The sequence below is a fragment of the Frankia sp. R82 genome (assembly GCF_023716925.1).
In the GTDB taxonomy this organism is placed as follows: Bacteria; Actinomycetota; Actinomycetes; order Frankiales; family Frankiaceae; genus Frankia.
Map to the genome: position 1 here is coordinate 1 of NZ_JAMQQG010000031.1, position 46,761 is coordinate 46,761.

Below are 46,761 nucleotides of genomic sequence, written 5' to 3' on the forward strand. Positions count from 1 at the left end.
GCGCCCACTACTACCGCAACGAACTCACCATCGCCGCGATCTTCATCTGGCTCAAAGATCCACGAGAAACGGCCTAGCGCTCTACCTCGATCTTCCGGTCGTGCCGACGGTGCTGGGTTTCGACCCGCGTATCCAGCTGTTGCATTCCACGGACGCCCTCGCGGTCCTGCTGCACGCGGCACGTGGCGGCCATGCGGGCACCTTCAACGTCGCGGGGGACGGCGTGATGCTGCTGTCGCAGGCAGTCCGGCGGGCAGGGCGGCCGAGTATTCCGGCCCCGCTCCCAGCAATCGAGCTGTTGGGTGGCCTGGCTCGGCGGTTGCGGATCATCGATTACTCGGCAGAGCAGCTGGATCTGCTTGCCCATGGGCGGGCCGTGGACACGAGCCGGCTGATCGGTGTGTTCGGCTATCGTCCACGGTATTCGACCGTGGAGACCTTCGACGCGTTCGTCGAATTCCGCGACCTGCGGTTCACTATTGATCATGAACTGGTCTCTCGGGTCGAGCATGGACTGCTCGGTTCGATGGGCCGACGGTTGTCGGGTTCGGCGAGATGATGGCCCTGATTGGTACGCCCCGCCGCACCCGGCGGGAAGCCGGGGAAGGTAGCGGCGCCCATGGCTGACGGTGACGTGCCCGAGCACACGCAGGGCGAGGCAAAGATCATTCCGCTTAACGGTGACCGACGCCCGGATCCAGACGGTGCGCGGCCTGGATCCGCCCGCCGCGACAGGCTCCGCGGGTCGGCCCGCGCCAGCGGAAGTGGTTCCCAGCCGGCGCGGCGTCGTTCGACCAGTCCCGGCCTGGCGCCCCTTACCGACGGCACTCCCTCGGAGAGGTCTGGCCGGGTGCAGTCCTCCGTCGACGATGCGGACCCGTCTGCGGAATCTGCGCGGCGCGCAGGCTCGGCTGGCTCTGCTCCAGCCGGGGAGCCGGCCGGTGACCCGGTCGGAGATCTGGTCGGAGGGTCGGTGACCGGAGACGTGACAGCGGGTGCCTCCAATCCCGAGCTGGCTAACGGGACCTCCGCCGCCCGTCGTTCGGCTCGTTCGTCTGGCGGATCCAGCCGATCTGGCCGGCCTCGCGCGGCGCGATCGGTTCCGAGTCCGCCCCGGAAGGGACAGGGGACAGATGCCACGGCGCGACCCCGGCGTCGTGCCGATGGCATGCCACTGGCCGAGAGTGCTGCTCGCGCCGACGATGACGCAGCAGACGATGACGCAAAGACAAAAAGCGCCGGGCGCGGGCCGAGGGACAGGCATGATCGGAGTGATCTGCGGGGCGCCGTGGCCGATACAACCCCGCGAGTTGGCCGCGAGGATGCGGACAGTGCTGCCGCAACGGCCGGATTCGAATGGCGAAACCCGGCGGGTGGCAACGAGCCGCATGTGGCAGCGAGCGTCGATCCGGGGAGCGACACCGACGATCGACGCGATGCCACAGTAGGTGATCTTGATTCGGTGCTTGCCGGAGTGCTTGCCTTTCTTCGCCGCCGGATCACCGGGGATTACGTGATCGATGAGCACGGCTTCGATCCCGACCTGACCGAGCATGTGCTTGCTCCGCTTCTGCGCCCCATCTATCGCGACTATTTCCGCGTCGAGACCCGAGGGCTGGAGAATATTCCGGACACCGGGGGAGCCTTGGTGGTCGCCAACCACTCCGGAACCCTTCCCATGGACGCCCTGATGATGGCGATGGCGATCCTTGACCACCACCCTGCGCACCGCAACCTGCGGATGCTCGCGGCCGATCTCGTCTTCTCTGTGCCTTTCCTGGCGCCATTTGCCCGCAAAATTGGCAACACGCTGGCCTGTCAGGCGGATGCTGAGCGGCTGCTGAACGCCGGCCATCTCGTGGGTGTTTGGCCGGAAGGCTTCAAGGGAGTGGGAAAACCGTTCCGGGAGCGATATACACTCCAACGTTTCGGCCGTGGCGGATTCGTCTCTGCCGCGCTGCGCACGGGAGTCCCAATTATTCCGTGCACGATCGTTGGTGCCGAGGAGATCTACCCGATGATCGGAAATGCAAAATCGCTTGCTCGCCTCCTCGGGCTTCCCTATCTTCCGATTACGCCGACTTTTCCGTGGCTGGGCCTGTTCGGGTTGATCCCGCTGCCGTCGAAATGGTACATCGAGTTCGGTGAGCCGGTCGCCACCGACGTTCATCCGCCGGAGGCGGCTGATGATCCAATGCTTGTCTTCGAGCTCACCGACAGCATTCGAGAGACAATTCAGCACACTCTCTACAGCCTCCTGATGCAGCGTCGCTCAGTCTTCTTCTAGCCTGGTGTGCAGTTGGTTGGACTGGTGGTCGTGGCTGTTTGAATGTTCCAGCTATTTAAGAGGATCGAATCTTGGTTCGGGCAGGTGGATGCCGTCTACGCTGCCAATTTTCCATCGGTCAACACTGAGAGGTGATCAGAGGCGCCGGTGATGCCTTCCGTTCTCGATGGTCGGCTGTGCAGGCAGAGGTCTGTGAGTTGTGCGGTCATACCTGTCCGCCCGCTGGCCGGTGGCGAAGCGTCTTCGGCTGACCGACCCTCTCCGAGTATAGGTCATGTGTTCGAGCCGGCAACCCCCGCCCGGAAGCTTTTCTCTCGTCGCGTGCGGCTGCCTGGTGTGGTGGCTGGTCCGTGCTTCTTTATTGGTGTTGTGGTCGTGGTTCGGGGTGGGATGCGGTCTGTTTCTTCTAGTGCGTGGCAGGGGGTTGTCAGCGGGTGGATTCCGGTCTAATCTTCGAATATGCGTTCGAGCATGATGGGTGCGGCCGGTGTTTCCCTCGCTGGCCGGCATCCTCTACTTCTTCCTCTTCGTTTCTTTTTCCTGTCGATTTTTTCTTTTCGGGAAGGGAGAGCTGGTGATGGTGTCGGTGGGTGTCGAGGCGATGTCGTCAGAGGTGATGTCGCCGGAGCAGGAAACGCCGGAGCGGGAGGTGCGCAGGCGGGCACGGGAGGTGCAGGAGCGGGAGGCGGTGGGCTGGTTGGAGGTGGTGCTGAGCGCGGAACAGGTATGGGCGCGCGGATCAGCCGGCTCGCCCGCCAGGCCGGCGATGGTGATGGGTGCGATTCTGGGCAGCGGCGGGCGGATGTGGCCTACGGGCTGTGGATGGGCACGGACGCCGGGCAGGTCCCGGTCGAGCTGCAGGTGATCGCGCCGGTGGAAACCCTGCTCGGTGTGGCCGTACGCCCCGGGGAGGTCCCCGGGTTCGGACCGATCCCGGTGCACGTGGCGGCAGATCGTGACCCGCAGGGACAGCGGATACCTTGTTGACGTCCCCGACCGGCGGTTCCCGTCGCTGGCACTGGCACGCAAGGCCCGGGCACGGAACACCACCTGTGCGCTGCCGGGCTGTGGACGCCCGCCCCCAGCTCTGATCTTGGCCATACGGTTGCCTTGGCCGACGGCGGCCCGACCCCGCCAGGACGCCTCGCCCCGTCTGCCGACGCCGTCACCGGATGCCGGGCCGCCGCAAGCGGACCCCGCCCCCCGCCCGGCAGGCCGGGCCGGATCAACCGGCCAAACAGGCTCCACTGGGCAGGCCGGTCACCGGCGGTCCGCCGGCTGGCTGATCGAACAGACCATCACCGGCCGCATCACCTGGAGCACCCCCACCGGTGCCCAGCACCACACGTACCCTGACAACTACACAGTGGATTAGGTGGTCGATCAGACGCTGACGACTCGCCGTCGTAGCGCCAGCCCGGCGGCGACACCGCCGGCCAGGGCGCCAGCACCAGCGGCTGCCGGTATGCCAATTTTGATCGCCTTGCGGGCGGTGCGAAAATCCTTGACCGGCCAGTCACGCTCGCGGGCGATCGCCTTGAGATCGGGATCCGGGTTGATGGCGACCGGGTGGCCGACCAGGGAAAGCAGTGGAAGATCGTTGACCGAGTCTGAGTAGGCCCAGCAGCGAGACAGATCCAGACCCTCGCGTTCCGCCAGGGCCAGCACGGCCTCGGCCTTGGCCTGTCCGTGCAGCAGGCCACCGACCAACCTGCCGGTGTACGCGCCGTCGCGCACCTCGCTGACGGTGCCCAGCGCACCGGTCAGGCCGAGACGGCGGGCGATCACCGAGGCGAGTTCCACCGGGGTCGCGGTCACGAGCCAGACCCGCTGACCAGCGTCGAGGTGCTGCTGCGCAAGAGCATGGGTGCCCGAGTAGATCTGCTCCGCCATACGTTCGTCGTAGATCTCCTCGCCGTAGCGGACGATCTCTGCCACGGACCGGCCGGCGACGAAGGCCAAGGCCGTCTCCCGAGCATCCCGGATACCGTCCGAGTCCTCCTGGCCGCGCAGTCGGTAGGTCAGGTGCTGCAGCCCGAAGCGAAGGAGGTCGCGAGAGTCGAAGAAGTCTCGAGCGGCCAGCCCACGCGCGAAGTAGAAGATCGACGCCCCGGCCATCACCGTGTTGTCCACATCGAAGAAGGCAGCTGTGGACTCGTCGAACGGTGGGCGGGGAACTTCTTCCGCGGCGACCTTCAACGCGGCGATCGCCGCTGCCTCGGCCGCCTGCCTGATCTCGGCCACACCTCTGCGTCGCACCCTCATCTGTCATCTCCATGCAGTCGGCGGTGGAACCAGTGGGATCGGCCCTGCCGCGCTCCGCCGGACGGCGTGGGCCTGCTGTTGGCCTGCTGCCGGTGTCTCGGTGAGTCGACGCGCACGCCTCGGCTCATCGACCTGTCGTCAGACTACGGCGCGATCCTGTCAGGCGACTGCTACAGGCGAAGATCCGGTGGCGCAAAGGTGCTACTGCCACAACAATGCGCGCACCAGATCCGTGATTCGTCGGATAGTTCTATGGATCGGTGCCCCGTCTGACGCAATCAGGCCTCAGGCCGATCCGTGCGACGGCAGGGAACGTGCCAGCGTGCGTACCGCGCGTAGCTGGAGCGCCCGGACGGCGCCCTCGTTGCGGCCCATCGCAAGAGCGGTTTCTCGTACGGACAGCTCCTCGAGGAAGCGGAGGGCGATGCACTCGCGTTGGTCCGGGCGCAGACGGCGGATTGCGTCCAACAGCTCCTGCTGTGTCAGGCCTGTGACGATCAGCTCCTCGGGGCCGGGTGTGACCTGTCCCAGGCTCCGGTCGGAGGCGGCAAGTATGTCCGCGGTCGGGATCTCGAAGCGGCGGCGCGCGGAGCGGGCCTGGTCAACCATCAGATTGCGGGCGATGGTGATGAACCAAGCGCCGATGTCGCGTCCCTGCCAGGTGAAGGCCCCGATCATGCGCAGAGCCCGGAGGAACGTTTCGCTCACGACATCTTCGGCTGCCGCAGGATCGCCGCCCACGTGGTAGAGCGCATAGCGGAAAACCAGATCGGCATAGTGGTCGTACAGCGCGCCGAAGGCTTCGCTGTCACCCTGGCTGGCTCGGGCGACCAGTGCCGCCCATTCCCGTTCGGTCGGCTCCCCGGAGCCTGGCTCCGAAGCAGGTTCGGGTTCCGGGTCGGTCAGCGGGGTCGAGGCGGTGTCCTCGGAGCGTCGAGCACGCGCGGTGCTGCCTGAACCGTTTGTGGTGCGGTCTGCGGGCGCGTCAATCGAGGCGGATGGGCCGGTGGCCGCGATCGATGCGGCCAGCACCCACCGGCGGAGCCGGCCAGGGGCGACGCGGGCGGCCGGCGAGCCGGACGCGGGAAGCACGATGAGCGCCGGTCTCACGTCCCGGCCTCGCCGCGCGCTGGCCGGGCCGGTGGCGACGTTGGCGAACGTGCAGTCGGTCACAGTCCGGACTCCGGAGGTTCGGTCGCGCCAGGACGGCCGCGATGCCTCGGTGGACAAGGACTCAGGTAGCTGAGTGTAGCCGCACGGCGCACAGATGGCTGCCGGAGATTCGATCCGCGTCCCATCCGGCCACTGCTGACCAGCGACCCCAGCGGCAACACCGACTTACCATCGGGGACATGAACCCCGACGGGCCAGGATTCGCTGAACCGGACGGCGAGGCACGCATCACGCTGCTGACCCGGGTGGGTTGCCACCTGTGTGACACCGCGCGCGATGCGATCATTCGCGTGGCAGGTCAGGAGCGGGTCGGTTGGCGTGAGGTCGACGTTGATTCCGATGCCCGGCTGGCCGACGAGTACGGCGACCGGGTGCCGGTCACCCTGGTCGACGGCCGGGAGCATGGCTACTGGCGCGTCGAGGAGGAGCGGCTGCGTCGGGCTCTGACCGGCAGCCGATGGTCGATCCGCTCCACGGGTCGTCACTGATTCATGTCCAGAGCTCTTTCGTGCACTTCGTGAATCCCTTCACGAAGTCGTACACTGCCCGACGACATCTGACTTGTGGTGCCGCACCCCCAGTGGGGATCGGCAAGGCCACGGATATGGGCCCGCGGCTTCCGACGGGATCTCCCGCCCGCGCAGCGATGGACGCGTGCCCACAGATCGGAGCCGCGGATGAGCCAGCCACGGCGTCGCCCAGCGGTGATCAGGCGACGTTCGCGCAGTGAATCGACTGCCGGCAGATCTTCGGTGCCAGAGGCGACGGTGGCCCGGCTCCCGCTCTACCTCCGCGTACTGACGGCCTTGGCGGACAGCGGCGTGCATACCGTGTCCTCCGACACGGTGGCCGCCGCCACTGGTGTGACCTCCGCGAAAGTGCGCAAGGACCTGTCGTACCTCGGCTCCTACGGCACTCGTGGGGTGGGCTACGAGGTGGACGTCCTGCTGGACTGCATCGCCACGCGTCTCGGCCTCACCGAAGACCGCTCCGTTGTCCTTGTCGGGGTGGGCAATCTCGGCCATGCCCTTGCCGGTTACGGGGGGTTTCATGCCCGGGGGTTCCGTATCGTGGCTCTGGTCGACGCGGATCCCGACCGGGTCGGCGAGCGGGTCGGCGAGGTGGTCGTCCGTCCCGTCGACGAGCTGGAGCAGGTGATCGTCGAGTGTGCCGTCACGATCGGGGTGATCTGCACTCCGGCGGCTGCGGCACAACGGGTGTGTGATCGGCTGGTGGCCATGGGGGTCACGAGCATCCTCAACTTTGCCCCTACGGTGTTGATGGTGCCGGAGGGGGTGGACGTGCGTAAGGTCGACCTCGCCGTGGAGCTGCAGATCCTGTCGTTTCACGAGGCGCGCAAGCGGCCGATGGGGTCCGCTGACAACGGGCCGCCTGGTTCCGCGCAGCCCGCGCGGACAGCACAGCCCGACACCTCCGCGGAGCCTGGCACAACGATCATTGCGCGTGCCGCGTTCGAGGACGACCGTGGCGCGCAGGCGCCGGCCGAGCCAGCCAGCGAGGTGCATCCGCGGACGGAGTCCGCGGTGGAACCGCTCGCTGCAGGTCATGCCAGGCAGGGCAACGCGCTGCCGGAGCTGACCGGGTCCGGGCCGGCTCGCGTGCCAAAGGACGAGGCCGCGACCACAGAAGCGGGCGCAGTGAGCTCCCGGCCGGACAGGGTGAGAGGCGAGACGGATGGGGTCGTGCGGGTGACTCGTCAAGCCGGACAGGTGCGGCCGGCGCAGGTCGTGCATGAGGTCGGATCGCTGAGGCGGGGGCGGACGGTCCCGTCGACTTCGCCCGGCGAGGGGGCGTGCGCAGCGCCGGTGTTCACGGTCCGCCCGGGCGGACCGCCGATGGCACGCGGTCAGTTTCCGGGTCGAGCCCTGCCGCGGACCTCGGGAACGACCCTGGGACCCGCTGGCGGTGAGGGGGCATGAGCCTGCTGGTCGTCGGGCTCAACCACCGCACCGCGCCGACATCGCTGCTGGAACAGGCATCGGTGTCTCCCGCCGACGCGCCGAAGGTGCTACACGACCTGACGGCGGCGGCTCACGTCACCGAAGCGGTCGTACTGTCCACCTGCAACCGCACCGAGTTCTACGCGGACGTCGAGACCTTTCACGGCGGCGTCGCCGACATCTCCGACCAGCTGAGTCGGATCTGTGGGATCGATCTTGCCGATCTGGCCGCGCACCTGTACGTCCATCATGACGCACGGGCGGTCGGGCACCTGTTCTCCGTCGTCTGCGGGCTGGATTCCATGCTGGTCGGGGAGTCCCAGATCCTCGGGCAGGTGCGGGGCGCGTTCCGGGCCGCCCAGGACGCGGGGGGCGCCGGCGGTGCGCTGTCGGGGCTGTTCCAGGCGGCTCTGCGGGTCGGCAAGCGGGCCCATTCCGAGACGTCGATCGATGCTGCCGGGGCATCGATCGTGGCGGTGGGCATCCAGCTGGCCGCGGTGAGCCTCGGGGTGCTGGGAGAGACGCCGGCCGTCCCCGTTGCCGCGCCACGAGTGACCGCCTCGGGCCCGGGCCATGACGCGGGCCCGGTCCATGCGGGCGCCGACGTCTCGGTGCCCGATCCGTCGGAGCCGTCGGAGCCGTCGGAGCCGCCGTTGGCCGGTGCGCGGGTGCTGCTCATCGGCGCGGGCGCGGTCGGGTCGCTGGCGGCGCAGACGGCGCGCCGCGCCGGAGCCTCGGACATCGTGATCGCAAACCGCACGGCGGCCCGGGCCGACCGGGTCGCGCAGCTGCACGGCGGCCGGGTCGTGAGCCTGTCGGATCTGCCGCACGAGATCATGCTGGCGGATCTGGTGATTTCCTCCACCGGTGCCGCAGGTCTGGTCGTCGACCAGGACATGGCTGCCGCCGGGCTCGCCGGCCGCGGCGGGCGTCCCCTGGTTTTCCTGGACCTGGCGCTGCCGCACGACATCGACCCGGGTGTGCGCGAACTGTCCGGGGTGAGCCTCATCGACATCGAGACCCTGCGGGTCGCGCTGGACGGTGCGCAGGTCACACACGACGTCGAGGCCGTCCGCGGACTGGTCGCGGCCGAGGTCGCGGGGTTCCTCGACCGACGCCGCGCCGAGCGGGTCGCGCCGACCGTGGTGGCGCTGCGGGCGCACGCCGACTCGGTGGTCGGCGCGGAACTCGCCCGGTTGCGCACCCGCCTGCCTGACCTGGACAGTCGGGAGTGGGAACAGGTGGAAGGAGCGGTCCGCCGCGTCGTGGACAAGCTGCTGCACGCCCCGACCGTGCGGGTCCAGCAGCTGGCCGGCGCACCCGGCGGCGACTCCTACGCGGAGGCGCTGCGGGAACTGTTCGACCTGCCGCGCGAGGTACCCGCCGTGGTGTCCGCGCCCGATCTTGATCTTGTGGAGCATTCGTGACGGCGATCGACCCGACCAGCACCGACGTCGAACCCGCGGGGCGGCACGCCGCACTGCGGGCGCACTTCGCCGGTCGTCGCCTGCGGCTGGGCACCCGCCGTTCGGCGCTGGCGATGGCCCAGTCCGGGATGATCGCCGACCAGCTCCGCGAGCAGGTCGGCTGCGCGGTCGACCTGGTCCCGATCGTCACCGCCGGCGATCGCTCGTCCGCGGAGATCAGCCAGATCGGTGGGACCGGCGTGTTCGTCAGCGCGCTGCGGGACGCGTTGCTGGCGGATCGGATCGATCTGGCCGTGCACTCGTTGAAGGACCTGCCGACCGCGACCCCGCCTGGCCTGGTGTTGGCTGCCGTTCCGCTGCGGGAGGACACCAGGGACGTGCTGGTCTCGCCGAGCGGCCGGCGGCTGCGGGAACTCGGGCCAGGGGCCCGGGTGGCGACCGGCGCGCCGCGCCGCGCCGCGCAACTGCGGGCGCTGGGGCTTGATCTGGAGATCGTCCCGATCCGCGGGAACGTCGACACCCGGATCAAGAAGGCCATCGACGGCGAGGTGGACGCGGTCGTCCTCGCCTACGCCGGGCTCGCCCGCCTGGACCGGCTCGACGCGGTCACCGAGATCATCGAGCCGGAGGTGATGCTGCCGTCTCCGGGCCAGGGTGCGCTCGCCATCGAATGCGGTGGTGGACGTGGGCTCGCGGTGGCCGGTCCAGGGCGTGCACTGGTCGGCGTGGATGTCACCGAACGTAAGGGAGCGGACCAGGGCGTCCCGGGCGCGCCAGCGGCGCATCGCCCAGCTGCGGGATGGACCGGTGGCCAAACGTGGCCAGATCATGGTCAGCCCGTCGATGGTGCCCTCGCCGAGCTGCTACGGTTTGTGCTCGATGACGCATCGTCGTCCATCGCGGTGCGGGCCGAACGTGCGTTTCTCGCCGCGATCGAGGCCGGCTGCACCGCCCCGGTCGGCGCCCTGGCAGTGGTGGAGCCGGTGCCTGTGGCGGGTGCCGGTGATGCGTCCCCCGCGGGTGGACTCCGCCTGCGGGCGGTCGTCGCCGCGCCGGATGGCAGCACGGTCCTCCGGCGTGACGTGACCGGGTCCGCCGTCGACCCGGAGGCGCTCGGGCAGCGCCTCGCGGACGACCTGCTGTCCGCCGGAGCACACTCGCTGATGGGAACTAGCTGAGCATGGCCACCCGACGCACGAAGAAGCCTGTCTCGCCGGTCGCACTGGTCGGCGCCGGTCCCCGCGACCCGGGGCTGTTGACCGTCCTGGCGGTCGAGACCCTGGCGGCGGCCGATCTCGTCGTTGCCGATCCCGAGGTCGCGCCCGCCGTGCTGGAGAACCTCTCCGCCGAGGTCCTGCGGATCGGCGATCTTGAGGCATCGAAACCGATCCGGGACGCCGAGGCAGCGACGGCCGCCGTGGTCAGCCGCGCCCGCGCCGGTGACCGGGTGGTCCGTCTCTACGCCTCCGATCCCTGGCTGACCCGGATCGGTGCCGCCGACGCCCAGGCGCTGGCGAAGGCACGCATCCCCTACCGGGTGGTGCCCGGCATCCTCACCGGTGCGGCGGTCGCCACCTACGCCGGCGTCGCGCCCGGCTCGCCGATCACGTTCGCCAGCACGTCGGGTGTCTTCTCCTCCTCGGGCACGCTGCCCGCACCGTCGCCGTTCGGCAACGGGGACCCGGTCGGCCCCCTGACCGCGCCCGGCTTCGGCCGCCTCGGCGCCCGGCCGATGACCGGCCTCGGCAGCGGGCTCGGCTCGGGCCTCGGTGGTGGCTTCGGCTCGCCCCTGGGCCTGGGCGGCGGCGGTTTCGGTGGCTTCGGGGCGCCGCCGCCCGCCCCCGGTGACCTCGACTGGGGCGCACTGGCCCAGGCCCCGGGGACCCTCGTCATCACCGCGGCGCCGACCGAGACCGGCAAGGTCGTGGCCGCCCTGGTGGAACACGGCCGGCCCGGGGACACCCCGGTCGCCGTCACCGTCGACGGCACCACCACCGACCAGCGCACCGTCACGTCCACGCTGGATCGGTTGGAGGCCGACGTCGCGCCGTTGCTGGGTGCCACCCAGGTGCCCATCACCCAGGTCGTCATCTCGGTGGGCCCGGTGGTCGCCACCCGTTCGAAGCTGTCCTGGTGGGAGACCCGCGCCCTGTTCGGTTGGACGGTGCTCGTCCCCCGTACCAAGGAGCAGGCGGCGACCCTGTCCGACCTGCTGCGCTCGCACGGTGCGAGCCCGCTGGAGGTGCCGACGATCGCGGTGGAACCGCCGCGCACCGCCGCGCCGATGGAGCGGGCGATCACCGGTCTGGTGTCCGGCCGCTACCAGTGGGTCGCCTTCACCTCGGTCAACGCCGTGCGCGCCGTCCAGGAGAAGATCGAAGAACGCAGCCTGGACGCCCGGGCGTTCGCCGGCGTCAAGGTGGCCGCGATCGGCGAGGCCACGGCGGACGCACTGCGGGCGTTCGGTATCCGTCCGGACCTCGTTCCCGCCGGCCAGCAGTCCAGCGAGGGCCTGCTCGAGGACTGGCCGGACTTCGACGAGTCGCTGGACCTGCTCGACCGGGTGCTGCTGCCCCGGGCCGACATCGCGACCGAGACCCTCGTCGCGGGCCTGAAGGAACGTGGCTGGCAGGTCGACGACGTCACCGCCTACCGGACGGTCCGGGCCGCGCCGCCGCCGGCCCCGATCCGGGAGGCGCTCAAGGGCGGCCGGGTGGACGCCGTCGTGTTCACCTCGTCCTCCACCGTGCGCAACCTGGTCGGGATCGCGGGTAAACCGCACGAGACGACGGTGATCGCCGTGATCGGCCCGGCCACCGCGGCGACCGCGGCCGAACTCGGTCTGCGGGTGGACGTCGAGGCGCCGGAGGCGTCGATCCCGGCACTCGTCGGCGCGCTGGCGGAGTTTGCCGCCGAGCACCGCGAGGAGCTTGGCAAGATCGGCCCACTCGCGGCCCGGCTGCCCAAGCCGCGGCGCGGCGCGCGACGGTGAGTCGGATCGGTGGTCCGGGTCCGGCTCCGGGGCCCGGTCCGGGGCCGCAGGTGCGGCCACGTCGGCTGCGCCGGACGCCCGCGCTGCGCAGGCTGGTCGCCGACGTCCGGATGCACCCCGCCGACCTGGTGCTGCCGATGTTCGTCCGGGAGGGAGTGGACGGGCCCGTCCCGATCTCCTCGATGCCCGGGGTCGTCCAGCACAGCCGCTCCTCGCTGCGCGAGGCCGCGGTGGAAGCGGCCGAGGCCGGGGTCGGCGGCCTGATCCTGTTCGGTGTGCCGGCGCACAAGGACGCGCGTGGTTCGGCTGCCGATGATCCGAACGGGATCGTCCAGCTGGCTCTGGCCGACCTCGCCACCGAGGTCGGCGGTGATGTCGTGCTGATGAGCGACCTCTGCCTGGACGAGTACACCGACCACGGGCACTGCGGGCTGCTGACCGTCGACGGTGAGGTCGACAACGATGCCACGCTCGAGCGCTACGCCTCGATCGCCGTCGCCCAGGCCCGCGCCGGGGCGGAGGTGGTCGCGCCGAGCGGCATGATGGACGGCCAGGTCGCCGCGATCCGGGCCGCCCTGGACGGCGAGGGCTTTACCCAGCTGCCGATCCTGGCCTACTCGGCCAAGTACGCCTCGGCGTTCTACGGCCCGTTCCGCGAGGCCGCGCAGTGCGCGCCGCAGTTCGGCGACCGCGCTGGCTACCAGCAGGACCCGGCCCGCTCGGTCGGCGAGGCCCTGCAGGAGGTGGCGCTCGACCTCGCCGAGGGCGCGGACGCGGTGATGGTCAAACCGGCGCTGGCCTACCTGGACATCCTGCGCGCGGTGGCGGACGCGGTGAACGTGCCGGTCGCCGCCTACCAGGTCTCCGGGGAGTACGCGATGATCGAGGCGGCCGCCGCCGCCGGCTGGATCGACCGGGACCGCATGATTGCCGAGACGCTCACCGGCATCGCCCGCGCCGGCGCCGACATCATCCTGACCTACTGGGCGGTCGAGGTGGCCCGGGGGCTGCAGGCCCGCCGCTGATCCCGGCGTCGCCGCGTCACCGTGTCGCTGTGCCGTCGCGTCGCCGCGTCGCGACGCGCCCCCACGCTCGGCCATGCGGTCACGCGATCGCGCATCCCACCACTCGGCACCAGCGTGGCCACATCGTGGGATGCGTGCGTCACGTCAATGAATCGGTACTTTTACGGCTAATCGGACGACAGTGCCCCGTCGAAAGGAACTGTCGATGTGGCGGTGGCGGCCATGGTGGTGATGCTCATGGTCGCGGTCCGGTCTCCTGCCGTGCTGGCGGGTCATCGGTGCAGGTGGCGTCAGGTGCCATGGCTGGGGGTGGGTGCGGCCGGGGGTGGGCGGTGCGTTCGGGTTTGCTCCGGTCCGGTCCGTGATGTGGCCGTGACATCCGTCGCTTCGGTACCGGTACCCCCCGGGGGTAGTGGTGGACGATACGGGGGAGGGGTACTTTCGGCATGCCGGACGTACCCGCCCGGCATGCCGGCGACGCCGTCGGCGGAGCCCGCTGACCGAAGACCGTCCAAGGGATGAGGGTCGCTGATGACCACCACTGCCTACACCGTGACCGGAATGAACTGTGGACACTGCGTCCAGTCGGTGACCGAGGAGCTGGAGCGGCTCCCCACGGTCTCGACCATCACGGTCGATCTGGCTGACGGTCGGGTCACGGTGGTCAGCGAGCAGGAGCTGGCCGAGGGTGACGTCCGTGCCGCGATCTCGGAGGCCGGGTTCGAGCTCGTCGGGCGCGCCTGAGCGTGCCCGGTACCGACTCCACGCACCCGGACCGGGTGGAGCTCGCGATCGGCGGGATGACCTGCTCGTCCTGCGCGGCGCGGGTGGAACGCAAGCTCAACCGGCTGGACGGGATCAGCGCCACGGTCAACTATGCGACCGAGAAGGCGACCATCATCCGAGACGCTCCCGGCCAGCCGGCCGGTGTCGAGGTGTCCGTCGACGACCTGATCGCGACCGTGCGGGCCGCCGGCTACACGGCGAGCCTGCCCCTTCGGACCCGCGGTGCGGCAGCCCATGGCGCCGGTTTCGCCACCGCTGTACCGGCCGCACCACCCGGGTCGTCGGCAACCTTGCCGGAAACCTCGCCGGTGTCCCGGCCGGTCACGCCATCCGGCGTCCCGTCGGCCGGGCCGCCGATCGGGCCCTCCGGAGCCCCCTGCGCCGGATGGGGCCGCGCCGTCGAGCCCGCCGAGCCCGTCGAGCCCGGTGGGTTCGTTGAACTCGAGGCGGAGGCCGGGGGTGCCGACCTGCGACTGATGCGACGGCGCCTGATCGTCTCGGCGGTGCTGGCCGCGCCGGTGATCGTACTTGCGATGGTGCCCGGCTGGCAGTTCGACTACTGGCAGTGGGTCAGCCTGATGCTGACCGCGCCGGTGGTGACCTGGGGGGCGTGGCCGTTCCATGCGGCGGCGGCCCGGGGCGCCCGGCACGGCGCGGCGACCATGGACACCCTGGTCTCCCTCGGTACGCTCGCCGCCTTCCTCTGGTCGCTCTACGCGCTGGTCTTCGGCGGTGCCGGCGATCCGGGGATGCGTCACGGGTTCTCCCTCACCGGCGGGTTCGGCGACGTCGGCACGCATCCGTCGTCCGCCGACCTGCCTGGCCTGGGTGGTACGTCCGGCATGGCAGACATGCCGGGGATGTCCTCGACTGGCGGGGGCGCGGGAGGCTCGGACAACGCGCAGATCTATCTGGAGGTCGCCGCCGGCGTCCCGGTCTTCCTGCTGGCTGGACGGTTCCTGGAACTGCGGGCCCGGCGTCGCTCCGGAGCAGCTCTGCGGGCCCTGCTGCATCTGGGGGCCCAGGACGTGACCGTCCGCCGGCGAGCAGACGGTTCGCCGCCGGCCTCGGCTCCGGCACGGGCGGCGTCGGCGGTGGCGATGGCGGCGTCGGCGGTGGCGGCTCGCCCCGACGGCGCGTTCGTCGAGATCCGGGTGCCGATCGAGGAGCTGAGCATCGGCGAGGAGTTCGTCGTTCGGCCCGGCGAGAAGATCGCCACGGACGGGGTCGTGATCGAGGGCCGGTCCGCGGTCGACGCGAGCATGGTCACCGGAGAGTCGGTCCCGGTCGAGGTCGGGCCCACCGACGCCGTGGTCGGCGCGACGGTGAACGCCGGCGGCCGGCTGGTCGTGCGGGCCACCCGGATCGGCGCCGACACCCAGCTCGCGCGGATCGCGCAGCTGGTCGAGCAGGCGCAGACCGGCAAGGCGAAGGTGCAGCGGCTCGCGGACCGGGTCTCGGCCGTGTTCGTCCCGCTGGTGCTCGCCGCCTCGGCGATCACCCTGGTCGCCTGGCTGGTCGCCGGTGCGTCGACGACGGACGCGTTCACCGCCGCCGTGGCTGTCCTGATCATCGCCTGCCCGTGTGCGCTGGGGCTGGCCACACCGACCGCGCTGCTGGTCGGCACCGGGCGCGGCGCGCAGCTGGGCATCGTCATCCGGGGACCGGAGGTGCTCGAGTCCACCCGTCGGATCCAGGTCGTGCTGCTGGACAAGACCGGGACGCTCACCAGCGGCCGGATGCGGGTCACCGCCGTCCATCCGGCGCCCGGCGAGGACGCCGCCGACGTGCTGCGCATCGCCGGAGCCGCGGAGGACGGCAGCGAGCATCCGATCGGCCGGGCGATCGCGCAGGCCGCGCGGGCCGCGCAGGCCGACGGTGTACTGCCGCCGGCCACCGAGTTCGCCGGGGACGCGGGCCTCGGCGTGCGGGCCGTCGTCGAGGATCATCGGGTGGTCGTCGGGCGGGACAGCCTGTTCGGCGACCTGCCGGCCGCCCTGGCCGAAGTCCTGGCGGGGGAGCGGGAACTGGGCCGCACCGCCGTCGTCGTCGGCTGGGCGGGGCAGCCCCGCGGGCTGATCAGTGTTGCCGACACCGTGCGGCCCACCGCTGCCGCCGCGGTCGCCGACCTGCGCCGGCTGGGGCTGCGGCCGATCCTGCTGACCGGCGACTCGTCCGTCGTCGCGCGGGCCGTGGCCACCGAGGTCGGCATCGCCGCCGGCGAGGTGATCGCCGAGGTGCTGCCCGAGGAGAAGGTCGCCGCGGTGCGCCAGCTGCAGCAGGACGGCCACACCGTCGCGATGGTCGGTGACGGGGTGAACGACGCGGCCGCACTCGCCCAGGCGGATCTCGGCATCGCCATGGGCGGCGGGACGGACGCGGCGATCGAGGCCTCCGACCTGACCCTGGTGCATGGTGATCCGCGGCTGATGGCCGACGCGATCCGGCTGTCGCGGGCCACGCTGCGCACGATCCGGGGCAACCTGCTCTGGGCGTTCGGCTACAACGTCGCGGCCCTGCCGCTTGCCGCCGCCGGCCTGCTCAACCCGATGATCGCCGGCGCCGCGATGGCGTTCAGCTCGGTGTTCGTCGTGACCAACAGCCTGCGGCTGCGCCGGTTCCGCCCGACCCCGCCGTAGCCCGCGACGCTGTCACCCGCGCCGTACCTGCCGTACCTGCCAGGCCGGCGCGGGTGGCCCGGCAGGTACGGCGCCGAGGCCGAGGTCAGGCCTTCGGAAGCTCCAGGCGGGGGAAGATCGGCGTGGGTTCGGCCACCTGGTCGCCGCCGTCGCCGCACTGGGCGACGATCCGCGGGGCCGCCGCCGGCAGGAACGGGGTCAGGTGTGTCGCGATCTCCCGGCAGGTGGCGATCAGTTCCGCGAGGACTGCGTCGAGGGCTGCGGGGGCCGCATCCTGTTTGCGTTCGGCCTTGGCGAGCTCCCAGGGGCGGGTGGCCTCGACGTAACGGTTGCCCTCGTCGCCGATCGCCGTGATCGTCTCGGCGGCCCGGCGGTAGTCGAATGCGGTGAAGGCGGCGTCGATCGCGGCGGGAGCGTCCGCGCGGGCCCTGCGCAGCGCGGCGGCGTCCGGGTTGTCGGCGGCGACCGGCGGGATCACCCCGTCCCGGTAGCGCCGGACCATCGACACCGTGCGGTTCACCAGGTTTCCGATGTTGTTGGCGAGGTCCTCGTTGGCCCGGACGACCAGGCGCTCGGTGGTGTAATCGGTGTCGCCGCCACGGGCCACGTCGCGCAGCATCCACCAGCGCAGTGCCTCGGAGCCGAACGCGGCGACGATGTCGGAGGGGTCCTCGGCGTTGCCGGCCGACTTGGAGATCTTCATGCCGTCGGCGGTCAGGTATTCGTGGACGAAGATGGTGTCCGGCAGCCGCACCCCGGCGGAGAGCAGCATCGCCGGCCAGTAGACGGCGTGGAAGCGGATGATGCCCTTGCCGATGACGTGCACCCGCGCGTCACTGCCTGTCCACCAGCGGTCGAAGCTCGCGTCGTCCGTGCCGTAGCCGGGGGCGGTGATGTAGTTGCCGAGCGCGTCGAACCAGACGTAGATGACCTGGTCCGGGTCACCGGGCACGGGGATGCCCCAGCCGCGCGCCCGGGTCATGCTCCGCGAGGCGCTGAAGTCCTCCAACCCCGCCTCGATGAACGACAGCACCTCACGCTTGCGGGTGGCCGGCTCGATCCGCAGCCGGTCGGTGGAGATGAGCTCGTGCAGCTGGTCGGCGTAGCGGCTGAGCCGGAAGAACCAGTTGCTCTCCTCGACCAGGTCCGGGACGGTGCCGTGCTCCGGGCAGCGCCCGTCGATCAGCTCGTCCTCGCCGTAGAACTGCTCGCAGCCGACGCAGTACAGGCCCGCGTAGCTCTTGCGGTAGAAGTCGCCGGACTCGGCGCAGGCCGCCCACAGCTTCTCCACCCCGGGACGGTGCCGGGGGTCGGTGCTGGTCTTGATGAAGTCGTCGAAGGACAGGTTCAGCGGCTCGCGCAGGGAGATGAACCGGGCGGCGACCCGTTCGACGTACTCGACCGGGGTGATCCCCTCCGCCTCGGCACTCTGGACGTTCTTCAGCGCGTTGTCGTCGGTGCCGGTCTGCAGCCGGACCTCCTCGCCGCGCGCCCGCAGGTGCCGGGCGTAGGCATCGGTCTCGACGAGTTCCAGCGCGTGCCCCACGTGCGGCTTGCCGTTGACGTACGGGATGGCCGTCGTCACGAAGTAGCGACCCATCGGTTTCGGATCCTCCCGCCCCGCCGCAGCCCCGCCCGAGGAGGCTCCGCCGGGGCCTCATCGGTGGTCTGTCAGGACGCGCGCAAGAGGCCGGATGGCATGTGCATCAGCATCATCCGGCTGCTCGTCGCCTCGGCGTTGACCCGTGTCGTCGACACAGTCGAATCCTACGCCGCGCAGCGTGACACACAGGTGCGACAACCTGGCAACTGCGATCATGCCGCATTGATCATTTTGGGTTACGGTTTCAGGCCATGGGAGCCGCTCATCGCCACGGGCATGCGCACGGCCACGATCACGGCGGCCACGATCACGGCGGCCACGATCACGGCGGCCACGATCACGGCGGCCACGATCACGGCGGCCACGATCACGGCCGTTCCCGTTCGGACGGGTCGGCCCGAGGGTGGTCGCGGCTGCGCCACGGGCTCTCCGAGCTGGTCGGGGGACACCGTCACGACAGTGCCGACCAGATCGACGATGCGCTGGAGGCGGACGCGGCCGGGCGACGGGCGCTGCTGATCAGCTTCGGTGGTCTGGCGGTGACCGCGGTCGTCCAGGCGGTCGTGGTGGTGCTGTCGGGATCGGTGGCGCTGCTCGGCGACACGCTGCACAACGTCGCCGACGCGCTGACGGCGGTGCCGCTGCTGATCGCGTTCACGGTGGCCCGCCGCCCGGCGACCAACCGGTTCACCTACGGCTACGGACGGGCGGAGGATCTGGCCGGCCTCGCGGTCCTGGCGATGATCACGCTGTCGAGTGCGGTCGCGGCCTGGGCGGCGATCGAGCGGCTGCTGCATCCCCGGCACATCGACCAGCTCGGCGCGGTGGCCGCCGCCGGGCTCGTCGGGTTCGTCGGCAACGAGATCGTGGCCCGCTACCGGATCGAGGTGGGCCGGCGGATCGGATCGGCGGCGCTGGTCGCCGACGGGCTGCACGCCCGCACCGACGGGTTCACCAGCCTCGCGGTGCTGCTCGGCGCCGCCGGGGTGGCCGTCGGCCGGGGTTGGGCGGACCCGGCGATCGGCCTGGTGATCACTGTGGCGATCCTCGGGGTGCTGCGTTCGGCCGCCCGAGCGGTCGGGGCGCGGCTGATGGACGCCGTCGATCCGGAAATCGTCGCCGAGGCCACCCGCACCCTGTTACACACTCCGGGGATCGAGGCGGTCCGCGAGCTGCGGGTGCGCTGGATCGGCCACACCCTGCGGGCCGAGGCCGACGTCATGGTGGACGCGGGCCTGACCCTGGTCGCCGCCCACGATGTCGCGCATGCCGCGGAGGCCCACCTGCTGCGTCACCTGCGCCGGCTGTCCGCCGTGACCATCCACACCAGTCCGGTCCACCGACCTCCGGGCGCGGTAACCACCGCCTGAAAGACGGCCCGAAAGAATCTCGCGGAGGTGTCCTCGGTCGAGGACGCCGTGCGGGACGCGCCGATCAGAGCGCCGGAAGCCTGGCCGGTCACGCTCGCCTGGCACAGGTTCCGTTCGCCGCCCGGACCTGTCGGGCCGGATTCGAACGCGTCTCACATCCGCCGCGGAAACAGCTCACATGCCGGGTTGGTGTTGTTGGTCCACAGCTGCCGGTCGACTCCCGGCGGGCGTCCCGACCATCTCCCACCTCCCGAGGCAGGTACCCCGTTCTCATGAGTCAGCCCACATATCCGACGATTGCGCCGGTATCACTGCGCGGGGTACTGGCGGCGGCTGCCACGATCGGCATGGTGCTGCTCGGTCTCACGGCCTGCCAGGTCGGCGCCGCGCCGACGGCTGCCGCGCCGACAACCACTGCAAACCCATCGACCCTGCCGTCCTCATCGACCCTGCCGTCCTCATCGTCGCTGCCGCCCCCGGCGTCAGCCTCGGCCGTCGCCGAGGCATCCGCCGAGGCCGTCGGACAAGGGCCCGGAGGGCCTGGGTCCCTGACCGTCGCCATCACCTCTCCGGTAGCGATCTCGGGCCACGTCGACACGGCGGTGACCTGTCAGACGGCGGGTGCCCGCTACGTCGCCTCGGCCGAGGGCGTGGTGCACGGCTATTCGGTCTCCGACCTGGTACGGGTTGCCGGCTATCACGGGCCGGGGACCTATCGGGCCGCGGTCACCGTGACGGTGACCGGGCCGGGCACGAACGACCGGGTGAGTGCCGTCCCGGCGACCGCGCAGGTCACCGACACCGGCGGCGACGTGACGTTCGTGGCGCGGACTGCGGCCGGTCGGACCCTCGCCGGTGCGATCACGTGGGCCTGCTCGGCATGATCGGCCGGCCGATCCGATCGGCGCGCCATGCGATCTGACAACCGCCGACCTGGTGCTGCGGCGTGGGAAGGCCGGCGACGGCGGCCTCGGTGGTGGTGGCTGGCGGGCATTCTCGTGGTCCTTCTCCTTGTCCTGTCGGTGGCCGATCGGCTGCTGGTCGGCGTGGTCGAGCGCCGCATGACCGGGCGGCTGGCCTGCCTGGGAGCCCTGACCGGCGCCCGGGCGGTACACATCCACGGCTTCCCGTTCCTGACCCAGATCGCCACCGGCCATGTCGGGACGGTGACGATGACGGCCGACGGCGTCCGGGGCGCCAGCAGCCTGGCCGGCCTTGCGGTGACCTTCCACGATCTTCGTCTGCCGCCCCTGTCCGGACTGGTCGGCCGGCCGTCTCCGACCGCGATCACGGTCGGCTCGGTCACCATCAGAACCACGTTCCGACCCGATTCCCGCGGGCCGCTGCTCGCCGCTGTGCCCCCCCGGCTGTCCGGACCGCTCACGGCGGTTGACGCCACGGGACGGGTACGGCGCGTGGGGGTGCTGCCGGGAGCACCGCCCTTTCCGATCCACGTTGACGCCGTCCGGCCGGTTCCCGGTGGCCTGCAGGTCACGCTGTCTGCCTCCGGCGCCGCGCTCAAAACCGCGATGGTTCGGTTCGGTTCGGGCTGCGCGTCCGCGTCCAGCGCGTCCGTGCTCACCACGATCGGCCATGGTGCCCAGCGGGTCCGTGTAACCGCCCCGGCGGGACGCGATGGCTGAGAACGCAGGAGAGGCGAACATGGTGATCTCCGGTACCCCACCGGCCACCTCATCGCAGGGCGACCCGGCCCCGACCTCCCGTGCCGGCGTCGGCAGGCCCGACGCCGGGGCCGGACCGAGTCGCCCTCGTCTGCAGCGGCTGCTCATGGTGGCCGCCGCCGTGGTGGTTCTGCGCGGAACACAGGCAGTGGTCGCGGTGGTGACCGTCGTTGTGATCGCGACGGCGCACCTCCGCCAGCCGATGCCGCAGCTGCACGTCGTGCGCCTGACCGAGGTCGAACTCCGGCCGCTGACCCCGCTGACGGCCCTGGTCATGGTGGCCGTCAGCGCGACCGTGACCATCGTGTTGCTCCGATGCCGCCGGACACTCACGGCGTTCGCGGCGGTGAAGGCGTTCGCCCTCCTGGTGGCGGCGGTGATCACCGGTGCGCTCGCCGCCGGCCCGGGAGCGGTTCGGCTGGCTGTCGCCGGGTGCGGCGTGAGTCTGGCCGTTCTCATGTGGCCGGCGGTTCGTCGTGCCGCCGTCGCTGTGCTGACCGCGGTCGGTCTGCCCCATCCTGCCGGTCGGCTGGCCGACCTTGCCCTTGCCGCGAAGATCGGGCTGCTCGTCGCCCTGGTCGTCCTTCTCCCGTAAAGCACATCTCCCAGCGGGCACGCCACCCGTCATCGTCGCGGCGTGCCCGTCCGTTCCGCCTCTCGTGTGGAAGGAACTCCGATGAGTCGAGACTCCCAGCCTCCGTCCGCCACCATCTCGTCGTTGCCGGCCCGCCGGCCCGCCCGCCTGCCGGCCCGTGGCGGCGCGGGTGGCCAGACTCCGGGCCCGGCCGTCGGGCCGGTGGAGGCGATCCGGCGACTGCGAGCCGATCCGCTCGGCCGGCTCACCGAGCTGGGCCGTGAGCACGGTCCGGTGGCGCGGGTGGCGAGCTGGCCGGTGTCGGCCTACCTGGTCACCGATCCGGCCGCGATCGCGGATGCTCTGGTCAGTGGACACCGGGCCTATGCCAAGGGATCCGTGCGGCAGGGGCCTGGCGGTCGGCGGACGGTGGTGCAGCCGCTGACGCTGCTGCTCGGCCAGGGGCTGCTCACCAGCGCCGGAGAGGTGCACCGGCAACAGCGTCGGCTGATCCAGCCGCTGTTCCACAAACAGCGGATCGCCGGCTACGCGGACACCTTCGCCGCGGTCGCCGAGAAGACGGCGGATGGCTGGCGGGATGGCCAACGCCTTGACGTGCATGCCGAGATGACCGAGATGACGTTGGCGATCGTCGCCCGGACGCTGTTCGATGTCGATCTCGACAGCGAGGTCGTCGAGATCGTCCGCACCGCTCTGGACCTGGCGATGCCGGCCGCGCGGCGCGCTTCGCTTCCCGGCTTCGCGACCATGGAGCGACTGCCGACGCGGGCGTCGCGGCGTCGCCGGGTGGCCCTGACGGCGCTGGACCGCTCCATCCACGACATGATCGCGGCTCGGCGCGCGGCCGGTACGACCGGTGGCGACCTGCTGTCGCTGCTGCTGAGCGCCCGAGATCCCGACACCGGGGCGCCGATGGGCGACAGCCAGATCCGCGACGAGGCGCTTACCCTGCTACTCGCCGGCCACGAAACCACCGCCAACGCGCTGGCCTGGACGTTTCACCTGCTGGGCGGCAACCAGGAGGTCCTGACGAGGCTGCAGGCCGAGCTCGACCAGGTGCTGGCCGGCCGCCGTCCCACCATCGATGATCTGACCCGGTTGCCCTACAGCAACGCCGTCCTGACCGAGGCGATGCGGCTCTACCCGCCGGTGTGGGCGATGGGCCGCCACCTCGTCGAGGACCGTGAGGTCGCGGGCGCTCGACTGCCGGCCGGTGCCACCCTTATCTTCAGCCAGTGGGTGGTGCACCGCGACGAACGCTGGTGGCCGCACCCGGAACGCTTCGATCCCGGCCGCTGGATCCACTCCGACTCGGCGCCCGTCGCCTCCACCGCCTTCGTCTCCCCGGCTGTCTCCCCGGCCGGTTCGCCGACGCGGCCCCGCTTCGCCTACTTCCCGTTCGGCGGCGGCCCCCGCCAGTGCATCGGCAACAGCTTCGCCCTGGCCGAAGGCGTTCTCGCCCTGGCCAGCATCGTTCGGAGCTGGTCGTTCACCCCGGTGCCAGGGGTGGACATCGTGCCGCAGCCCCAGGTCACGCTGCGTCCCAGGGACGGCCTGCCCATGGTCGCCCGTCGCAGGAGCCCGGGGACTCCGCCCGGACCCGGCGGGGCGGCCGCCTGAGGCCGCCAGCACGGCCGGCGTCCCACGACGCCGGCGGGCGGTCGCCGCCGCAAGGAGCGTCGAGAGGATCTCCCGGAAAATCTGCGCGTCGATGTCGAGAACGCGGGGGTCGGCTCCGTCCCTGGAGCATGAGTGGCCACGACGGCCATGCGACACCCACGGAGGATCATCGTGAAGTACCTGCTGCTCAAGCACTACCGCGGTGGCCCGACCCCGATCGTCGACCATGCTCCGATGGACCGGTGGACGCCGTCCGAGGTCGACGCGCACATCCGGTACATGCGGGATTTCGCCGCCGGTCTGAAGCGGACGGGAGAGTTCGTCGGCGAACTGGCACTCTCACCCGAGGGCGCCTTCGTCCGGACTGACGGGCCGGGGCGTCCGGTGGTGACCGACGGCCCGTTCGCCGAGACCAAGGACCTCGTAGCCGGCTGGATGATCATCGATGTGGAGTCCTGGGACCGCGCGGTGCAGCTCGCCGGGGAGCTGTCCGCCGCTCCCGGCCCGGGAGGTGGGCCGATCCACGAATGGCTCGAGGTCCGGCCGTTGCTCACCGCGCCGCCCACCGTCACCGAATGATCAGGAATGCCGAGTGATCAGGAGTGCCAAGTGGCCCTGAGCATCGTGGACGATTCGCAGGTACGGGAGCTGGTGCCCGCAGTGATCGGCATTCTCGTCCGGCGCGGAGCGGATTTCGCCTCGGCCGAGGACGCCGTGCAGGACGCGCTGATCCGAGCGCTCGAAACCTGGCCGGCCGATCCTCCGCGCGATCCGAAGGGCTGGCTGGTCACGGCGGCGTGGCGCCGTTTCCTCGATGCCACCCGGGCCGAGACGTCCCGGCGGGGACGGGAGCTCGTCGTCGACGCGGAACCGGACGTGGGCCCGGTGCCCGCCACCGATGACACACTGCGGCTGTACTTCCTGTGCGCGTCCCCGGTGCTGGCACCGGCGTCGGCCGTCGCGCTGACGCTGCGCGCGGTCGGCGGCCTGACCACCCGGCAGATCGCGACGGCCTATCTCGTCCCCGAGGCGACCATGGCACAGCGGATCAGCCGGGCCAAACGGCGCATCGCCGGGCAGCCCCTCGACCGGTCCGGTGATCTCCCGACCGTGCTGCGGGTGCTCTATCTCGTCTTCAACGAGGGCTACGGCGGGGACGTGGATCTGGCGGCCGAGGCGATCCGGCTGGCCCGCCAGCTCGCCGTGCTGACCGACGATGCCGAGGTCGCGGGCCTGCTGGCACTCATGCTGTTGCACCACGCCCGTCGCGCATCACGTACCGGGCCGGCCGGGCGCCTGATCCCGCTGGCCGCACAGGACCGGTCCCGCTGGGACACGCATCTGGTCGCCGAGGGTGTGACGATTCTGCAGCACGCGTTGGCCCGGGATCAGCTCGGCGAATACCAGGCGCAGGCCGCGATCGCCGCCCTGCATGCGGATGCACCCAGCACCGCCGAGACCGACTGGGTGCAGATCGTCGAGTGGTACGACGAGCTGCTGCGGATCACCAACAGCCCCGTGGTACGGCTCAACCGGGCCGTCGCACTCGGCGAGGCCGACGGCCCGCACGCCGGTCTCGCGGCCCTCGCCACCGTGGCGCCGGACCTGCCCAGGTATGCCGCCGCGGCGGCATACCTGCACGAGCGTGTCGGTGATCTGGCTCGCGCCGCAGATCTCTACGCCGCGGCTGCCCGCGGTGCCACCAGCGTCGCCGAACGCGACCACCTCACCCGCGAGGCTGCCCGAACCCGCCATCGCCTGCGCTCCTGACCTGGGCGCCGACCCGGTTGTGGGGCAACCGCCCGATCGTTCGCCCGGCGTCCCCGATCGGCCATCGGCAGGTGGGTACCGCGCCGGAGCGCGGGCAGGGTCCCGAACGAGCCCGGGAGAACGGTGACTCTTGTCATGGCGGGTTGGAGCCGCGGCTGGATACATGCTGGGAGGAGCGGTGTTGTGGCAGGTGGAGCGCCAGGTGGGGGACCCCCTGAGGAGCCGGTCGACCCCGCCCCTCGATAGGGTCAATCAGGCTCATTACCGGCCTGCAGGTTGATATTGGGGCAAAAATATCATTCCGCCTGCACGCAGACCGCCGCCGGTGGGCGGCCGGGGCAAACCCCCGTCCGCCGGCGGCCTGGGCCTGCCAGTGGTCTGGGTCTGTCGGTGGCCCGGGCCTGCCAGTGGTCTGGGCCTGCCGGTGGTCTGGTGCCCATCTGGGCGCAGCGGAGACCGGCGGCACGTCCATGCGGGGCGCGAACGGTCGGTGGGACCTGCGAGGATCGGGGGCATGGTGGTTCCCTCCGCCGCGCCGGCCTCTGAGGAGATGTTCCGGCGCGCCGAGCGTGTCGTTCCCGGCGGGGTCAACTCGCCCGTCCGTGCCTTTCGGGCCGTGGGCGGCAGCCCGCGTTTCATGGTGTCCGGTGACGGCCCCTATCTCACCGATGTGGACGGTCGTACCTACGTCGACCTGGTCTGCTCCTGGGGGCCGATGATCCTTGGCCATGCGCATCCGGCGGTCGTCGAGGCGGTGTCACGGGCGGTCGCCGCCGGCACCAGTTTCGGGACGCCGACGCCCGGCGAGGTCGAACTCGCCGAGCTGATCGTGGAACGGGTCGGGCCGGTCGAGAAGGTCCGGCTGGTCAACTCGGGTACCGAGGCGACCATGAGCGCCGTGCGGCTCGCCCGCGGCTTCACCGGTCGCTCGACGATCATCAAGTTCGCCGGCTGCTACCACGGCCATGTCGACGCGCTGCTCGCCGCCGCGGGCTCGGGCCTGGCCACCTTCGGCCTGCCGGACACCCCCGGCGTGACCGGAACGGCGACCGCGGACACGATCGTCCTGCCCTACAACGATCTGGCCCTGGTGGAGGCGGTCTTCGCCGAGCGCGGCGACACGATCGCCGCCGTCATCACCGAGGCCGCCGCGGCGAACATGGGGGTTGTCCCGCCGCTGCCGGGCTTCAACGGGGGTCTGCGCCGGCTGTGTGACATCCACGGCGCACTGCTCATTCTGGACGAGGTGATGACCGGGTTCCGGATCTCCCGGGCCGGCTGGTGGGGCATCGAGGGTGACCTTGAGGACTGGTCGCCGGATCTGTTCACCTTCGGCAAGGTGATGGGTGGCGGGCTGCCGGCGGCCGCGTTCGGCGGCCGGGCGGACGTGATGTCGAAACTTGCTCCCGCCGGGCCCGTCTACCAGGCCGGCACACTGTCGGGCAACCCGATCGCGGTCGCCGCGGGCCTGGCCACCCTGCGGGCCTGTACCGACGAGGTGTACGCGACGGTGGACGCCCGCGCCGGCGATGTCGCCGGCATCGTGTCCACGGCGCTCACCGAACAGGGCGTCGCGCACGTGCCGGCCAGCGCCGGCTCGCTGTTCAGTTTCTTCTTCACCGACGCCACCACCGTCATCGACTACGCCGGTGCCCAGGTGCAGAACACCGCCCGCTACGCCGCGTTCTTCCACAGCATGCTCGACGCCGGCATCTACCTGCCGCCGTCGGCGTTCGAGGCCTGGTTCGTCTCCGCCGCCCACGACGACGCGGTGCTTGAACGCATCGCCGCGGCCGCCCCGGCCGCCGCCCGGGCCGCGGCCGCCGTCCCTGACGTCACCCCCGCCTCGTCCGCCTCGTCCGTAGCCGGGGGAGCGTGATGACCACACCCACGACCGAGTCCAGCGCCGCGTCCAGACCGGACGGGCGCACCCGGGTGCACCTGGTCCGGCACGGCGAGGTGTTCAACCCGAGCAAGGTGCTCTACGGCCGGCTGCCCGGCTTCGGCCTGTCCGACAACGGCCACCGCCAGGCCAAGGTCACCGCGGAGTATCTCGCCGACCTGGACATCGCCGCCGTGGTCGCCAGCCCCCTGGACCGGGCCCAGCAGACCGCCGTGCCGATCGCCGCAGCCCACAACCTGCCCGTCGGCGTCGACCCGCGGCTGATCGAAAGCCGCAACGCGTTCGAGGGCCAGACCTTCGAGGCGAGCCCGGCGGCACTGCGCCACCCGGCCATGTGGCGGCTGCTGCGCAACCCGCTGCGCCCGTCCTGGGGTGAGCCCTACACCGAGATCGCCGAGCGGATGCTCGCCGCGGTCGCCGACTGGCGCGACCGGTACCCGGGCCGGCACGTCGTGCTGGTCAGCCACCAGTTGCCGGTGTGGACAGCGCGCCGCGCGCTGGAAGGCCGTCACCTGTGGCACCGACCCGACCGGCGCCAGTGCGGCCTGGCCAGTGTCACCACCGCCGTCTACCAGGGCAGCCAGCTCGTCGGCGTCGAGTACGCCGAGCCCAATGGCCCGACCGGCAACACCCCGGGTTCGGTCGGCGCCTGAACACCACCAGCGGCGGCAGCAGCGGCCCGACCGGATCGGCCACGTCCGTGACACCGGACACACCGCCTCGACCGTGCCCGTTCGCGGGACCGGCCGGGCTGGCTGGGATTCTGCCGGCACTGCGCTGCCCGGTCTGCGGTGGCGGGCTGTACGGCGGTGGCGACGTGCGCTGTGCGGTGGGGCACAGCTTCGACCTCGGCCGCGGGGGCTATCTGAGTCTGCGTAGCGGCCGGTCACGGCGGATCACCGGTGACACGCCGGCGATGGTCGCCGCCCGCGAGGCGTTTCTCGGCGCCGGCCACTACGCACCGCTGACCGCCCGGCTCGGGGCGCTTGCCACCGCGGCCTGCATCACCCACCCCACCGGCACCGCACCGACGATCCTCGAGATCGGCGCCGGCACCGGCCACCACCTGGCCGGTGTGCTGGCCGTCCTCGACCGCGAGGCGGTCGACCCGGGTGTCGCTGACCACGGTGCCTGGGGGATCGCGGTTGATGTCGCACCGCCGGCGCTGCGCCGCGCGGCCCGCGCACATCCGCGGATCGGGGCGGTCTCGTTTGACGCCGCCGGCGGCTGGCCCGTCGCCGACGGCAGCGTGGACGTGCTGCTTGACGTCTTCGCCCCACGGCATCCCGCCGAGATGCACCGGGTGCTGCGCTCGGGCGGGCTACTGCTCGTCGTGACGCCCGGCCCGGCGCATCTCGCCGAGCTGCGCGGTGCCCTCGGCCTGGTCGGCATGCAGCCCGACAAGGACGACCAGCTGGCCGGACGCCTTGCCGGCCACTTCGTCCCCGGCCCGGTCGAACGGCTCGACGTGCCGCTCGCACTGCCCCTCCCCGCAGTGGTCGACCTCGCCCTCATGGGCCCCACCGGCCACCACCACACGCGCGACGACCTGTCCCGGGCCGCTGTCGCCACCTGGGCCTCCGGCGCGGACATCACCGGTCCCGGCGGCGTTCCCGACACCACGGTCGCCGTCACCGCCAGCTTCCGAGTGCACCCCTTCCGGCCCGCACCCGTATCCGCCTGAACCGGCACACACCTGCACCGACTCGGGCCACCCGCGCCGAGGCCGGCTCCGCAGCACCCGGATCACCCACTCTCGTCACTCATAGTGACGAGAGTCGCGGGATGGCTGCGGGCGGCCGGTCGCGGGGGCGGGAATTGATCGGAGGAGGGCCCGATCGGGGCAGGATGGTAACCGGCCGCGGCCCGCGGGCCCAGCGGCGCGGCCGTGGGGAAGCACACGCGCACCGGTGGGTACTCGCGCCTACGCTGAGTCGGGTTCTACAGTTGGTCGTAGTTCTACAGTGGGTCGTAGACGGGTGCCGGGGACGAGAGGGGCAGGGCACATACTGGTGCGCGTGGCAGAGATGGGACGGCAGTCCAGATCAGCTGATGGTCCGGCCTCGCCGCGGCTCGGTGGTGCCCGGGTGGGCCTGCTCGCGCTGATGATGGCGCTGAGCACGGTGCTCGCGGCCTGTTCCGCCCATGGCAACGCGACCGACGCCACGGGCGGCGACGGGTACGGCTTCGTCCAGCAGTCGGCCGGGACGGACTACGTGGCCGCCGACAGGCGGCACCTCGCGCCCCCCCTGTCCGGCCGGGATCTCGACGGCAAAACGATCAGTCTGGTCTCGCTGCGGGGCAGGGTCGTCGTGGTGAACTTCTGGGCGTCCTGGTGCGCGCCGTGCCGGGCCGAGACTCCGGGCCTGGCCAAACTCGCTCGTCAGGAGCCGTCGGTGGCCTTCCTCGGCGTCAACGAGAAGGACGGCACATCCAGCGCGAAGGCGTTCGTCCGCGACTTCGGCACGCCGTACCCGAGCATCGTCGACCGGCTGGGCACGCTTGCCGCGGGCTGGCCGGTGGCGCCCGGGCTGCCCTCGACGTTCGTGCTCGACCCGGACGGCCGCATCGCCGCCCGGTTCACCGGTGGCGTCCTGCCCGAGGATCTCACCCCCGTGCTGACCCGGTTGCGGGCCGAGACGTGATCTGCCGGATCGGCCGCCGCGGCCCGCGCGCCGCCGCGGCCGCAGCCGGGGTGGGCGCAGCTGTGGTGGGCGGGCGGTCATGAGCGTCGTCGGCCTGGTCACGGACGGACCGGTGCTGCTCGCGGCGCCGGTGGCGGCCGCCGCCGGGCTGATGTCGTTCCTCTCGCCGTGCGTGCTGCCGCTCGTCCCCGGCTATCTCAGCTTCGTCACCGGCCTGTCCGGCGAGGAACTGCAGGACCGTGAGCGTCGGCTCTCGTCCCCGGCGCCCGCGGTCGCGTCCACCGCTCCCGTCCTGGTCGGTGCCGGCAGCGTGGTGCCGTCGGAGGGTCCGGCGGTGCCGGACGGTTCGGTGACGCGGGGCGCCGGATCCACGGACCTCGCTCCGGCAGCCGAACAGGGGTCAGGTGCGCTGCGGCTGCGGCTGCGCCGGGTGCGGCTGGGGGGACGGGTGGCCGCCGGTACGGGGCTGTTCGTCCTCGGGTTCACCCTCGTGTTCGTGTCCTGGGGTGCGGCCTTCGGCCGGCTCGGTGCGAAGCTGACGGCCCACCAGGTCGGGGTGAACCAGATTCTTGGTGCCCTCACCATCGTGATGGGTCTTGCGTTCGCCGGGGTGTTCTCCCGGATGTCCTGGGCGAACCGGGAGTGGCGCTTCCACCGACTGCCACGACCCGGTCTGCTCGGCGCGCCCATGCTCGGCGTGATGTTCGGCGTTGGCTGGGCGCCCTGTATCGGCCCGACCCTGACCGCCGTGCTGGGCCTTGCCGCGACGAGCGCCGGGGCCGGGCGGGGGGCGTTCCTGTCCGCCGTCTACTGCCTTGGGCTCGGACTGCCTTTCCTCGCCGTCGGTCTCGCCTTCCGGCGGGCCGCCGGTGCCCTGCTCCTGCTGCGCCGGCACACCCGCGTCCTGACCGTGTCGGGTGGAGTGCTGCTGGTCGCGGTCGGGATGCTTCAACTGACCGGGGCATGGGCCGATCTGATCATCTATCTGCGGCCCTATGCTCCCGGCTTCTCGGAGACGCCGCTGTGACCCCAACGCCCAGCTCCGCCTCGTCCATCCGCGCCGCCGGCCTCGACGGAGCAGACGAGACCGCCGAGATCGACGAGACCGCCGGCCAGGACGCGGGGTTCGACCAGGACACCGCCACCCGCCGGCTCCCGGACGGCCACGCCGACGCGGCTCCCGCCGTCCGCCCGGAGGCGTTCGACCCCCCGCCCCGATCCGCCGGCGCGGGCACCGGCACCGACCCCCGGTCCGGCACGAAGGCCGAGCCAGGCACCGCAGCTCGGGAGGAGGCGCCGCCCGCTGACGGTCCGGGTGTAACCGGCGCCCCGGCGACGGGCGCCTCCCCGGTGGGACGAAGCGGCCCGCTGGCCTTCGCCGTGCGCAGTTGGCGACAGTTGACCAGCATGCGCACCGCGCTGCTGCTGCTGTTCCTGCTGGCGCTCGCCGCCGTCCCGGGCTCGCTGTTGCCGCAGCGCAACATCAACCCGCTGCGGGTCGAGCTGTACCTCAACGATCACCCGACGCTCGGCCCGGTCCTGGACCGGCTCTCCGGCTTCGATGTCTTCGCCGCACCCTGGTTCGCCGCGATCTATCTGCTGTTGTTCATCTCACTGATCGGCTGCCTGTCGTCGCGGATCCGCTGGCATGCGCGGGCGCTGTTCACCGCCCCGCCGAAGGCCCCGGCGCGTCCCGGTCGCCTGCCCGGTGGCAGCTCCTGGACCAGCCCGCTGCCGCCGGACGAAGCCACCGCGCTCGCCCGCGGCGTGCTGCGCGGCCGGCGGTTCCGGGCCAGTGCCGCGCCGCCAGACGCCCGCCGGCCGGACGGCTCACCTGACCACTCCGTCGCCGCGGAGAAGGGCTACCTGCGCGAAACCGGCAACCTCGTCTTCCACGTCGCCCTGGTCGGGCTGCTCGCCGCAGTCGGCTTCGGCTCCTGGTTCGGCTATTCGGGCACGACACTCGTCGTCTCCGGGGACGGCTTCGCCAACACACTGATCTCCTATGACCAGTTCAGCGGCGGCAAGCTCGTCAACACCGCGAAGCTGCAGCCCTTCTCGCTGACCCTTGACCGGTTCCAGGCGTCCTACCAGCCCAACGGCGAGCCGGCGGACTTCCGCGCGAACGTGAGCTACGCACCCGACCTGGACACCCCCACCCGCCCGGCGACCATCCGGGTCAACCATCCGCTGGTCCTCGACGACGCCAAGATCTATCTGATTGGCCACGGGTACGCTCCCCACTTCGTCCTGCGGGACGCCAAGGGCCGCGTCGTCTGGCAGAACAACGTGCCCTGCACCCCCCGGGACGGGATGTTCACCTCGACCTGCACGGTGAAGATCCCCGACGCGGGTCTGGCACCGGTGGGCACCCGGCATGAGCCGCAGCAGCTGGCCTTCAGCGGGGTCTTCACCCCGACAACCCGACTGGACCCCACCCGCGGCTACGTCTCGATCTTCCCGGCGGCCACCGCTCCCGGGCTGACGATCACCGGTTTCGTCGGCAACCTGCACCTGGACGAGGGCGTGCCGCAGAACGTCTACACGGTCGACACCCGGGATATGAAGCAGATCGCGCTGACCGGCCCGGCCGGCGCCGACCGCACCGCCCAGGTCCTCGCCCCGGACAACCCTCGCCAGCGCACGCTGACCGGCCTGCCCGGCGGTCTGAGCCTCGAGGTCGACAGCGTCGCCGAGTTCGCCACCTTCCAGGTGAAGGCCGACCCGGCGAAGCGGGAGGCACTGGTGTTCGCGGTGCTCATCATCGTCGGCCTGATCGCGAGCCTGCGGGTGCGCCGCCGCCGGGTGTGGGTCCGGGCCCACCCGGCGCCCGCCGGCGGATCCGTCATCGAGATCGGTGGCCTGTCCCGTTCCCACGGCGACGGCTTCGCCACCGAACTCGCCGATCTCACCACCCGCGTCCGCGCGGCCACCGAGCCCACCGAGCCCACAACACCACGCGAACCAGGCGCCGGCGCAACTGCGGCCGGTACAGCACAGGCCAGCACAGCACAGGCCAGCACGGAACAGGCCAGCACGGAACAGGCCGACGAGCCGGCGACCGGGAAGCAGGAGCACTGATGGCGGTCAACGAGGGCTTCGCGAGCCTGTCCAACCATCTGTTCGGCAGCGGGATGGCGGTCTACTCGGTCGCGATGCTCGGCTTCGCGGCCGAGTTCGCGTTCAGCCGGCTGGGCACCCGCCAGGACGAGGCGGTGGTGGTCGGCGACGAGGCGGTGACCTCGGCCGTCCCTGCCGCGCGCACGTCGGCGGAGCGGTCGGCGGTACTCGTCGGGGCCTCGACCGCGGCCCCGACCGACCCGGCGGTCAGCCCGGTGTCCGGCGGTGGCGATCCCACCGACGCCGCGGCGGCCCGTGCCCGGGAGATCGAGGCGGTCCGCAGGCGGGACCGGGCCGCGCACTCGTTGGCCGGCGGCGATGACCCGCAGGTTCCGGCGCGGGCCCGCTGGGTCGGCCGGATCGCCGTGGGCGCCACCGTCATCGGCTGGGCCCTGCACCTCGCCTCGGTCATCACCCGCGGGTTCGCGGCGGACCGGGTGCCGTGGGGCAACATGTACGAGTACTCGTCGATGATCTGCCTGATCGCGGTCACGACGTTTTTGGGCCTGATCACCCGGCACAACGTGCGCTGGCTGGGCGTGTTCGTCATGGTGCCGGTCGTGCTGTATCTCGGCTTCGCCGGGACGGTGCTCTACGTGGCGCCCGGGCCGCTGGTGCCGGCGCTCAACTCGTACTGGTTGAAGATCCACGTGGTCGGAGCGATCGTCGCGAGCGGGGTGTTCCTCGTCTCCGCGGTGACCACGGTGCTGTTCCTCGTCAAGGAACGCTGGGAGAACCGTCTCGCCGAGGTCGCCACCGGACGGGCCGAGGCCAGCCGGGCGATGCAGAACCGCGGCGGGATCGTGATGCGGCTGCCCTCGTCGGCCGCCCTGGACACCCTCACCTACCGGGTCATCGCGTTCGCCTTCCCGATCTGGACCTTCGCGATCATCGCCGGTGCGATCTGGGCCGAGGCAGCCTGGGGACGCTACTGGGGCTGGGACCCCAAGGAGACCTGGTCGTTCATCACCTGGGTCTGTTACGCCGCCTACCTGCACGCCCGCGCGACCGCCGGCTGGCGTGGCCGCCGTGCCGCCACCATCTCCCTGGTCGCGTTCACCGCGCTGTTCGTCGACTACTACGTGGTGAACCTCGTCATCAGCGGCCTGCACTCCTACGCCGGAGTCTGATCCGCCGGAGTCTGATCCACCGGAGTCTGATCCACCGGAGCCCGGGCCACCCCCAACGGGGGCCCGGGCGGCCGGACGGGTCAGCCGAGAGAGGGCGACGGGGGCTCGGACTCGCCGCCGCGGATGCGCGCGGCGAGTTCACGCAGGAACTCCGGGTCGTCGTCCGGCCCCTTGGGACGAGCGACCTGACGGCGGGTACCCATCCGCGAGCCAGGCCGGGCAAGGCCGGCCTCGCGGCGGGTGATCTCCCAGGCCGACCGGTGCCCGAACGCCGGGTGGTCGGACACGGCCCGCCGCGGTGCGCGCGCGCCATACCCGTTCACCCGCGGACGGCCGAACAGGAACCAGCCGGCCGCGCCGGGAATCCAGAGCAGCCCCACCGCCACGATCCAAAGCAGTTTCGACCCCACCCGTATCTCGTCCGGGGGCGTCCCGACCACATCAATGATCGCGTACGCCCAGACACCGATGATCACAAACGTCAGCGCGAGGCCCAGCACCTGCTGGTCGCTCCTTCCAGCTCTCGGTGACCGATTACGTCCTGTTACATTCCGCTCGACATATCGGATATGAACGTCGGCACGTGGGTCAGTAGTCCCGGTTCTGCGGGACAGCCGCCGCGGCCTGCGGGTCCTGGCCATGCGCGGCGACTCCGGACGGGCCGGATGGTGTGCGCCATCGGAGTCCCTCGGACTGCCCGAAGGCGGCCCCGGGGGCGCACGTGTCGAGAAGATGGCCGGCCCGTGTATCCCCAGTGTGCCCCTCGCCCCCGGGTCGCGTCCGGCGGGTTGGCAACAGCGTCGCCATCGAGGCCGCCGACCGGCAGCGGTGGGTGCGGTTGCCATCACCGATGGTGGGGGAGCCAACGGTGGTCGGTGGTGGCTGCGAGGATGGGGCAATGGCCTGGGCGGATCTACGCGCGTTTCTCGCGCATCTCGAACGGCGGCGGGATCTGCGACGGGTGTCGGTGCCCGTCGACCCCCGACTGGAGGTGACCGAGATCGTCACCCGGGTGGTGCGCGAGCACGGCCCGGCGCTGCTGTTCGACTCCCCGCTCGGGGCGGACATGCCCCTGGCGATCAACGTGTTCGGGACCGAGGCGCGGATGGCCGCGGCCCTCGGCGTGGAGCGGCTCGACGAGATCGGCGAGCGGCTTGCCGCCCTGCTGCGTCCCGAGCTGCCGACCGGTCTGTCGGGGCTGCGCGACGCGCTGGGCAAGGCCGCGTCGCTGACGTCGCTGCCACCGCGGCGGGTGCGCACCGCGCCGTGCCAGGACGTCGTGCTCGAGGGTGCCGACGTCGACCTGTTCCGCCTGCCCGGTGTGCATGCCTGGCCGAGTGACGGCGGCGCCTTCCTCAACCTCGGGCTGACCCACACCCGCCACCCCGAGACCGGCGCCCGCAACCTGGGGATGTACCGGCTGCAGCGCCACGACGCCCGCACCGTCGGCATGCACTGGCAGATCCACAAGGACTCCAACGCCCATCATGCCGTCGCCGAGCGGCGCGGCGAGCGGCTGCCGGTGGCGATCGCGTTCGGCTGCGACCCGGCGGTCACCTACGCCGCCTCCGCTCCGCTGCCGGCCGACATCGACGAGTACCTGTTCGCCGGCTACCTGCGCGGCGAGCGGGTGGAGATGGTCGACTGTCGCAGCGTCCCGCTGCGGGTGCCGGCGAACGCGCAGATCGTGCTGGAGGGTTGGCTGGAACCGGGGGAGCGCCGCCCGGAGGGTCCCTTCGGCGACCACACCGGCTTCTACACGCCCGTCGAGCCGTTCCCCGCGCTGCACGTCGACGTGATGACGATGCAGCGTGAGCCGGTGTTCCAGACGATCGTCGTCGGCCGCCCGCCGCAGGAGGACGGGCCGATGGGCAAGGCCACCGAGCGGATCTTCCTGCCGCTGATCCGGATGATGATCCCCGAGATCGTCGACTACGACCTGCCCGAGGCCGGGGTGTTCCACAACTGCTGCATCGTCTCGATCGACAAGCGCTACCCGAAGCACGCTCAGAAGGTGATGCATGCCATCTGGGGCGCCGGGCTGCTGTCGCTGTCCAAGCTGATCGTCGTGGTCGACGCGGACTGTGACGTCCACGACTACCACGAGGTGGCCTGGCGGGCGTTCGGCAATGTGGACTACGCCCATGACCTGCTCACCACGATCGGCCCGGTCGACCATCTCGACCATGCCTCCTACGAGCAGTTCTGGGGAGGCAAGATCGGAGTGGACGCGACCCGCAAGCTGGTGACCGAGGGGTACCGCCGTGACGGCGGCTGGCCCGAGGAGATCGTGATGGATGCCGCGGTACGCGACCGGGTGACCCGGCGCTGGAAGGAGTACGGCCTGTGAGCGACGCGATGTTCCTGCCGGGACCATCCGGTGGCGTGTCCGGATCGGGCTCGTCCGGTGGTGGGCAGCACGAGCTGGGACATGTGCGGGCGTTCCTGCGGCTGGTCGTCATCGAGCACTCGGTGTTCGCGCTGCCGTTCGCCTACATCGCGGCGCTGGCCGCCTGCTTTGACGCGTCACGCTCGGTGCACTGGGCGGACCTCGGGCTGGTCACGATCGCGATGGTCGCGGCGCGGACGTTCGCGATGGCCGCCAACCGGATCATCGACCGGGCGATCGACGCCCGCAACCCGCGCACCGCGAGCCGGGAGCTCGTCACCGGCGCGGTGTCGGTGCGCACCGCCGTGGTCGGATCGGTGGTGGCGCTCGCGGTGTTCCTCGCCGCCGCGGCGATGCTGAGCTGGTTGTGTCTCGCGCTGGCGCCGGTCGCGGTCGCCCCGCTGGTCGTCTACCCGTACGCCAAGCGCTTCACCGACGTCCCGCACGCCGTGCTCGGCATCGCCCAGGCCGTCGCCCCCGTCGGCGCCTGGATCGCCGTCTCCGGGCACTGGTCGTGGGCGGCGTTCGTGCTCGGTCTCGCCGTCGGCGCCTGGATCGGCGGGTTCGACCTGATCTACGCCTGCCAGGATGCCGAGATCGACCGCCGCATCGGCGTGCGCTCCGTGCCGGCCCGGTTCGGGGTGCGCGGTGCGCTGATCGGCTCGACCGTCACCCACGTCGTCACGTTCGTCCTGTTCGTGGTGTACGGCCTGATGGTGGGCGTCGGCGCGTTCTGGTGGGCGGGGCTCGCGGTGACCGCGGCCGCGCTCTCCTACGAACACGCCATCGTCTCTCCGAACGATCTCTCCCGGGTCAACCGGGCGTTCCTCACCGCGAACGGTTTCGTCGGCATCGCCCTGTTCGCCTTTGCCGTCGCCGACCTGTTCAGCCGCGGCCTGTCGGTCTAGCCGTGCCATCCCCCGCTCCGGCCGCGGCGCCGCGGGTGCCCTGGGTGGTCGGGGTCAGCGGTGCCAGCGGCACCCCGTACGCTGCCGCGGTGCTGCGTGGCCTGCTCACCGCCGGCCACCCGGTCGACCTGGTGCTCTCCCGCGCCGCCCGGCTCACCCTGCTGGACGAGACGGGCCTTGCCTGGCACGACAGTTCCTGGGCATCGGCCCTGACGACGTGGCTGTCCGCCCCGCTCGGCACTGCCGCGCCGGACGATTCTGCCGCGCCGGACGATTCCGCCGCGCCGGACGGTGTGCTCGCGGGTGTCGGCGAGCTGGTGCGGTCGCTGGTCGCCGTACACGCGCCCGGCAACCTCGCGGCCCCGCCGAGCAGCGGCTCGTACCCGACCCGCGGGATGATCGTCGTCCCGGCGAGCACCGCGTCCCTCGCCGGCATCGCCCTCGGACTGTCCAAGGACCTGCTGCAACGCTGTGCGGACGTGACCCTCAAGGAGGGGCGGCGTCTGGTCGTCGTTCCCCGGGAGATGCCCTACACCGGCGCGACGCTGCGGCACATGCTCGCCCTGCACGAGGCCGGGGCCGTGGTGGCGGCGGCGAGTCCCGGCTTCTACGCCGGCGCCCGGGAGGCCACCGACCTGGTCGATTTCGTCGCCGGACGGGTCCTGGACGCCGCCGGGGTCACCCACACCCTGTATCGCCGCTGGTCCGGCGAACTGGGCGCCGCCCGCCGTCCGGAGCACCCCGCCGACCCGGTCCCGGGCGGTTCCGCGGAACACCATGATCGAACAGTGGCCGGGTGCTCCCTGGCGGACCGGGCCCCGGGACGGGCACAGTGGTCTGCGACGGCGGGTTCCCGGCAACGGGTTCCTCGGAGCACGTAGCAGCGAGGCGAAGGTGACGGCATGACGGCGGGTGACGGCGCGGCGAAGGGAAAGGGACGCGGTCGAGGGGCGGCGGAGGTCGACCTCCGGGCCCAGCTGCCGTATTTCGCGGCCCGACTGGCGGTACTCGTGGTGGTCACGGTGGTACTGGCCGTCGTCGGGATGAACGTGATACTGGCTTTGCTGGTTGCCTTCGTCATCGCTGGGCTGCTGACCTGGCCGCTGGGCCGGATGCAGCGCCGGGCCGCGGAGCGGGCGGCGGCGGTACGCGACCGGGAGTAATGGACCCCCGGGACGGGTAGGGTCCGCGGGCAATCGGGCTAGTCTGGGTGACATGGATGCTGGGCTCAAACGGGAGATCGAGGCGAAGGTCGCGGCCGGTGAGCGGCTCAGCCGGGCCGACGGCGAGGCACTGTACGGCAGTGACGACCTCGCCTGGCTGGGTGGCCTCGCGCACGACGTCCGCACCCGCAAGAACGGGGACCGGACGTTCTTCAACGTCAACCGGCATCTGAACCTGACCAACGTGTGCTCGGCGTCCTGCGCCTACTGCTCGTTCCAGCGCAAGCCCGGCGAGTCCGACGCGTACACGATGCGCATCGAGGAGGCCGTGCGGCTCGCGAAGGAGATGGAACCGGCCGGTATCACCGAGCTGCACATCGTCAACGGCCTGCACCCGACCCTGCCGTGGCGCTACTATCCGCGTTCGCTGCGCGAGCTGGGCAAGGCGCTGCCGGGAGTGGCCCTCAAGGCGTTCACCGCCACCGAGATCCACTGGTTCGAGAAGATCAGCGGGCTGCCGGCCGACGAGATCCTCGACGAACTGATCGACGCCGGTCTCGAGTCGCTCACCGGTGGCGGCGCGGAGATCTTCGACTGGGAGGTCCGGCAGAAGATCGTCGGCCACGAGACCCACTGGGAGGACTGGTCGCGCATCCACCGGCTCGCGCATGCCAAGGGGCTGCGCACGCCGTGCACGATGCTCTACGGCCACATCGAGGAGCCCCGGCACCGGGTTGACCACGTGCTGCGGCTGCGCGAACTGCAGGACGAGACCGGTGGGTTCGCGGTGTTCATCCCGCTGCGCTTCCAGCACGACGCGGCCGGGGACCCGCGCAACCGGCTGATGAACCAGCCGATGGCGACCGGGGCCGAGGCGCTGAAGACGTTCGCCGTCTCCCGGCTGCTGTTCGACAACATCGACCACGTCAAGTGCTTCTGGGTGATGCACGGCCTCACGACCGCCCAGCTCGCGCTGAACTTCGGTGCCGACGACCTGGACGGTTCCGTCGTCGAGTACAAGATCACCCATGACGCGGACCGGTTCGGCACCCCGACCACGATGACCCGTGAGGACCTGCTGGGCATCATCCGAGACGCCGGGTTCCGGCCGGTCGAGCGGGACACCCGCTATCGCGAGATCCGTGCCTACGACGGGCCCGATCCGGCCCGTCGCGAGGTCGCGACGGCCATCGACGCCTGAGGCGGGCCCGGACACCATGGTCAGCAACGACGGCAGGGTCAGCAACGACAGCAGGGTCAGCACCAACCCGCGGTATCCGTCCCGTCCGCCCGGCGCGCCGGGCACCGGATGGGTTTTCGCGCTCGCGTTTGTGGTCATCCTCGTGCCCGGCATCGTGGTGGACGCGCTGCTGGCCTGGGTCGGGGTGCCGATCGGCCCGGCGGCCCTGCTGGGGCTGCTCGCCGTGATCGTCGGCCTGGGGTTCTTCCCGATCGTGCTGCGCCGACTCCGCTGGGTGCCGGCCAAGAAGCGGAGGTCCTGATGGAGCGGCCCGATCGTCCCACCCCGCGACCGCAGCGTGGGCTGCTGGCCATCAACGTGCGGTACTTCGCCGTGCGGGCGTTGCTGTTCGGAGTGGTGCTGGCCGTCGTCCTGCTGCTGGGGCTGGGTGGGCTGCTCGCCTTCCTGCTGGCGCTGGCGGTCAGCGGCCTGGCCAGCTATCCGTTGGCGCTGCGGCAACGGCGGGCCGTCATCGACGCGATGGAGAACCGTCACGGCGGCCAGCGTTGAGTGGCGAGGTCCGGCCGCGGGTCGGGCACATCCAGTTCCTGAACTGTCTGCCGCTGTACTGGGGACTGGTCCACTCGGGCGCGCTGCTCGACCTCGAGCTGACCAAGGACACGCCGGACCGGCTCAATGAGGCGCTGGTCGCCGGCGATCTCGACATCGGCCCGATCAGCCTGGTCGAGTACCTGCGGCACGCCGACGAGCTGGTGGTGCTGCCCGATCTCGCGGTCGGGTCCGACGGGCCGGTGCTGTCCGTGGTGCTGAGCACAGCGGTGCCGCTGGCCGAGGTGCGCACGGTCGCGCTCGGCTCCACCTCGCGCACCAGCGTGCTGCTGGCCCGGATGCTGCTCGAGGAACACCACGGCCTGGCGCCGACCTACGTGACGATGCCACCCGACCTGCCGCTGATGCTGCGGGAGGCGGACGCGGCGGTGATCATCGGTGATGTTGCGCTGCGGGCGACCTACGAGGCCGAACGGGACGGACCGGCGCATCCACTCGGCCTGATGGATCTGGGCGCGGCCTGGCGGGAGTGGAGCGGCCTGCCGATGGTGTTCGCGCTGTGGGCGGCCCGCCGTTCCTTCGCCGACCGTCACCCCGGTGTGGTCAAGGAGGTGCACGACGCCTTCCGGGCCGGCCTCGACCTCGCGCTCGGTGATGTGGACGAGGTCGCGGCCCGGGCGGCCCGGTTCGAGGTGTTCGATCCGGCGACGCTCGCCCGCTACTTCACCACGCTGGACTTCTCCCTCGGCGCGCGACAACAGGCCGGTATCCGCGCCTTTGCGGACCGCGCGGCCCGGCGCGGTGACGTACCGCTACTGCGGACCATGACCTTCGCCCAGGTCTGAGGACGCCGGCGGTCAGGCCGGCCGCCGGGCCGCACACAGGCTCCGCAGCTGGTCGACCAACAGGCCAGTGGCCAGGCCCTTTTCCAGCAGGGCGTCCGCACCGAGGGCGAGTACCTGGTGCAGGAGCGCATCCTCCGAGAAACCGGTGAAAATCACGACGACGGCCCGCGGGACGATTCGGCGAATTCGTGGCAGTGCGCCGATACCGTCCAGGACCGGCATCGCAAGATCGAGCAGGACCAGATCCGGGTTCGTGCGATTCACCTCGTCGATGGCCTGCAGACCATCGGCGGCCGCGCCGACGATGACGAAGTCCGGCTCGGTGCCGAGCAGCAGGCACAACAGGTCACGCACACCGTCGGCATCGTCCACGACGACAACCCGGCGTGGACGTGGGTCGACCGTGTGAGCGTCCACGCTGTGAGCGTCCACGGTGTGGGAGTCCATGGTGTGGGAGTCCAGGAGACGGGCGGTATCCACCATTCTTTTGTACGCGCGCCGGGGGACCTCGGGCATCGTCATTCGGGATGGTTATCGAGGATGACCCAGACCGGTCACCATCGTGATACCTGCGGAGTCCGCCGCAGTACCTGTCGCCTGGCGTGGCAGCTGGCGGAATATGTCGAATGGGCCATCTCGCCGAGATTCACAATGTTTCCGGCAGAACTTCGCCGACATCTCTCTTGTTCCCCAACGAGAGCCCAAGAAAGCCGGCATAATGTGGCGGCGGAGTCGAGGGAAGGTTGGGGCCCGGTCGCCTCCATACCATGGCTACGCAGAGTTACGACTATGATCTCTGGCGTATGGGACTTTCTACCCCTAGCCTACAAGGGTGCTCCATGGAGTAATCTGATCACTATCAGTGAATCCCGGTCGGGTGGTCAGGCGGGTGGTTACCGCCGCCAGGCGGAAGGACGGCGCAGATGCGGCAACGGGGCCGAGGCCGTCACGGCGCGGCGACCGCCGAGGACCAGCTCCCCGGCGAGGTCCGTCGGCGGCGCGGTGAGCGTTCCCTGTCCCGCGACGAGCTCGCCGCGCGCACCGGCTACAGCCGCCAGTACATCGCCCAGATCGAGCAGCCCAGCCGTGGCATTCCGTCCCGGCCGGTGATCGCCGCGGTGGATGCGGCGCTCGAGGCTGGCGGCGCGCTGATCGACTTGCGGGAGGCCGCCGTCGCGGCCCGGGCCGAGCGGTTGCGCCGCGGGCCGGATCCGGAGACCGAGTCGCGACGCCGGGTGTCCGATCTGCTCGACCATCACCGCAGTGACGGTGAGCTGGACTACCTCGACCGCCTGGTCGCCGACCTCATCGCGACGGCGGACCGGCTCGCCCCGGCCGACGTCACCGCGCTCGTACTTGATCACCAGTGTGTGGTTGACACCCTGCTGCGCACCCCGCTGCTCCCACATCAGCAGTTCCGCCTGTTCATGCTGGCCGGCCACCTCGCCGGCCTGCTGGCGATCTCCCTGCTCGACGCGGACGAGCTCGCCGGTGCGAGCACCTGCTGCCTGGAAGCGGCTGTGTTCACGGAGCTGACCGGTCACGAGGGCCTGCGCGCCTGGACGCTCGCCGTCAACGGCCTGATCGACGCCGCCGCCCGCAAGGCCTGCGCCGATGAGGTCTCGGCCGCCGCACCGAGCTGGGGCGGCCCGAGTCAGGTCGGCCCGGAGCCGGCCGCCGCGTCCGTGGAGGAGACGGCCCAGGCCCTGGCGGAGATGCTTACGGCGCCCGGTGGGCGGGTGAGTCAGCCTCGGCTCATCGAGCTGGTCAAGGGGCGCATCGATCGCTTCGGTGGGGACGACCACCGGCCCCTGTCGCAGCAGGCCGGCCTGTCCCGTGCCTTTCGCCCGCCGGTCTGAGCTGCTCCCGACCTGACACCGTTGTTCATTTTTCCTACCGATGGGGTAGGGTAACCTTCGCGGGAAGATGCGTGGGGCATTTTCTTCCGGTTTGTGGCGGTTGGATGGCCACTATGTGGCCGACTCGGCGTCAGAGCTCTCACAACTCGCCCATCGGCTCCACATCTGTGGAAGCATGATGTCGTGGTCGCGCGCGCCCTTACCCTCGGGGCGCCGGTCGTGCGTAAGGCTGACCGTCTGGTCGGCAGCGCACTCCGGCGCGGCGCTGCGTCGTCCCCCGCGGCCCCGTGCCTGGTGATCGAGCCGATGCTCGTCGCCCGTCTGCACGTTGACCTGCTGCGGGTTTCCAGCGCCGGCTGTCGCCGCTTCCGCTGACGTCCCCGTGCGGTGCCGCGTTGACGGTGCCGCGCATCCCGCGCGTCGAAAGATCTTTCATGCCTTCTTCTGCCCGTCCGGCCCGTTCCGCAGCGCGCCCGTCCCGTCCCAAGGGAGCGGGCCAGTGGGCGCTGGGCTACACCGAGCCACTCAACGCCAACGAGCGGATGAAGAAGGACCAAGGCGGCCTCGAGGTACGTGACCGCATCCTCAACGTCTACCCGAAGACCGGCTTCGACAGCATCGACCCGCAGGATCTGCGCGGCCGGTTCCGCTGGTGGGGCCTCTACACCCAGCGTCGGCCGGGCATCTCCGGGGGGCGCACCGCGGTGCTCGAGCCCGAGGAGCTCGACGACTCCTACTTCATGCAGCGGATCCGCCTCGACGGCGGCCGAATGACCGCCGACCAGCTGCGGGTCATCGCCGACATCTCCACCCGTTTCGGCCGGGACGTCGCCGACGTCACCGACCGGCAGAACATCCAGCTGCACTGGATCCGGATCGAGGACGTCCCCGACATCTGGGGTGCCCTCGAGGGCGCCGGGATGACGACCGCCGAGGCCTGTGGTGACACCCCGCGGGTCATCCTCGGCTGCCCGCTGGCCGGGGTGGACGGCGACGAGGTCATCGACGGCACCGCCGTCATCGACGAGATCGTCGAGCGTTTCGTCGGCGATCCGACGCTCGCGAACCTGCCGCGCAAGTTCAAGACCGCGATCTCCGGTTGCGCCGATCACTGCACTCTGCACGAGATCAACGACATCGCGTTCGTCGGGGTCGTCCATCCCGAGCTCGGGGCCGGCTACGACCTGTGGGTCGGCGGCGGCCTGTCGACGAACCCGATGCTCGGTGTGCGTCTTGGCGCGTTCGTCCCGCCCGGGCGGGTCGCCGAGGTGTGGCACGGCGTCGCCTGCCTGTTCCGTGACTACGGCTACCGCCGGTTGCGGACCCGGGCCCGGCTGAAGTTCCTCGTCGCCGACATGGGCGCCGAGTGGGTGCGTTCCACCCTGGAGAAGGAGTATCTGAGCGCCGCGCTGCCCGACGGCCCGCCGCCGGCACCACCGCGCAACGAAGGCCGCGACCACATCGGCGTGCACCGCCAGCGCGACGGGCGCAACGCCGTCGGGTTCGCCCCGCGCGCCGGACGGCTGTCCGGAACGGTTCTGCACGCCGTCGCCGACCTCGCCGACCGCCACGGCGCGGGCCGCGTCCGCGCCACCACCACGCAGAAGCTCGTCATCCTCGACGTCCCCGATGCGGAGGTCGACGCCCTGGAAGCCGAGCTCGCGCAGCTGGACCTCGTGGTGAACCCCAGCGTGTTCCGTCGCGGCACGATGGCCTGTACCGGCATCGAGTTCTGCAAGCTCGCGATCGTCGAGACCAAGGGCAACGCCCGCGACCTGATCGTCGAGCTCGAACGGCGGCTGCCCGACTTCGACGAGCCGATCGGCATCAACATCAACGGCTGCCCGAACGCCTGCGCCCGGTTCCAGGTCGCCGACATCGGCCTCAAGGGCTCGCTGGTCCCGGACGACACCGGCGAGATGGTGGAGGGCTTCCAGGTGCACCTCGGCGGCCACCTGGGCACCCACTCGCGGCTCGGGCGCAAGTCCCGTGGCCTTAAGGTCACCGCCGACGGCCTGCTCGACTACGTCACGGGCCTGCTCACGACGTACCAGGCCGATCGCGAGGGCGGCGAGAGCTTCGCCGACTGGGCCCAGCGCGCCGACGAGTCGGCCCTGACCGGTGGGGGTGGCTGATGGCGGGCAGTGCGCGGGCGGTGCCGTTCTACTGCCCGTACTGCGGCGAGGAGGACATCGTCCCCGAGCCCGCGCCGGACGGATCCGGCGCCGGGCACGGCCACTGGGCGTGCCGATCCTGCCAGCGCGCCTTCCGCCTCAGCCTGACGGCCCTGTTCACTGACAGCACAGCAGCCGACAGCACAGTAGCCGACAGCACAGCAACGAGGAGACGACCGTAGATGGCTACCGCGTTGAAGACCCGCGCCCTGCGGGCCGGTGACGAGCTCGAAGGTGCTCCAGCCGAGGAGATCCTCGGCTGGGCCGTGGAGGAGTTCGGGCCCAGGCTGGTGGTCGCCGCTTCCATGGCCGAGGCGGTCCTGGTCGACATGCTCGCCCGGATGCGCTCGGACATTCCGGTCGTCTTCGTCGACACCGGCTACCACTTCGCCGAGACGATCGGCACCCGTGACGCGGTCGCCGCGACCTACGACGTCCCGCTGATCAGCGCCCGCCCGCAGCTCACCGTCGTCGGCCAGGACGCCGTTCACGGCCGGGACCTGTTCCGCACCGACCCCGACCTGTGCTGCCGGATGCGCAAGGTCATCCCGCTCGACCGGGCCCTGGCTCCCTACCGGGCCTGGGCCGCGGGGTCGCGGCGCGCCGAATCCGCGTCGCGGGCGAACCTGCGGGTCGTCGACTGGGACGCCCGGCGCGGCAAGGTGAAGATCCACCCGCTGGCCGCCTGGACCGAGGCGGACGTCGAACGCTACGTCGCCGAGCACAACGTGATCGTCAACCCGCTGCTGTCCGACGGCTACGAGTCGGTCGGCTGCCGGCCCTGCACCCAGCGCGGCGCCGGCCGGGCCGGTCGCTGGGCCGGCACCACCAAGACCGAGTGCGGCATCCACTGACGTACCCTGCCTGCCGTGATGGACGAACGCGCAACGGGTGAGGTCTGGCTGGTCGGTGCGGGCCCGGGCGACCCCGGCCTGTTGACCGTCCGTGGCCGCGAACTGCTGGCCACCGCCGACGTGGTCGTCGTCGACCGGCTCGCCCTCGCCCTGCTGGACACCGGACCGCTGGCACCCCGGGCGCGGATCGTCCACGTCGGCAAGAGCGCGACCGCACCGTCCTGGTCGCAGGAACGGATCAACACGCTGCTCGTGGAGCGGGCGCTGGCCGGGGAGCGGGTCGTGCGGCTCAAGGGCGGCGACCCGTACGTGCTGGGCCGCGGCGGCGAGGAGGCCGAGGCCTGTGCCGTCGCCGGGGTGCCCTGCACGGTCGTGCCCGGGGTCACCTCTGCCCTGGCCGTCCCGGCGCTGGCTGGTATTCCGGTCACCCACCGCGACGTCGCCCAGGAGATCGCGATCATCTCCGGTCATCTTGCGCCCGGCCATCCCGACTCCACCGTCGACTGGTCCGGACTCGCCGCGTCCCGGGCGACCCTGGTGATCCTGATGGGGGTGGCCCGTCTGATAGCGATCGCCGATGAGCTGCTTGCCGGCGGTCGCCCCGAAGCCACCCCGGTCGCGGTGATCGAACGCGGCGGCACCCCCGCCCAACGGGTACTGCGCACCACCCTGGACGCCCTCGCCGTCGACGCGATCGCCGCCGGCGTCCGCTCACCGGCCGTGATCGTCGTCGGCGAGGTCGCCGCTCGCAGCGACGCGCCGGCGGTCGCCGCGAGCGCGCCACTGACCGGCGTCCGCGTCCTCGTCGCCCGGACCCGCCCACGCC

At 71.2% G+C, this 46,761-nt stretch carries 43 protein-coding genes and 1 pseudogene; 39 read left to right on the plus strand and 5 right to left on the minus strand.

Annotated features, from left to right (window positions below):
• The 3 genes and pseudogenes from ND747_RS08590 to ND747_RS08600 all read left to right on the plus strand — a co-directional run.
• Positions 1-559, plus strand: a pseudogene (locus ND747_RS08590) (hypothetical protein); the annotation flags it as partial.
• Between the two features lie 729 nt (positions 560-1,288).
• Positions 1,289-2,287, plus strand: a complete 999-nt coding sequence (locus ND747_RS08595; RefSeq protein WP_374216188.1) for a lysophospholipid acyltransferase family protein — start codon at positions 1,289-1,291, stop codon at positions 2,285-2,287.
• Between the two features lie 478 nt (positions 2,288-2,765).
• Positions 2,766-3,152 carry a hypothetical protein gene (locus ND747_RS08600; RefSeq protein ID WP_251732956.1) on the plus strand — a complete coding sequence of 129 codons (387 nt, stop codon included), beginning with the start codon at positions 2,766-2,768 and terminating at the stop codon, positions 3,150-3,152.
• Positions 3,153-3,670: 518 nt separating this feature from the next.
• On the opposite strand, the gene ND747_RS08605 is transcribed toward ND747_RS08600, so the two are convergent.
• Together ND747_RS08605 and ND747_RS08610 are read right to left on the minus strand one after the other, a co-directional pair.
• Positions 3,671-4,552: an HAD family phosphatase gene (locus ND747_RS08605; protein WP_251732957.1), complete on the minus strand. Its 882-nt coding sequence runs from the start codon at positions 4,550-4,552 to the stop codon at positions 3,671-3,673.
• 285 nt (positions 4,553-4,837) lie between these two features.
• The gene (locus ND747_RS08610) at positions 4,838-5,584 is read right to left on the minus strand and encodes a sigma-70 family RNA polymerase sigma factor (protein WP_251732958.1); all 747 of its coding nucleotides are present in this window, start codon (positions 5,582-5,584) and stop codon (positions 4,838-4,840) included.
• Positions 5,585-5,904: 320 nt separating this feature from the next.
• Between ND747_RS08610 and ND747_RS08615 the strand changes: the two genes are divergently transcribed.
• The 8 genes from ND747_RS08615 (at position 5,905) to ND747_RS08650 (ending at position 16,555) form a co-directional block, all read left to right on the plus strand.
• Positions 5,905-6,213 (plus strand): glutaredoxin family protein, encoded by a 309-nt coding sequence (locus ND747_RS08615; protein ID WP_251732959.1) that lies wholly within the window; start codon positions 5,905-5,907, stop codon positions 6,211-6,213.
• Positions 6,214-6,402: 189 nt separating this feature from the next.
• Positions 6,403-7,665, plus strand: coding sequence for a redox-sensing transcriptional repressor Rex (locus tag ND747_RS08620; RefSeq protein ID WP_251732960.1), 1,263 nt, complete (start codon positions 6,403-6,405; stop codon positions 7,663-7,665).
• Entirely contained in the window at positions 7,662-9,113 is a 1,452-nt protein-coding gene (locus tag ND747_RS08625) for a glutamyl-tRNA reductase (RefSeq protein WP_251732961.1), read from the plus strand. The genes ND747_RS08620 and ND747_RS08625 overlap by 4 nt, the downstream gene beginning before the upstream one ends.
• Positions 9,110-10,291: a hydroxymethylbilane synthase gene (hemC, locus tag ND747_RS08630; protein WP_251732962.1), complete on the plus strand. Its 1,182-nt coding sequence runs from the start codon at positions 9,110-9,112 to the stop codon at positions 10,289-10,291. The genes ND747_RS08625 and hemC overlap by 4 nt, the downstream gene beginning before the upstream one ends.
• 2 nt (positions 10,292-10,293) lie before the next feature.
• Positions 10,294-12,105 (plus strand): uroporphyrinogen-III synthase, encoded by a 1,812-nt coding sequence (locus ND747_RS08635; protein WP_251732963.1) that lies wholly within the window; start codon positions 10,294-10,296, stop codon positions 12,103-12,105.
• A gap of 50 nt (positions 12,106-12,155) precedes the next feature.
• On the plus strand, positions 12,156-13,130 hold the full coding sequence (hemB, locus tag ND747_RS08640) for a porphobilinogen synthase (protein WP_308204589.1): 975 nt from the start codon (positions 12,156-12,158) through the stop codon (positions 13,128-13,130).
• Between the two features lie 531 nt (positions 13,131-13,661).
• Positions 13,662-13,874 carry a heavy-metal-associated domain-containing protein gene (locus ND747_RS08645; RefSeq protein ID WP_251732964.1) on the plus strand — a complete coding sequence of 71 codons (213 nt, stop codon included), beginning with the start codon at positions 13,662-13,664 and terminating at the stop codon, positions 13,872-13,874.
• 56 nt (positions 13,875-13,930) lie between these two features.
• Complete coding sequence (locus ND747_RS08650) at positions 13,931-16,555, plus strand: heavy metal translocating P-type ATPase (protein WP_251732995.1); 2,625 nt, start codon at positions 13,931-13,933, stop codon at positions 16,553-16,555.
• An 85-nt stretch (positions 16,556-16,640) separates the two neighbouring features.
• On the opposite strand, the gene ND747_RS08655 is transcribed toward ND747_RS08650, so the two are convergent.
• Positions 16,641-18,155 (minus strand): methionine--tRNA ligase, encoded by a 1,515-nt coding sequence (locus ND747_RS08655; RefSeq protein ID WP_251732965.1) that lies wholly within the window; start codon positions 18,153-18,155, stop codon positions 16,641-16,643.
• A 254-nt stretch (positions 18,156-18,409) separates the two neighbouring features.
• On the opposite strand from ND747_RS08655, the gene ND747_RS08660 reads away from it, so the two are divergent.
• The 14 genes from ND747_RS08660 (at position 18,410) to ccsB (ending at position 33,993) form a co-directional block, all read left to right on the plus strand.
• On the plus strand, positions 18,410-19,528 hold the full coding sequence (locus ND747_RS08660) for a cation diffusion facilitator family transporter (protein WP_251732966.1): 1,119 nt from the start codon (positions 18,410-18,412) through the stop codon (positions 19,526-19,528).
• Positions 19,529-19,800: 272 nt separating this feature from the next.
• Entirely contained in the window at positions 19,801-20,412 is a 612-nt protein-coding gene (locus ND747_RS08665; RefSeq protein WP_251732967.1) for a hypothetical protein, read from the plus strand.
• 114 nt (positions 20,413-20,526) lie between these two features.
• Positions 20,527-21,171, plus strand: a complete 645-nt coding sequence (locus ND747_RS08670) for a DUF2993 domain-containing protein (RefSeq protein ID WP_251732968.1) — start codon at positions 20,527-20,529, stop codon at positions 21,169-21,171.
• Positions 21,164-21,805: a histidine kinase gene (locus ND747_RS08675; RefSeq protein WP_251732969.1), complete on the plus strand. Its 642-nt coding sequence runs from the start codon at positions 21,164-21,166 to the stop codon at positions 21,803-21,805. Before ND747_RS08670 ends, ND747_RS08675 begins: the two co-directional genes overlap by 8 nt.
• Before the next feature lie 81 nt (positions 21,806-21,886).
• Positions 21,887-23,425: a cytochrome P450 gene (locus ND747_RS08680; RefSeq protein WP_251732970.1), complete on the plus strand. Its 1,539-nt coding sequence runs from the start codon at positions 21,887-21,889 to the stop codon at positions 23,423-23,425.
• 168 nt (positions 23,426-23,593) lie between these two features.
• Positions 23,594-24,004, plus strand: a complete 411-nt coding sequence (locus tag ND747_RS08685) for a YciI family protein (RefSeq protein WP_251732996.1) — start codon at positions 23,594-23,596, stop codon at positions 24,002-24,004.
• A 30-nt stretch (positions 24,005-24,034) separates the two neighbouring features.
• Positions 24,035-25,195 (plus strand): RNA polymerase sigma factor, encoded by a 1,161-nt coding sequence (locus ND747_RS08690; RefSeq protein ID WP_374216189.1) that lies wholly within the window; start codon positions 24,035-24,037, stop codon positions 25,193-25,195.
• 514 nt (positions 25,196-25,709) lie between these two features.
• The gene (gene hemL, locus ND747_RS08695) at positions 25,710-27,074 is read left to right on the plus strand and encodes a glutamate-1-semialdehyde 2,1-aminomutase (RefSeq protein WP_251732971.1); all 1,365 of its coding nucleotides are present in this window, start codon (positions 25,710-25,712) and stop codon (positions 27,072-27,074) included.
• Positions 27,074-27,751, plus strand: coding sequence for a histidine phosphatase family protein (locus tag ND747_RS08700; protein ID WP_251732972.1), 678 nt, complete (start codon positions 27,074-27,076; stop codon positions 27,749-27,751). Before hemL ends, ND747_RS08700 begins: the two co-directional genes overlap by 1 nt.
• 47 nt (positions 27,752-27,798) lie before the next feature.
• Positions 27,799-28,782 carry a methyltransferase type 12 gene (locus ND747_RS08705; protein ID WP_251732973.1) on the plus strand — a complete coding sequence of 328 codons (984 nt, stop codon included), beginning with the start codon at positions 27,799-27,801 and terminating at the stop codon, positions 28,780-28,782.
• A 343-nt stretch (positions 28,783-29,125) separates the two neighbouring features.
• Positions 29,126-29,743 carry a TlpA disulfide reductase family protein gene (locus ND747_RS08710; RefSeq protein ID WP_251732974.1) on the plus strand — a complete coding sequence of 206 codons (618 nt, stop codon included), beginning with the start codon at positions 29,126-29,128 and terminating at the stop codon, positions 29,741-29,743.
• Between the two features lie 79 nt (positions 29,744-29,822).
• The gene (locus ND747_RS08715) at positions 29,823-30,770 is read left to right on the plus strand and encodes a cytochrome c biogenesis CcdA family protein (RefSeq protein ID WP_251732975.1); all 948 of its coding nucleotides are present in this window, start codon (positions 29,823-29,825) and stop codon (positions 30,768-30,770) included.
• 380 nt (positions 30,771-31,150) lie between these two features.
• Complete coding sequence (locus ND747_RS08720; protein WP_251732998.1) at positions 31,151-32,824, plus strand: cytochrome c biogenesis protein ResB; 1,674 nt, start codon at positions 31,151-31,153, stop codon at positions 32,822-32,824.
• Complete coding sequence (gene ccsB / locus ND747_RS08725) at positions 32,824-33,993, plus strand: c-type cytochrome biogenesis protein CcsB (protein WP_251732976.1); 1,170 nt, start codon at positions 32,824-32,826, stop codon at positions 33,991-33,993. Before ND747_RS08720 ends, ccsB begins: the two co-directional genes overlap by 1 nt.
• Before the next feature lie 80 nt (positions 33,994-34,073).
• Here the strand turns inward: ccsB and ND747_RS08730 are convergent, their stop codons facing one another.
• Positions 34,074-34,493, minus strand: coding sequence for a PLD nuclease N-terminal domain-containing protein (locus ND747_RS08730; RefSeq protein WP_251732977.1), 420 nt, complete (start codon positions 34,491-34,493; stop codon positions 34,074-34,076).
• A gap of 398 nt (positions 34,494-34,891) precedes the next feature.
• On the opposite strand from ND747_RS08730, the gene ND747_RS08735 reads away from it, so the two are divergent.
• Genes ND747_RS08735 through ND747_RS08770 form a run of 8 tightly spaced genes read left to right on the plus strand, consistent with a single transcriptional unit; the run spans position 34,892 to position 41,048 of the window.
• Positions 34,892-36,343 (plus strand): menaquinone biosynthesis decarboxylase, encoded by a 1,452-nt coding sequence (locus tag ND747_RS08735; RefSeq protein WP_251732978.1) that lies wholly within the window; start codon positions 34,892-34,894, stop codon positions 36,341-36,343.
• Positions 36,340-37,290 (plus strand): menaquinone biosynthesis prenyltransferase MqnP, encoded by a 951-nt coding sequence (mqnP, locus tag ND747_RS08740; protein ID WP_251732979.1) that lies wholly within the window; start codon positions 36,340-36,342, stop codon positions 37,288-37,290. Before ND747_RS08735 ends, mqnP begins: the two co-directional genes overlap by 4 nt.
• A gap of 2 nt (positions 37,291-37,292) precedes the next feature.
• Entirely contained in the window at positions 37,293-38,171 is an 879-nt protein-coding gene (locus ND747_RS08745) for a UbiX family flavin prenyltransferase (RefSeq protein ID WP_251732980.1), read from the plus strand.
• A gap of 21 nt (positions 38,172-38,192) precedes the next feature.
• A complete protein-coding gene (locus tag ND747_RS08750) occupies positions 38,193-38,453 on the plus strand; it encodes a DUF4229 domain-containing protein (RefSeq protein WP_251732981.1) in 261 nt (86 codons plus the stop codon).
• 52 nt (positions 38,454-38,505) lie between these two features.
• Positions 38,506-39,654: an aminofutalosine synthase MqnE gene (mqnE, locus tag ND747_RS08755; protein ID WP_251732982.1), complete on the plus strand. Its 1,149-nt coding sequence runs from the start codon at positions 38,506-38,508 to the stop codon at positions 39,652-39,654.
• A gap of 16 nt (positions 39,655-39,670) precedes the next feature.
• Positions 39,671-39,955: a hypothetical protein gene (locus ND747_RS08760; RefSeq protein WP_251732983.1), complete on the plus strand. Its 285-nt coding sequence runs from the start codon at positions 39,671-39,673 to the stop codon at positions 39,953-39,955.
• Entirely contained in the window at positions 39,955-40,203 is a 249-nt protein-coding gene (locus tag ND747_RS08765) for a hypothetical protein (RefSeq protein WP_251732984.1), read from the plus strand. The genes ND747_RS08760 and ND747_RS08765 overlap by 1 nt, the downstream gene beginning before the upstream one ends.
• On the plus strand, positions 40,200-41,048 hold the full coding sequence (locus ND747_RS08770; protein ID WP_251732985.1) for a menaquinone biosynthetic enzyme MqnA/MqnD family protein: 849 nt from the start codon (positions 40,200-40,202) through the stop codon (positions 41,046-41,048). Before ND747_RS08765 ends, ND747_RS08770 begins: the two co-directional genes overlap by 4 nt.
• Before the next feature lie 12 nt (positions 41,049-41,060).
• Here ND747_RS08770 and ND747_RS08775 read toward each other — a convergent pair whose 3' ends face one another.
• Positions 41,061-41,570: a response regulator transcription factor gene (locus tag ND747_RS08775; RefSeq protein WP_251732986.1), complete on the minus strand. Its 510-nt coding sequence runs from the start codon at positions 41,568-41,570 to the stop codon at positions 41,061-41,063.
• Between the two features lie 401 nt (positions 41,571-41,971).
• On the opposite strand from ND747_RS08775, the gene ND747_RS08780 reads away from it, so the two are divergent.
• The 6 genes from ND747_RS08780 to cobA form a co-directional block, all read left to right on the plus strand.
• Positions 41,972-42,907: a helix-turn-helix transcriptional regulator gene (locus ND747_RS08780; protein WP_251732987.1), complete on the plus strand. Its 936-nt coding sequence runs from the start codon at positions 41,972-41,974 to the stop codon at positions 42,905-42,907.
• A gap of 183 nt (positions 42,908-43,090) precedes the next feature.
• Entirely contained in the window at positions 43,091-43,282 is a 192-nt protein-coding gene (locus ND747_RS08785) for a putative leader peptide (protein WP_251732988.1), read from the plus strand.
• Between the two features lie 59 nt (positions 43,283-43,341).
• Positions 43,342-45,042, plus strand: coding sequence for a nitrite/sulfite reductase (locus tag ND747_RS08790; protein WP_251732989.1), 1,701 nt, complete (start codon positions 43,342-43,344; stop codon positions 45,040-45,042).
• The gene (locus ND747_RS08795; protein ID WP_251732990.1) at positions 45,042-45,263 is read left to right on the plus strand and encodes a hypothetical protein; all 222 of its coding nucleotides are present in this window, start codon (positions 45,042-45,044) and stop codon (positions 45,261-45,263) included. The genes ND747_RS08790 and ND747_RS08795 overlap by 1 nt, the downstream gene beginning before the upstream one ends.
• On the plus strand, positions 45,264-45,935 hold the full coding sequence (locus ND747_RS08800) for a phosphoadenylyl-sulfate reductase (RefSeq protein WP_251732991.1): 672 nt from the start codon (positions 45,264-45,266) through the stop codon (positions 45,933-45,935).
• An 18-nt stretch (positions 45,936-45,953) separates the two neighbouring features.
• Positions 45,954-46,761, plus strand: an 808-nt coding sequence (gene cobA / locus ND747_RS08805; RefSeq protein WP_251732992.1) for a uroporphyrinogen-III C-methyltransferase, incomplete at its 3' end; no start/stop codon positions are given.

What these genes read in the sequence shown, in the direction of transcription:
- ND747_RS08680 (WP_251732970.1), top strand. Translation starts at nt 21,887, where the DNA reads ATGAGTCGAGACTCCCAGCCTCCGTCCGCCACCATCTCGTCGTTGCCG.
- mqnE (WP_251732982.1), top strand. Translation starts at nt 38,506, where the DNA reads ATGGATGCTGGGCTCAAACGGGAGATCGAGGCGAAGGTCGCGGCCGGT.
- ND747_RS08655 (WP_251732965.1), bottom strand. Translation starts at nt 18,155, where the DNA reads ATGGGTCGCTACTTCGTGACGACGGCCATCCCGTACGTCAACGGCAAG.
- ND747_RS08645 (WP_251732964.1), top strand. Translation starts at nt 13,662, where the DNA reads ATGACCACCACTGCCTACACCGTGACCGGAATGAACTGTGGACACTGC.
- ND747_RS08715 (WP_251732975.1), top strand. Translation starts at nt 29,823, where the DNA reads ATGAGCGTCGTCGGCCTGGTCACGGACGGACCGGTGCTGCTCGCGGCG.
- ND747_RS08775 (WP_251732986.1), bottom strand. Translation starts at nt 41,570, where the DNA reads ATGACGATGCCCGAGGTCCCCCGGCGCGCGTACAAAAGAATGGTGGAT.
- ND747_RS08800 (WP_251732991.1), top strand. Translation starts at nt 45,264, where the DNA reads ATGGCTACCGCGTTGAAGACCCGCGCCCTGCGGGCCGGTGACGAGCTC.
- ND747_RS08660 (WP_251732966.1), top strand. Translation starts at nt 18,410, where the DNA reads ATGGGAGCCGCTCATCGCCACGGGCATGCGCACGGCCACGATCACGGC.
- ND747_RS08780 (WP_251732987.1), top strand. Translation starts at nt 41,972, where the DNA reads ATGCGGCAACGGGGCCGAGGCCGTCACGGCGCGGCGACCGCCGAGGAC.
- ND747_RS08790 (WP_251732989.1), top strand. Translation starts at nt 43,342, where the DNA reads ATGCCTTCTTCTGCCCGTCCGGCCCGTTCCGCAGCGCGCCCGTCCCGT.
- ND747_RS08675 (WP_251732969.1), top strand. Translation starts at nt 21,164, where the DNA reads ATGGCTGAGAACGCAGGAGAGGCGAACATGGTGATCTCCGGTACCCCA.
- ND747_RS08605 (WP_251732957.1), bottom strand. Translation starts at nt 4,552, where the DNA reads ATGAGGGTGCGACGCAGAGGTGTGGCCGAGATCAGGCAGGCGGCCGAG.
- ND747_RS08625 (WP_251732961.1), top strand. Translation starts at nt 7,662, where the DNA reads ATGAGCCTGCTGGTCGTCGGGCTCAACCACCGCACCGCGCCGACATCG.
- ND747_RS08760 (WP_251732983.1), top strand. Translation starts at nt 39,671, where the DNA reads ATGGTCAGCAACGACGGCAGGGTCAGCAACGACAGCAGGGTCAGCACC.
- ND747_RS08665 (WP_251732967.1), top strand. Translation starts at nt 19,801, where the DNA reads ATGAGTCAGCCCACATATCCGACGATTGCGCCGGTATCACTGCGCGGG.
- ccsB (WP_251732976.1), top strand. Translation starts at nt 32,824, where the DNA reads ATGGCGGTCAACGAGGGCTTCGCGAGCCTGTCCAACCATCTGTTCGGC.
- ND747_RS08720 (WP_251732998.1), top strand. Translation starts at nt 31,151, where the DNA reads ATGCGCACCGCGCTGCTGCTGCTGTTCCTGCTGGCGCTCGCCGCCGTC.
- ND747_RS08615 (WP_251732959.1), top strand. Translation starts at nt 5,905, where the DNA reads ATGAACCCCGACGGGCCAGGATTCGCTGAACCGGACGGCGAGGCACGC.
- ND747_RS08735 (WP_251732978.1), top strand. Translation starts at nt 34,892, where the DNA reads ATGGCCTGGGCGGATCTACGCGCGTTTCTCGCGCATCTCGAACGGCGG.
- ND747_RS08650 (WP_251732995.1), top strand. Translation starts at nt 13,931, where the DNA reads ATGACCTGCTCGTCCTGCGCGGCGCGGGTGGAACGCAAGCTCAACCGG.
- ND747_RS08635 (WP_251732963.1), top strand. Translation starts at nt 10,294, where the DNA reads ATGGCCACCCGACGCACGAAGAAGCCTGTCTCGCCGGTCGCACTGGTC.
- ND747_RS08750 (WP_251732981.1), top strand. Translation starts at nt 38,193, where the DNA reads ATGACGGCGGGTGACGGCGCGGCGAAGGGAAAGGGACGCGGTCGAGGG.
- ND747_RS08765 (WP_251732984.1), top strand. Translation starts at nt 39,955, where the DNA reads ATGGAGCGGCCCGATCGTCCCACCCCGCGACCGCAGCGTGGGCTGCTG.
- ND747_RS08700 (WP_251732972.1), top strand. Translation starts at nt 27,074, where the DNA reads ATGACCACACCCACGACCGAGTCCAGCGCCGCGTCCAGACCGGACGGG.
- hemL (WP_251732971.1), top strand. Translation starts at nt 25,710, where the DNA reads ATGGTGGTTCCCTCCGCCGCGCCGGCCTCTGAGGAGATGTTCCGGCGC.
- ND747_RS08795 (WP_251732990.1), top strand. Translation starts at nt 45,042, where the DNA reads ATGGCGGGCAGTGCGCGGGCGGTGCCGTTCTACTGCCCGTACTGCGGC.
- ND747_RS08710 (WP_251732974.1), top strand. Translation starts at nt 29,126, where the DNA reads ATGGGACGGCAGTCCAGATCAGCTGATGGTCCGGCCTCGCCGCGGCTC.
- ND747_RS08620 (WP_251732960.1), top strand. Translation starts at nt 6,403, where the DNA reads ATGAGCCAGCCACGGCGTCGCCCAGCGGTGATCAGGCGACGTTCGCGC.